The organism is Vogesella indigofera, from assembly GCF_003633895.1.
GTDB lineage: Bacteria > Pseudomonadota > Gammaproteobacteria > Burkholderiales > Chromobacteriaceae > Vogesella > Vogesella indigofera.
In genome coordinates, this window is sequence record NZ_RBID01000011.1 from 449,741 (window position 1) to 504,732 (window position 54,992).

62 protein-coding genes (1 of these 62 cut by a window edge) are annotated in these 54,992 nt (G+C 60.7%); 28 read left to right on the forward strand and 34 right to left on the reverse strand.

Going from position 1 to position 54,992, the window contains the following annotated elements; genetic code table 11:
- Positions 1–85: 85 nt before the first annotated feature.
- Positions 86–421, forward strand: coding sequence for a YegP family protein (locus C8E02_RS04385; protein WP_120809794.1), 336 nt, complete (start codon positions 86–88; stop codon positions 419–421).
- Positions 422–535: 114 nt separating this feature from the next.
- Here C8E02_RS04385 and C8E02_RS04390 read toward each other — a convergent pair whose 3' ends face one another.
- The 6 genes from C8E02_RS04390 to C8E02_RS04415 form a co-directional block, all read right to left on the reverse strand.
- Entirely contained in the window at positions 536–1,729 is a 1,194-nt protein-coding gene (locus C8E02_RS04390; protein ID WP_120809795.1) for a branched-chain amino acid ABC transporter substrate-binding protein, read from the reverse strand.
- A gap of 280 nt (positions 1,730–2,009) precedes the next feature.
- Positions 2,010–3,203 carry a branched-chain amino acid ABC transporter substrate-binding protein gene (locus tag C8E02_RS04395; protein WP_047965313.1) on the reverse strand — a complete coding sequence of 398 codons (1,194 nt, stop codon included), beginning with the start codon at positions 3,201–3,203 and terminating at the stop codon, positions 2,010–2,012.
- Between the two features lie 261 nt (positions 3,204–3,464).
- Positions 3,465–4,550: a ferrochelatase gene (gene hemH / locus C8E02_RS04400; protein ID WP_120809796.1), complete on the reverse strand. Its 1,086-nt coding sequence runs from the start codon at positions 4,548–4,550 to the stop codon at positions 3,465–3,467.
- A gap of 101 nt (positions 4,551–4,651) precedes the next feature.
- A complete protein-coding gene (locus tag C8E02_RS04405) occupies positions 4,652–6,949 on the reverse strand; it encodes a DNA translocase FtsK (protein WP_120809797.1) in 2,298 nt (765 codons plus the stop codon).
- Between the two features lie 79 nt (positions 6,950–7,028).
- Positions 7,029–8,129, reverse strand: coding sequence for an anhydro-N-acetylmuramic acid kinase (locus C8E02_RS04410; RefSeq protein ID WP_120809798.1), 1,101 nt, complete (start codon positions 8,127–8,129; stop codon positions 7,029–7,031).
- 51 nt (positions 8,130–8,180) lie between these two features.
- Complete coding sequence (locus C8E02_RS04415; RefSeq protein WP_120809799.1) at positions 8,181–9,512, reverse strand: M23 family metallopeptidase; 1,332 nt, start codon at positions 9,510–9,512, stop codon at positions 8,181–8,183.
- A gap of 360 nt (positions 9,513–9,872) precedes the next feature.
- Between C8E02_RS04415 and C8E02_RS04420 the strand changes: the two genes are divergently transcribed.
- The 4 genes from C8E02_RS04420 (at position 9,873) to C8E02_RS04435 (ending at position 15,125) form a co-directional block, all read left to right on the forward strand.
- On the forward strand, positions 9,873–10,877 hold the full coding sequence (locus C8E02_RS04420) for a hypothetical protein (protein WP_120809800.1): 1,005 nt from the start codon (positions 9,873–9,875) through the stop codon (positions 10,875–10,877).
- Positions 10,874–12,565, forward strand: a complete 1,692-nt coding sequence (recJ, locus tag C8E02_RS04425; protein WP_120809801.1) for a single-stranded-DNA-specific exonuclease RecJ — start codon at positions 10,874–10,876, stop codon at positions 12,563–12,565. Before C8E02_RS04420 ends, recJ begins: the two co-directional genes overlap by 4 nt.
- A 30-nt stretch (positions 12,566–12,595) precedes the next feature.
- Positions 12,596–14,173 (forward strand): DNA recombination protein RmuC, encoded by a 1,578-nt coding sequence (locus C8E02_RS04430; RefSeq protein WP_245961064.1) that lies wholly within the window; start codon positions 12,596–12,598, stop codon positions 14,171–14,173.
- A 517-nt stretch (positions 14,174–14,690) separates the two neighbouring features.
- Complete coding sequence (locus tag C8E02_RS04435; RefSeq protein ID WP_120809802.1) at positions 14,691–15,125, forward strand: hypothetical protein; 435 nt, start codon at positions 14,691–14,693, stop codon at positions 15,123–15,125.
- Here C8E02_RS04435 and C8E02_RS04440 read toward each other — a convergent pair.
- Complete coding sequence (locus C8E02_RS04440) at positions 15,122–15,535, reverse strand: hypothetical protein (protein WP_120809803.1); 414 nt, start codon at positions 15,533–15,535, stop codon at positions 15,122–15,124. The two genes, C8E02_RS04435 and C8E02_RS04440, sit on opposite strands and share 4 nt — an antisense overlap.
- A gap of 253 nt (positions 15,536–15,788) precedes the next feature.
- Here C8E02_RS04440 and C8E02_RS04445 point away from each other — a divergent pair, with 253 nt between their 5' ends.
- A complete protein-coding gene (locus C8E02_RS04445) occupies positions 15,789–16,352 on the forward strand; it encodes a helix-turn-helix domain-containing protein (RefSeq protein ID WP_120809804.1) in 564 nt (187 codons plus the stop codon).
- 17 nt (positions 16,353–16,369) lie between these two features.
- Here the strand turns inward: C8E02_RS04445 and C8E02_RS17355 are convergent, their stop codons facing one another.
- Genes C8E02_RS17355 through C8E02_RS04505 form a run of 14 tightly spaced genes read right to left on the reverse strand, consistent with a single transcriptional unit; the run spans position 16,370 to position 21,770 of the window.
- A complete protein-coding gene (locus C8E02_RS17355; protein WP_170152101.1) occupies positions 16,370–16,525 on the reverse strand; it encodes a hypothetical protein in 156 nt (51 codons plus the stop codon).
- Positions 16,526–16,538: 13 nt separating this feature from the next.
- The gene (locus C8E02_RS04450) at positions 16,539–16,730 is read right to left on the reverse strand and encodes a hypothetical protein (protein ID WP_120809805.1); all 192 of its coding nucleotides are present in this window, start codon (positions 16,728–16,730) and stop codon (positions 16,539–16,541) included.
- Positions 16,727–16,933, reverse strand: a complete 207-nt coding sequence (locus C8E02_RS17155) for a hypothetical protein (protein WP_147424432.1) — start codon at positions 16,931–16,933, stop codon at positions 16,727–16,729. The genes C8E02_RS04450 and C8E02_RS17155 overlap by 4 nt, the downstream gene beginning before the upstream one ends.
- The gene (locus tag C8E02_RS04455) at positions 16,930–17,394 is read right to left on the reverse strand and encodes a hypothetical protein (RefSeq protein ID WP_120809806.1); all 465 of its coding nucleotides are present in this window, start codon (positions 17,392–17,394) and stop codon (positions 16,930–16,932) included. The genes C8E02_RS17155 and C8E02_RS04455 overlap by 4 nt, the downstream gene beginning before the upstream one ends.
- The gene (locus C8E02_RS04460; protein ID WP_047965334.1) at positions 17,394–17,753 is read right to left on the reverse strand and encodes a hypothetical protein; all 360 of its coding nucleotides are present in this window, start codon (positions 17,751–17,753) and stop codon (positions 17,394–17,396) included. Before C8E02_RS04460 ends, C8E02_RS04455 begins: the two co-directional genes overlap by 1 nt.
- 27 nt (positions 17,754–17,780) lie before the next feature.
- Positions 17,781–18,314, reverse strand: coding sequence for a transglycosylase SLT domain-containing protein (locus C8E02_RS04465; RefSeq protein WP_120809807.1), 534 nt, complete (start codon positions 18,312–18,314; stop codon positions 17,781–17,783).
- Positions 18,314–18,580: a hypothetical protein gene (locus C8E02_RS04470; protein ID WP_120809808.1), complete on the reverse strand. Its 267-nt coding sequence runs from the start codon at positions 18,578–18,580 to the stop codon at positions 18,314–18,316. Before C8E02_RS04470 ends, C8E02_RS04465 begins: the two co-directional genes overlap by 1 nt.
- A gap of 11 nt (positions 18,581–18,591) precedes the next feature.
- A complete protein-coding gene (locus C8E02_RS04475) occupies positions 18,592–19,101 on the reverse strand; it encodes a phage tail protein (RefSeq protein ID WP_053068006.1) in 510 nt (169 codons plus the stop codon).
- A complete protein-coding gene (locus tag C8E02_RS04480) occupies positions 19,098–19,661 on the reverse strand; it encodes a hypothetical protein (RefSeq protein WP_120809809.1) in 564 nt (187 codons plus the stop codon). Before C8E02_RS04480 ends, C8E02_RS04475 begins: the two co-directional genes overlap by 4 nt.
- Positions 19,661–20,098 (reverse strand): hypothetical protein, encoded by a 438-nt coding sequence (locus C8E02_RS04485; RefSeq protein WP_047965331.1) that lies wholly within the window; start codon positions 20,096–20,098, stop codon positions 19,661–19,663. The genes C8E02_RS04480 and C8E02_RS04485 overlap by 1 nt, the downstream gene beginning before the upstream one ends.
- Positions 20,099–20,314, reverse strand: coding sequence for a hypothetical protein (locus C8E02_RS04490; protein WP_147424433.1), 216 nt, complete (start codon positions 20,312–20,314; stop codon positions 20,099–20,101).
- A 16-nt stretch (positions 20,315–20,330) separates the two neighbouring features.
- A complete protein-coding gene (locus C8E02_RS04495) occupies positions 20,331–20,648 on the reverse strand; it encodes a hypothetical protein (RefSeq protein ID WP_120809811.1) in 318 nt (105 codons plus the stop codon).
- Positions 20,649–20,657: 9 nt separating this feature from the next.
- A complete protein-coding gene (locus C8E02_RS04500) occupies positions 20,658–21,488 on the reverse strand; it encodes a major capsid protein P2 (protein WP_120809812.1) in 831 nt (276 codons plus the stop codon).
- A 36-nt stretch (positions 21,489–21,524) separates the two neighbouring features.
- Positions 21,525–21,770 carry a hypothetical protein gene (locus C8E02_RS04505; RefSeq protein ID WP_120809813.1) on the reverse strand — a complete coding sequence of 82 codons (246 nt, stop codon included), beginning with the start codon at positions 21,768–21,770 and terminating at the stop codon, positions 21,525–21,527.
- Positions 21,771–21,800: 30 nt separating this feature from the next.
- Between C8E02_RS04505 and C8E02_RS04510 the strand changes: the two genes are divergently transcribed.
- Positions 21,801–22,196, forward strand: a complete 396-nt coding sequence (locus C8E02_RS04510; protein WP_120809814.1) for a hypothetical protein — start codon at positions 21,801–21,803, stop codon at positions 22,194–22,196.
- A gap of 2 nt (positions 22,197–22,198) precedes the next feature.
- Here C8E02_RS04510 and C8E02_RS04515 read toward each other — a convergent pair whose 3' ends face one another.
- Genes C8E02_RS04515 through C8E02_RS04540 form a run of 6 tightly spaced genes read right to left on the reverse strand, consistent with a single transcriptional unit; the run spans position 22,199 to position 26,831 of the window.
- Positions 22,199–22,849 (reverse strand): hypothetical protein, encoded by a 651-nt coding sequence (locus C8E02_RS04515; RefSeq protein WP_147424435.1) that lies wholly within the window; start codon positions 22,847–22,849, stop codon positions 22,199–22,201.
- Positions 22,849–23,391 carry a hypothetical protein gene (locus tag C8E02_RS04520; RefSeq protein ID WP_120809816.1) on the reverse strand — a complete coding sequence of 181 codons (543 nt, stop codon included), beginning with the start codon at positions 23,389–23,391 and terminating at the stop codon, positions 22,849–22,851. The genes C8E02_RS04515 and C8E02_RS04520 overlap by 1 nt, the downstream gene beginning before the upstream one ends.
- Positions 23,388–23,663, reverse strand: coding sequence for a hypothetical protein (locus C8E02_RS04525; protein WP_147424436.1), 276 nt, complete (start codon positions 23,661–23,663; stop codon positions 23,388–23,390). Before C8E02_RS04525 ends, C8E02_RS04520 begins: the two co-directional genes overlap by 4 nt.
- Positions 23,642–25,936, reverse strand: a complete 2,295-nt coding sequence (locus C8E02_RS04530) for a replication endonuclease (protein ID WP_120809818.1) — start codon at positions 25,934–25,936, stop codon at positions 23,642–23,644. Before C8E02_RS04530 ends, C8E02_RS04525 begins: the two co-directional genes overlap by 22 nt.
- Positions 25,933–26,463, reverse strand: coding sequence for a hypothetical protein (locus C8E02_RS04535; RefSeq protein WP_211329154.1), 531 nt, complete (start codon positions 26,461–26,463; stop codon positions 25,933–25,935). The genes C8E02_RS04530 and C8E02_RS04535 overlap by 4 nt, the downstream gene beginning before the upstream one ends.
- Complete coding sequence (locus tag C8E02_RS04540) at positions 26,460–26,831, reverse strand: hypothetical protein (protein WP_120809819.1); 372 nt, start codon at positions 26,829–26,831, stop codon at positions 26,460–26,462. The genes C8E02_RS04535 and C8E02_RS04540 overlap by 4 nt, the downstream gene beginning before the upstream one ends.
- Positions 26,832–27,019: 188 nt before the next feature.
- On the opposite strand from C8E02_RS04540, the gene C8E02_RS04545 reads away from it, so the two are divergent.
- Positions 27,020–27,349 (forward strand): hypothetical protein, encoded by a 330-nt coding sequence (locus tag C8E02_RS04545; RefSeq protein WP_120809820.1) that lies wholly within the window; start codon positions 27,020–27,022, stop codon positions 27,347–27,349.
- A gap of 637 nt (positions 27,350–27,986) precedes the next feature.
- On the opposite strand, the gene C8E02_RS04550 is transcribed toward C8E02_RS04545, so the two are convergent.
- Positions 27,987–28,940, reverse strand: coding sequence for a tRNA dihydrouridine synthase (locus C8E02_RS04550; RefSeq protein ID WP_120809821.1), 954 nt, complete (start codon positions 28,938–28,940; stop codon positions 27,987–27,989).
- 107 nt (positions 28,941–29,047) lie between these two features.
- On the opposite strand from C8E02_RS04550, the gene C8E02_RS04555 reads away from it, so the two are divergent.
- From C8E02_RS04555 to recN, 6 genes are read left to right on the forward strand one after another with little or no spacing between them, the layout of a single operon-like run.
- Positions 29,048–29,989 (forward strand): nucleoside hydrolase, encoded by a 942-nt coding sequence (locus C8E02_RS04555; protein ID WP_120809822.1) that lies wholly within the window; start codon positions 29,048–29,050, stop codon positions 29,987–29,989.
- A gap of 38 nt (positions 29,990–30,027) precedes the next feature.
- Complete coding sequence (msrA, locus tag C8E02_RS04560; protein WP_202902673.1) at positions 30,028–30,573, forward strand: peptide-methionine (S)-S-oxide reductase MsrA; 546 nt, start codon at positions 30,028–30,030, stop codon at positions 30,571–30,573.
- Between the two features lie 17 nt (positions 30,574–30,590).
- Positions 30,591–32,768 (forward strand): ATP-binding protein, encoded by a 2,178-nt coding sequence (locus C8E02_RS04565; RefSeq protein ID WP_170152102.1) that lies wholly within the window; start codon positions 30,591–30,593, stop codon positions 32,766–32,768.
- A complete protein-coding gene (locus C8E02_RS04570) occupies positions 32,768–33,412 on the forward strand; it encodes a response regulator transcription factor (protein ID WP_047965343.1) in 645 nt (214 codons plus the stop codon). The genes C8E02_RS04565 and C8E02_RS04570 overlap by 1 nt, the downstream gene beginning before the upstream one ends.
- Positions 33,409–34,293 carry an NAD kinase gene (locus C8E02_RS04575; RefSeq protein WP_120809824.1) on the forward strand — a complete coding sequence of 295 codons (885 nt, stop codon included), beginning with the start codon at positions 33,409–33,411 and terminating at the stop codon, positions 34,291–34,293. Before C8E02_RS04570 ends, C8E02_RS04575 begins: the two co-directional genes overlap by 4 nt.
- A gap of 14 nt (positions 34,294–34,307) precedes the next feature.
- The gene (recN, locus tag C8E02_RS04580) at positions 34,308–35,972 is read left to right on the forward strand and encodes a DNA repair protein RecN (RefSeq protein WP_120809825.1); all 1,665 of its coding nucleotides are present in this window, start codon (positions 34,308–34,310) and stop codon (positions 35,970–35,972) included.
- Between the two features lie 146 nt (positions 35,973–36,118).
- On the opposite strand, the gene asnB is transcribed toward recN, so the two are convergent.
- From asnB to C8E02_RS04610, 6 genes are read right to left on the reverse strand one after another with little or no spacing between them, the layout of a single operon-like run.
- Positions 36,119–37,972: an asparagine synthase (glutamine-hydrolyzing) gene (gene asnB / locus C8E02_RS04585; protein WP_245961065.1), complete on the reverse strand. Its 1,854-nt coding sequence runs from the start codon at positions 37,970–37,972 to the stop codon at positions 36,119–36,121.
- 29 nt (positions 37,973–38,001) lie between these two features.
- Positions 38,002–38,991, reverse strand: coding sequence for a glycosyltransferase family 2 protein (locus C8E02_RS04590; RefSeq protein WP_120809826.1), 990 nt, complete (start codon positions 38,989–38,991; stop codon positions 38,002–38,004).
- Between the two features lie 52 nt (positions 38,992–39,043).
- Positions 39,044–39,397: an EamA family transporter gene (locus C8E02_RS04595; protein WP_245961066.1), complete on the reverse strand. Its 354-nt coding sequence runs from the start codon at positions 39,395–39,397 to the stop codon at positions 39,044–39,046.
- Positions 39,394–40,329 carry a class I SAM-dependent methyltransferase gene (locus tag C8E02_RS04600; RefSeq protein ID WP_120809827.1) on the reverse strand — a complete coding sequence of 312 codons (936 nt, stop codon included), beginning with the start codon at positions 40,327–40,329 and terminating at the stop codon, positions 39,394–39,396. Before C8E02_RS04600 ends, C8E02_RS04595 begins: the two co-directional genes overlap by 4 nt.
- Positions 40,330–40,331: 2 nt before the next feature.
- Positions 40,332–41,156, reverse strand: a complete 825-nt coding sequence (locus C8E02_RS04605) for a class I SAM-dependent methyltransferase (RefSeq protein WP_120809828.1) — start codon at positions 41,154–41,156, stop codon at positions 40,332–40,334.
- Positions 41,157–41,159: 3 nt separating this feature from the next.
- Complete coding sequence (locus C8E02_RS04610) at positions 41,160–42,770, reverse strand: hypothetical protein (protein WP_211329155.1); 1,611 nt, start codon at positions 42,768–42,770, stop codon at positions 41,160–41,162.
- A 190-nt stretch (positions 42,771–42,960) separates the two neighbouring features.
- On the opposite strand from C8E02_RS04610, the gene C8E02_RS04615 reads away from it, so the two are divergent.
- The 14 genes from C8E02_RS04615 to C8E02_RS04680 all read left to right on the forward strand — a co-directional run.
- Entirely contained in the window at positions 42,961–43,155 is a 195-nt protein-coding gene (locus C8E02_RS04615) for a Flp family type IVb pilin (RefSeq protein ID WP_047965350.1), read from the forward strand.
- Between the two features lie 334 nt (positions 43,156–43,489).
- A complete protein-coding gene (locus C8E02_RS04620; protein ID WP_047965521.1) occupies positions 43,490–43,675 on the forward strand; it encodes a Flp family type IVb pilin in 186 nt (61 codons plus the stop codon).
- Positions 43,676–43,708: 33 nt separating this feature from the next.
- Positions 43,709–44,281, forward strand: coding sequence for an A24 family peptidase (locus C8E02_RS04625; RefSeq protein WP_120809829.1), 573 nt, complete (start codon positions 43,709–43,711; stop codon positions 44,279–44,281).
- A 129-nt stretch (positions 44,282–44,410) separates the two neighbouring features.
- On the forward strand, positions 44,411–45,787 hold the full coding sequence (locus tag C8E02_RS04630) for a P-loop NTPase family protein (protein ID WP_238377222.1): 1,377 nt from the start codon (positions 44,411–44,413) through the stop codon (positions 45,785–45,787).
- A gap of 75 nt (positions 45,788–45,862) precedes the next feature.
- Positions 45,863–46,717, forward strand: coding sequence for a Flp pilus assembly protein CpaB (gene cpaB, locus C8E02_RS04635; RefSeq protein WP_211329156.1), 855 nt, complete (start codon positions 45,863–45,865; stop codon positions 46,715–46,717).
- A 42-nt stretch (positions 46,718–46,759) separates the two neighbouring features.
- Positions 46,760–48,313, forward strand: a complete 1,554-nt coding sequence (locus tag C8E02_RS04640; protein ID WP_120809831.1) for a type II and III secretion system protein family protein — start codon at positions 46,760–46,762, stop codon at positions 48,311–48,313.
- 12 nt (positions 48,314–48,325) lie between these two features.
- Positions 48,326–48,610: a hypothetical protein gene (locus C8E02_RS04645; RefSeq protein WP_120809832.1), complete on the forward strand. Its 285-nt coding sequence runs from the start codon at positions 48,326–48,328 to the stop codon at positions 48,608–48,610.
- 39 nt (positions 48,611–48,649) lie between these two features.
- Positions 48,650–49,915 carry a pilus assembly protein TadG-related protein gene (locus tag C8E02_RS04650; RefSeq protein WP_120809833.1) on the forward strand — a complete coding sequence of 422 codons (1,266 nt, stop codon included), beginning with the start codon at positions 48,650–48,652 and terminating at the stop codon, positions 49,913–49,915.
- A gap of 3 nt (positions 49,916–49,918) precedes the next feature.
- Complete coding sequence (locus C8E02_RS04655; RefSeq protein ID WP_245961067.1) at positions 49,919–50,374, forward strand: TadE/TadG family type IV pilus assembly protein; 456 nt, start codon at positions 49,919–49,921, stop codon at positions 50,372–50,374.
- The gene (locus C8E02_RS04660; protein ID WP_120809834.1) at positions 50,371–50,844 is read left to right on the forward strand and encodes a TadE/TadG family type IV pilus assembly protein; all 474 of its coding nucleotides are present in this window, start codon (positions 50,371–50,373) and stop codon (positions 50,842–50,844) included. The genes C8E02_RS04655 and C8E02_RS04660 overlap by 4 nt, the downstream gene beginning before the upstream one ends.
- A gap of 64 nt (positions 50,845–50,908) precedes the next feature.
- Positions 50,909–52,144, forward strand: a complete 1,236-nt coding sequence (locus tag C8E02_RS04665; protein WP_082133589.1) for a CpaE/TadZ family protein — start codon at positions 50,909–50,911, stop codon at positions 52,142–52,144.
- Between the two features lie 126 nt (positions 52,145–52,270).
- Positions 52,271–53,629, forward strand: coding sequence for a TadA family conjugal transfer-associated ATPase (locus C8E02_RS04670; RefSeq protein WP_047965356.1), 1,359 nt, complete (start codon positions 52,271–52,273; stop codon positions 53,627–53,629).
- Between the two features lie 8 nt (positions 53,630–53,637).
- A complete protein-coding gene (locus tag C8E02_RS04675; RefSeq protein ID WP_047965357.1) occupies positions 53,638–54,612 on the forward strand; it encodes a type II secretion system F family protein in 975 nt (324 codons plus the stop codon).
- A gap of 34 nt (positions 54,613–54,646) precedes the next feature.
- Positions 54,647–54,992, forward strand: partial view of a type II secretion system F family protein gene (locus tag C8E02_RS04680; RefSeq protein WP_047965358.1) — the beginning only. Its footprint extends 599 nt past the window's final position; the window shows 346 of its 945 coding nt (coding positions 1–346); it begins with the start codon at positions 54,647–54,649; the stop codon falls past the right edge of the window.

Consider the following 54,992-nt stretch of genomic DNA (forward strand, 5'->3'; position numbering starts at 1 on the left):
GGACTGCCGCCGGGCGGAGGTACGCAGGGCGGTCATCGCTGTTTGTCTTGGGGTGTTTGTCAACGTCACAACAAGGAGTCGTCACATGGCAGGTTGGTTCGAATTGAGCAAAAGCAGCGACGGGCAGTTTCGTTTTGTGCTGAAGGCGGGCAATGCGGAAACCATTCTCAGCAGCGAGCTGTACCACACCCGCGTCGCCGCGGAAAACGGTATCGCCTCGGTGCAAGCCAACAGTCCGCTGGAGGAGCGCTACGAGCGCAAGACCGCGGCCAACGGCAAGGCGTTTTTCAACCTCAAGGCCGGCAATCACCAGGTCATCGGCAGCAGCCAGATGTACAGCAGCGAGGCGGCACGCGATAACGGCATCGACAGCGTCAAGACCAACGGTGGATCAACCACGATCAAGGATCTGACCGGCTAAAGCGCGGACAAGGGGTGCCGGACGTTTCCGGTACTGCTGCGTCGATGCTGATGTGGTCACAAAAAACGCCGTTCCCGCTACAGCGGGAACGGCGTTGTTGCGTCACGCTGAGGCTTATTGCGCGGCGGAAGCGTCGCTCGCCGGTTTGGCCACACCTGCCCACTTGCCGCCTTCCAGGCGGTACAGGGTCACGGTGCCGTTCTTGATGTCGCCGTTGCTCTCAAAGGCGATCGGGCCGGTCACGCCTTGCAGCGAGGTCTTGCCGACTTCGGCCAGGTATTTCTTCGGGTCGGCGGAGTTGGCGCGTTTCATCGCATCGATCACCACGCGGGTCGCGTCGTAGGTGTACGGCGCGTAGGCCTGGATTTCGCCGTTGAAGCGCGCCTTGTACTTGGTGTTGAACGCGGTGTAGCCCGGCATCAGCTCTTTCGAGGCGCCGGCGCTGGAGGCGTAGGCACCCTCACCATCCTTGCCCGCCAGCTTGGCGAACTCGGCAGTGTTGACCCCGTCGGCACCCATGAATACCGCGGTGATGCCCAGCTTGCGCATCTGCTTCACCAGCGGGCCGGCCTGTGCGTCCATGCCGCCGTAGAAGATCAGTTCCGGCTTCTCGCCCTTGATCGAGGTCAGGATCGCCATGAAGTCGGTGGCGCTGTTGGTGGTGTATTCGCGCTTGACGATCGTGCCGCCGGCCGCTTCGGTAGCCTTGGCAAAGTCGTCGGCCAGGCCCTGGCCGTAGGTGGTGCGGTCGTCGATGACGGCGATGCGCTTCGACTTCAGCTCGGTCACCGCGTACTTGGCCAGCGCCTGACCCTGTTGCAGGTCATTGGCGATGATGCGGAAGGTGTTGTTGTAGCCTTGCTCGGTGAATTTCGGGCTGGTCACCGAGCCGGCGATCATGGTGATGCCGGCATCGTTATACAGGCGCGACGCCGGGATGGCGGCGCCGGAGGTCAGGTGGCCGATCACGGCGGCAACGCCGGCGTCGACAAAGCGCTGCGCAACCTGGGTGGCGACTTTCGGGTCGGCCTGGTCGTCTTCGGAGATCACTTCAAAACGGACCGGCTTGCCGTCCAGGGTCAGCTTTTCCGCGTTGGCTTCTTCGGCAGCCAGTTGTACGCCATTGTCGGCGTCACGGCCCCAGTGTGCGAACGGGCCGGTCAGCGGGTTGGCGGAGCCGATCTTGACTACGTGTTCCTGCGCGGCAGCGGGGGCGCTGGCGGCGGCGTCTTGCTGTGGTTCGGCATTGTTGCAAGCGGCCAGCGTCAGTGCGGCTGCGGCGATAGCGGAGAGGCGATATGGATTCATGGTGAAAACGTGTCCCTGTTCCTCATAGCGGGAACATTCTGTTTGTAAAATGCAGGTGGTTTTATGGTCAGCCGAACCGGGTCCGGTTCGGGCGCCTGTTGTCGTGACATTGTGTCCGGACCGCGCGGGGTGGTGGCAGTCGTGGAGACAAAGGGGAGCGGCGACTGGATACAATCGACGTGTTGCAATGATCTTAAATGCTGCATTGCGATATGGCAAGCATAAAAAATGGCGCCCGTCAGGGCGCCATTTTTACGTACAACAAGCTTGTCAGATCTGCTTACTTGGCTGGGCCGCCAACAGTGGAAACCACTTCCCACTTGCCGCCTTTAACCTGGTAAACGGTGACTGCGCCGTTCTTGATATCGCCTTTTTCGTCAAAGGAGATCTCGCCGGTCACACCAGTCATCTGGGTCTTGCCCACTTCCGGCAGGTAGACCTTAGGATCGGTCGAACCGGCACGTTTCATGGAGTCAACCAGGACTTTCACAGCATCGTACTCGTAAGGAGCATAGATCTGTACGTCGGTGTTGAACTTGGCTTTGAACTTGTCGTTGAATGCCGCGAAACCTGGCATCTTGTCGCGTGGCACGCCGCAGCTGGAGGAGTACTGACCTTCAGATGCTTCGCCAGCCAGTTTGATGAACTCCGGAGTCTGCCAGCCGTCGCCGCCCATCAGCTTGGCCTTGATGCCCAGACGCTGCATCTGCTTGGCCAGTGGTGCTGCCTGTGCGTCCATGCCGCCGTAGAAGATCACGTCAGGCTGAGTCGATTTGATCGAGGTCAGAATGGCGTTGAAGTCGGTAGCGGTGTTGGTGGTGAACTCGCGCTTGGAGATCGCGCCACCTTTGGCTTTAACTGCTTTTTCGAATTCGTCAGCGAGACCCTGGCCGTAAGCGGTACGGTCGTCGATGATGGCGACTTTTTTCGCTTTCAGGTTGTCCACGGCAAACTCGCCCAGTGCCTTGCCTTGCTGTACGTCGTTGGCAATAACACGGAAGGTGGTCTTGTAACCTTGCTTGGTGTAGTCAGGGTTGGTCGCGGAAGGGGAGATCTGCGGGATGCCGGCATCGGAGTAGATCTTGGATGCAGGGATGGTGGTACCGGAGTTCAGGTGACCAACCACGCCGACAACCTGGGCATCAACCAGACGCTGTGCAACCTGGGTACCGATTTTCGGGTCAGCCTGGTCATCTTCGGAGACCAGTTCAAACTTGACTTTCTTGCCACCGATCTCGACGCCTTCGGCGTTCAGGTCTTCAATGGCCAGACGCGCGCCAAATTCGTTGTCTTTGCCCAGGTGAGCAATCGGACCGGTCATTGGCGATACTTGACCGATTTTGACTACCACTTCACCGCCGGCATCGGCCGCGGCAGCGGAAGCATCAGCAGCTGGTTGTTCTTCTTTGTTGCCGCAGGCAGTCAGTGCGATGGCGGCTGCTGCAAAGAGGCTAAGGCGTGCGAATTTATTCATCTTGTGTTTCCCCTGATCTTAGTCATGTGACTTGTAAGATCCGCTCAGTTCTTTTGGAAAGAGCAGATGCGGACTGATTATGCGTAGCACCCTATGCAGTGTCAACGAAGTTTGATTTCACCAATTTGGAGATTGTCGGGCACGTCAAAGGTTATGACATATTTGCTGCACTGCATTGGTCAGATTGCCAGGCGGATAAAGTATAAAATGAACAATGGCGCACCATGTTGGTGCGTCATTGGGGTGAAAAAATCGCTTTTGCTAGCCGTTTGCGCCTGAATCTTGCGCACGCTGAAAACGCAGCACCGGATCATCCGGTGTTGTTATCCAGCCACCAAGATGCTGCTGTACCAGTGCTGTCAGTGCATTCAGCCAGTTTGGATCTTCATTGAGGCAGGAAATATAGCGGTATTCGCCACCGCCGTTGGTCAGGAAAATCTCCTTGCCTTCCATGGCGATCTCTTCCAGTGTCTCCAGGCAGTCGCCGACAAAGCCGGGGCACATCACGTCCAGTTTTTGCGTGCCGGCCTTGGCCAGTGCCGTCAGCGTGTCGACGGTATAGGGCTTGAGCCACTCCGCCTTGCCGAAGCGGCTCTGGAATGCCACCACATACTGTTCCTTGCTCAGCTGCAGCCGCTCCGCCAGCAGGCGGCCGGTTTTCAGGCATTCACAGTGATAAGGGTCGCCCTTGTCCAGCGTGAAACGCGGCACCCCGTGGAACGACATCAGCAGCTTGTCGCCACGGCCGTTTGCCTGCCAGTGCGCCTCCACCTGTCGCGCCAGCGCCTCGATATAAGGTGGGAAATCGTGGAAATGGCGCACGGTGCGGATTTCCGGCATGTTGCGCATGCGCAGCAGGCTGCGGAACACCTCGTCCAGCGCGGTCGCCACCGAAGAGCCGGCGTATTGCGGATACAGCGGCACTACCAGCAAGCGCTCGACTCCCTGTTCACGCATGCCGCGCAGCACGCTGTCGACCGACGGATTGCCGTAGCGCATCGCGAAGTCGACCACCACATGCTCCAGTCCGGCGGCCGCCAGCTGTTCGGCCAGCAGTCTGGTCTGGTTGCGGGTATGGACCAGCAGCGGTGAGCCCTCGCTGCTCCAGATACTGGCGTACTTCTCGGCGCTCTTGCGCGGGCGCAGGTTGAGAATGATGCCGTTGAGGATCAGCCACCACAGCGCCTTCGGGATTTCGATCACGCGCTGGTCGGACAGGAATTGCTTGAGGTAGGGGCGCAAGGCCTTGGCGGTCGGCGCCTCGGGGGTGCCGAGGTTGATCAGCAGCACGCCGGTCTTGGGGGTGTAGCTGTGGCGGAAAGCCGGTTCTGTGAGCGGTGCGGCCATGTTTTGTCCAGTACAAATAATAAGGGTGAAGCTTACCTTGCGGGCCTGAAAAAGCAATGGCCGCATTGCTGCGGCCAACCTTGTACCACGAATGGCGCGGCTTATTCCTCTCGCGCCGGCACCAGCACACTGCGGTTGCCGTTGGTTTCCATCGCCGAGACGATGCCGCTGGCTTCCATCTGTTCGATCAGGCGCGCGGCGCGGTTGTAGCCGATGCGCAGGTGGCGCTGCACCGACGAAATCGACGCCTTGCGCGTTTTCAGCACAATGGCGACGGCATCGTCGTACAGTGGATCGGCTTCCGTGTCATTGCTGCCGGAGAGACCATCACCGCCGTCGCCAGCCTCGGTTTCGGTGCCGCCGGTGAGGATGCCTTCGATGTAGTCCGGCTCGCCGGTGGTCTTGAGGAATTCCACCACCTGGTGCACTTCGTCGTCGGCGACAAAGGCGCCGTGCACGCGTAGCGGGTAGCCGGTGCCCGGCGGCAGGTACAGCATGTCGCCCTGTCCCAGCAGCGTCTCGGCGCCCATCTGGTCGAGGATGGTACGGCTGTCGATCTTGCTGGACACCTGGAACGCGATGCGCGTCGGGATGTTGGCCTTGATCAGGCCGGTGATCACGTCCACCGACGGCCGCTGCGTGGCGAGGATCAAGTGGATGCCGGCGGCACGCGCCTTCTGTGCCAGACGGGCGATCAGTTCCTCGATCTTCTTGCCGGCCACCATCATCAGGTCGGCCAGCTCGTCGATCACCACCACGATCATCGGCATGGTCTCCAGCGGCTCCGGCGCTTCCGGCGTCAGGCTGAACGGGTTGGGCAGCTTCTCGCCGGCCTTTTCCGCGTCGCGGATCTTCTGGTTGTAGCCGGCGAGGTTGCGCACGCCGAGCTTGGACATCAGCCGGTAGCGTTTTTCCATCTCGCCGACACACCAGTTCAGCGCGTTGGCCGCCTGCTTCATGTCGGTGACCACCGGTGCCAGCAGGTGCGGGATGCCTTCGTACACCGACAGTTCCAGCATCTTCGGGTCGACCATGATCAGGCGCGCTTCCTTCGGCGTCGCCTTGTACAGCACCGACAGGATCATCGCGTTGATGGCCACCGATTTGCCGGAGCCGGTGGTACCGGCCACCAGCACGTGCGGCATCTTGGCGAGGTCCGCGGACACCGGCTGGCCGGCAATGTCCTTGCCCAGCGCCATCGCCAGCCGCGAGCTCATGTTCTGGTAGCTGTCGGAGCCGACGATCTCCGACAGGCGCACGATCTGGCGCTTCGGGTTGGGCAGTTCCAGGCCCATATAGGTCTTGCCGGGGATGGTTTCCACCACCCGGATCGACACCAGGGAGAGCGCGCGCGCCAAGTCACGCATCAGGTTGACGATCTGTGCGCCCTTGACGCCGATGGCCGGCTCGATCTCGTAACGGGTGATCACCGGGCCGGGGTAGGCGGCGACCACTTTCACGTCGACGCCAAAATCGGCCAGCTTGCGTTCGATCAGGCGCGAGGTGTACTCCACCGTCTCGGCGGAGACTGGTTCTCCCTGTTCCTTTGGTGCGGCCAACAGCGGCAGGCCGGGCAGGGTGTCATCGCCCGGCGCGGCAAAAAGCGACTGCTGCACCGGCTTGGTCACCTTGGGCGACAGCGGGATATCCAGTACCGGTGCCTCAATGCGCACCGGTGGCTTGTCCTCGATCTTCTTCTTCTCGGTGACGACTTTTTCTTCGCGCTGCTGTGCGATTTCGCGGCCGATTTCGCGGTCCTGGCGTGCCTGCCACGCTTGCCAGGCCTTCAGCACGCCATCCTCGATGGTGGCGCCGATGCGTTCCATCAGGTTTAGCCACGACACGCCGGTAAACAGCGAGAAACCGATGGCGCCGCTCACCAGTAACAGTAGGCCGCCGCCGGTCAGACCGAATACGCGCGCGGCGACATCGCCGAGGAACTGGCCAAACAGCCCGCCGGCGACCAGTGGCAGGTTCAGCGTTTCGTCACGCCAGATCAGCGCTTCGAGGCTGGCGGAGCAAAGAATGAACAGCAGGAAACCGAACGAGGCCGCCCACGCCATCGGGCCCAGGCGGCGGATGCCGTCGCCCAGCTGGCGATAGCCCCAGGCGATGGCTGCGAGGCAGAACGCCACGCTCAGCCACGCGGAGTAGCCGAACAGGTACAGCAGGATGTCGGACAGCCAGGCGCCAAAGGCACCGCCATAGTTGCGCACCTGCGCATCGGCCGAGCTGTGCGACCAGGAGGAATCGGCAGGAGAGAAAGACGCCAGCGTCAGAACGAGGTAAACGGCGGTCACGGCCATCAGCAACCACCACGCTTCGCGCAGCAGGCTGGAGAGCCGTGGCGGCAGCGGGTCGGTGTTGCGGACAACGGCTTTACGCTTGAAGAGGCGCATTGAATATTCTGTTTGATTAGGGTGGTGGCTGATTATATCGGCAAACCGCACAAAAACCGCGCGCCGGCGCGTGAATTTGTCAGGCCGGATACAGTGCCCCCAGCACGCGCCGGCCGCTGGCACCGGTCACCGCCGGCAGGTTGGCGCCCTGGCGCCGGCTGAAGCAATAGCCCAGCCAGGCAAAGGCGGTGGCTTCCACCTGCTGCAGCGGCAGCCCCAGCTCGTCGGTGAGGTGCCAGCCGACCTGCGGCCAACGTTGCTGCAGCCGCTGGCGCAGGTCGCGGTTGCGCGCGCCGCCGCCGCACAGGTAGACCGCGCTGACGGCGGGCAGGAACTGCTGCGCGGCGTTGACAATGCTGTGCGCCACCAGCTCTGCCAGGGTGGCTTGCACATCGGCCGGGCGCAGCGGCTCGCCCAGCGCGTGCAGCTGGGCTTGCAGCCAGGCAAGGTCGAACAGGTCGCGGCCGGTGCTCTTTGGTGGTGGCGCGTCAAAGTAGGCGGTGGCCAGCAGCTGTTGCAGCAGGCGTGGATGCACGCTACCGGAGGCCGACCACGCGCCGTCGGCGTCATAAGGTTGGCCGCAATGCAGCTTGATCCAGGCGTCGAGCAGCATGTTGCCGGGGCCGCTGTCGAAACCGGACACCGCGCCGTCTCTGCCGAGGTAGGTCAGGTTGGCGATGCCGCCGATGTTGACGATCAGGCGGCTCACGCTCGGATCATGAAAGGCATGGGCGTGGAAGGCGGGCACCAGCGGCGCACCCTGGCCGCCGGCGGCGACGTCGCGGCTGCGCAAGTCGCCGATCACGTCGATGCCGGTCAGTTCGGCCAGCAGCGCCAGGTTGCCAAGCTGCAGCGTGTAGCCGCGCTCCGGTGCGTGGCGGATGGTCTGGCCGTGGCAGACGATGGCGCTCACGGCGCTGGCGTCGAGCTGGCAACTGGCCAGCAGCTGCTGTACCACTTGCGCGTAGCGCTGCGCCAGCTGGTTGGCCAGCTGTGCGCTGCGGTCCAGCTCGTTGTGTGCCGGGGTCTGCAGCGCAAGGATGTCCTCGCGCAGTGCCGCCGGATAGTCGACGAAGGCTTCGCCGCAAACGCGGAAACGCGGGCCGGAAAAATCAACCAGTACCGCATCCACGCCGTCGAGGCTGGTGCCGGACATCAAACCGATAAAGTACGCAGACATGAAAAAACCCTGACAGTGGTGCTGTCAGGGTTGCGGATTGCACGGGGGCGTTTACTCCAGCTGGGCAACGCTGACCGGAATCTCCCTGAGCAGCTTCAAATTAGCCGCCAGCTTAACGCTCTGCTGGCGGAAGGCCAAGCGTTGTTGCGTGCTCAGCCCCGGCACCGGCAGGGCGTTGGTCGACGGATCGACCGCCTGGCCGTTGACGCGCACTTCCATGTGCAGGTGTGGGCCGGTGGAGCGGCCGGTGCTGCCGACATAGCCGATCACCTGGCCGGCGGACACCTTGCTGCCGCGTGTCAGTTTCGGCTCGAAACGGCTCATGTGCGCATACAGCGTCGACAGCTTGGCGTTGTGCTTGATGATCACCACGTTGCCGTAGCCGCTCTGGCTGGCGATGGTGTCGATCACGCCGTCGGAGGTGGCCATGATCGGCGTGCCGCTGCCGGCGGCGTAATCGATACCCTCGTGCATGCGCAGGCTGCGCAGCACCGGATGGAAACGCATGCCGAAGCCGGAGCTGATGCGGGCATTGCTGACCGGCTGGTTGCTGAAGCCCTTGCGCAGCGACTGGCCGGCGGCATCGTAGTAGGCACCGGATTCGCTGTCGTGGGCAAAGTAGAACGCCTGCCAGATCTTGCCGCCGGACTGGACCTCGGCAGCCAGCACGTTGCCGTTGGCAATCGGCGAACCCTTGTACAGCAGCGTTTCGTAGACCAGGTTGACACGGTCACCGGGTTGCAGGCGGGTGGTGTCCAGCTGGTCGGAGAAGATCTCGCCCAGCTGGGTGCGCACCTCGACCGGCACGCCGGCTTGAGCCAGTGCGCCGCTGAGGCTGGTGCGGATCTCGACGGAGCGTACCGCCTGGATCACCTCGGTGCGTGGTGGCTCGGCGCTGGCCTGCCACTGATCGCCCTGTTTTTCGATCACGACCAGCACTTTTTCGCCGTTTTCGTCATCGTTGAGGAAGCGCAGGCCGAACAGTTCGCCCTGGTCGTTGATCTGTACCGACAGCGTGGCGCCGGCGCGCAGTTTCAGCACGTCGCGCGACACCGGTGCGGTATGGATGAAGCGGTTGGCTTCGTCGCTGCCGACGCCGAGGCGGTTCAGCAGGCGGGCAATGGTGTCGCCGCGCTGGATGCGCTCTTCGCGCCAGTAGCGCGAGCCGTCGGACTCGCCGCCCGGCAGTGCCGGCAGCGCCAGCGACTGGCTGACTTCGCGCACTTCAAGTGGCGCCTGTTGTGCCGCGCCCGGGGCGACGGCAACGGCGGTCAGTACGCCGAGAAAGGGCAGGGTGGCCACGCCGATCAGCCAGCTGAAGCGATGTTTCATCAGGCGCTGGAGGCCTTGTTGACGGAATTGCAGCAGTGTCTGGTAGTTCATGGATCTCTTCGTCTTGTATGGCCCGGATGGTGTCCGGGACAAGCACGTTTATCGAACAAGCTGCTTAATCAACAGCTATTGATAAAAATACAAAGGAGGCAGGTTAGCAAAAAAATGTCCACAGGCAAACAAATAATGTTTAAGAATCAACAAACTAGTCCCATGTCATCGCCAGATTTACGACAGATCCCACCTTTGCTGCACGCAGAAAAAGTGGGGTCGCCTGCACAGACTGTTTTGCCCCTAAATAAGTTCAAGCCCCGCGGCAATTGGTCAGCGCCGGCCGCAAACCGCTACAATGCCGGCCTGTGCCGATGACCGCTTGTCATCGCATGTCACCCACCCGACGCTACACCCGCCATGAAATACACCCTGTTTGTTCCCGGCCTGACCTGGCTGGACAGTGACGCCGGCCCCGAGCTGTGCAAGGACCTGTCGCTGCCGGCGCTGTCGACGCTGCTGGGCCGCGGCCAGTGGCGCAGCGAGCCGCTGAGCGCCAGCGAGATGCTGTGCCGCACCTTCGGCCTGCCGCAGCCGGCGCTTGCGGCCAACCTTGCCCACGCCGCCGGGCTGGCGCCGGCGGCCAGCTGGCTGATTGCCGATCCGGTCAACCTGCGCGTCGATCGCGACCGCGCGCTGCTGGGCGACATCGGCATCATGAATCTGTCACAAGACGAAACGGCGGCACTGCTGGCCAGCCTGAACGCCTTTTTCGCCGAGGACGGCCTGGTGTTCCATGCGCCGACACCGGCGCGCTGGTTCGTTGCCTTGCCGCAAGCCAGCGGTGCCGAGTTTTCGGCGTTGCCGGACGTGATCGGCGAAGACATCAACCATCACCTGCCCAAGGGCGCAAACGGCATGCGCTGGAGCCGCTTTCTCAACGAGCTGCAGATGTTGCTGTACACCCACCCGGTCAACGAAGCGCGCGAGGCGCGCGGCGAGCCGACGGTGAACAGCCTGTGGTTCTGGGGCGAGGCCAGCCAGCCGCAGTCACTGGCCAGCGCCTATCCGGCGGTGCACAGCCATGACCCGCTGTGGCAGCAGCTGGCGCAGCAGGCCGGTGTTGCCGGCGACAGTCCGAGCTACGCCTTCACGCTGGCGGAGGGCGCCGGCGATGTATTGCTCCACCTCGACGCGGCCGAGGGCGCGGCGCAGTTCCGCGACGTGTGGGGCTGGCGCGAGGGGCTGCTGCAGCTGGAACGCGACTGGTTCGCGCCAACGTTGGCCGCACTGCAGCAGGGCCGGCTCAGCGAAGTACAGCTGTGCTGTCACGGCAGCGCCGGCCTGCACAGCCGCACCACGCGGCTGGATCTCTGGAAACTGTGGCGCCGTCCGCTGCCACTTAGCAAACTGTATCCGCAATGACCCGTATCGTTACCCGCCCGGTCCCGGCCGACCCCGCCCGGCAACTGCACCAGCAAGGCATCGCACCGTTGATGGCGCGGCTGTACGCCGCGCGCGGCATCGCCGACGCCGCCGAAGTGGATTACGGCCTCAAGGGGCTGCTGCCGTACCACGGCCTGAAAAACATCCAGCCGATGGCCGTGCGGCTGGCCGACGCCATCGCCGCCCGACAGCGCTTGCTGGTGGTCGCCGACTACGATGCCGACGGGGCGACCGCCTGCGCGGTGGCCGTCAAGGGACTGGCAGCGCTGGGTGCGGTGATCGACTTCATCGTGCCCAACCGCTTCGAGTACGGTTACGGCCTGACGCCGGAAATCGTCGAGCTGGCGACACAGAGCCGGCCAGACATCATCGTCACCGTCGATAACGGCATCGCCAGCGTCGCCGGGGTCGAGGCGGCCAACGCGCGCGGCATCGAGGTGCTGGTCACCGACCACCACCTGCCCGGCGACACGCTGCCGGCGGCGCTGATCGTCAACCCGAACCAGCCCGGCTGCGAGTTTCCGTCCAAGAACCTGGCCGGCGTCGGCGTGATGTTCTACGTACTGATGGCGCTGCGCGCCGAGCTGCGTGCCCGTGGCGCCTTCCAGCAGCAGCCGGAGCCGAATCTGGGCGAGCTGCTGGATCTGGTGGCGCTGGGCACCGTGGCCGACGTGGTGAAGCTGGATCGCAACAACCGCATCCTGGTCGACAACGGCCTGCGCCGCATGCGCGCCGGGCGCATGGCGCCGGGCATCGCTGCACTGTTTCGTGTCGCCGGCCGCGCCGCGCACAAGGCCAACGCCTTCGACCTCGGTTTCACCGTCGGGCCGCGGCTGAACGCCGCCGGGCGGCTGGACGACATGAGCCTCGGCATCGCCTGCCTGCTGGCCGGCGACGAAACGCAGGCGCTGACGCTGGCGCAGGAGCTGGACAAGCTCAATCGCGAGCGGCGCAGCATCGAGCACGGCATGCAGGACGAGGCGCTGGCGGTGCTGTCCGGCATCGACGCCGAGCAGCGTTATACCTTGTCACTGTATCGCGACGACTGGCACCAGGGCGTGGTCGGCATCGTCGCCTCTCGGCTGAAGGAGAAGTACCACCGGCCGGCCATCGTGTTCGCGCCGGGCGACGAGGGCGAGATCAAGGGCTCCGGCCGTTCCATTCCCGGCTTCCACCTGCGCGACGCGCTGGACCTGGTGTACAAGCGCCACCCGCAGCTGATACTCAAGTTCGGCGGCCACGCTATGGCGGCGGGGCTGACCATTGCCGAGGCCCGTTTCGACGAATTCGCCGCCGCCTTCGAGAGCGTGGCGCGCCAGCTGCTGGACAGCAACACGCTGACCCGCACGCTGGAAACCGACGGCCCGCTCAGCGGCCGCGAGCTGTCGCTGGCGGTGGCGGAAACGTTGGCCGCCGAGGTGTGGGGGCAGGGCTTTGCCGCGCCGACCTTCCACAACGACTTCCATATCGTCAGCCAGCGCGTGGTCGGCGACAAGCACCTGAAACTGCGCCTGGAAAAGGACGGTGTGCAGTGCGACGGCATGCTGTTCAACCAGGTGGAGTGGCTGCCGCAGACCATCAACGCGGTGTACCAGCTGGCAGCCAACGAGTGGCAGGGGCGCAAGGAGTTGCAGATATACATCCAGCACTGGCGCCAGCCCGGCTGACAAAGGGTTGGCCGCAATCCGGAGGACACCATGATCGAACTACTGATGGGGCTGCTGACCGGTGCCGGCGCCGGTATCGCCGCCACTTGGCTGGTCGGCAAACACCGTGCCGAGGCTGCCTACCAGCGCGGGCTCGGCGAAACGGCTGCGCAGCTGGCTGCGGCGCAGGCGCGGGGCGAAGCCTTGCAGTGGCAACTCGACGACAGCCACGCACGCACGACTGCGCAGCAGCAACAGCTGGATAGCCTGCGCCAGCTGTTGTCCGAGGCGCAGCAAAAGCTGGCGGTGCTCGCCAATCGCGCACAGCGCCTGCCGGAGCTGGAAGGCCAGCTGCAACAGCAACAGCTGCAGCTGCGCGAGCAGGGCGAAAGGTTGGCCGCACGCGAAGAGCAGGGCAGGCAGCTGCCGTTGCTGCAGCAGGAGCTGCAGCAGCTGCGCGCCGCGTGGCAGGCGCAGCAAAACGATCTGGCCCGGCTGGGCGCGCGCGAACAGGAGCTGCTGACCCTGTTGCAACAGGAACAGCGTCAGTCGGCGGAAAAGCTGCAGCTGCTGCAGGAGGCGCGCGAGGCGCTGTCCAACCAGTTCAAGGCGCTGGCTACCGACATTCTGGAAGAAAAGTCCAAGCGCTTCACCGAGCAGAATCGCGAAAACCTCGGCCTGTTGCTGGGCCCGCTGGGCGAACGCATCCAGCATTTCGGCAAGCTGGTGCAGGATACCTATGACAAGGATTCCAAGGAGCGGCTGACGCTGGAGCAGGAGCTGCGCCGGCTGCAGGAGCTGAATACCCGTCTCAATCACGACGCAGTGGCGCTGACCCAGGCGCTGACCGGCAGCAACAACAAGACGCAGGGTAACTGGGGCGAGATGATCCTGGAGCGGGTGCTGGAAACCTCCGGCTTGACCCGCGACCGCGAATACCGTGTGCAGGTGTCGGACACGGTGGAAACGGGAGAGGGCGGTCTGAAGCGCTACCAGCCGGACGTGGTGATCGACCTGCCGGAAGGCAAGCAGCTGGTGATCGACTCCAAGGTGTCGCTGAACGCCTACGTGCGTTACAGCGCCAGTAGCGACGAAGCGGTGCGCGACAGCGAGCTGAAGGCGCACATCGCCGCGTTGCGGGCCCATATCCGCAGCCTGTCCGAGAAGCGCTACCAGGATCTGTACAAGCTCAACACCCTCGACTTCGTGTTCATGTTCGTGCCGGTGGAACCGGCCTATTTGCTGGCGGTGCAGCACGACATGGGCCTGTTCAACGAGGCCTTCGAGCGCCGCATCATGATCGTCGGTCCCAGCACCTTGCTGGCGACACTGCGTACCGTGGCCAGCATCTGGCGTTACGAACACCAGAACCAGAACGCACAGGAAATCGCGAGACAATCCGGCGCCATGTTCGACAAGCTGGCCGGGCTGGTGGACACGCTGGAGAAGCTGGGCAAGCAGATTGGCACCGTGCAGGACAGCTACGGCACCGCGATGAAGCAACTCAGCACCGGTAGCGGCAATCTGCTGGGGCGCGCCGAAAAACTGCGCAAGCTGGGCGCCAAAACCAGCAAGCATTTGCCGTCACATCTGCTGCTCGATTCGGATGTCGCGGAAGAGACAGAATAATTTCTTGGCGATTACCGGGTGATGAACTATAAAAAAGTCAGACACTGGGAAGGAGGAGGGCTAGATGGTATCGCTGATAACCTTGTTGATGTATGTGATGTTTGCACTGATCTTTGTTAAAGCGTTTTCCTCCAACCGTAAACGTGATGTTGTACGTGTTAAAGCTCCGGCATCGTGCCGGCAACGCTCTCACCTTCGTTAGTGTCTGGTGCAGTGAAAGGTAGTTATGTTGTAGCAGTAAAGCGACGTTGTACCATTCAACCACCCCCAGAAGCCGGCAGAAATGTCGGCTTCTTTCATTTTGTCGTGCTGCCGATGGCATGGTACGCGACGTCATCGAATTGTTCCTCCAGAGCACAAACAAGGCTCCTGTCCATGTGCCGGTTGCTGGTGATGGTTTCATCTTGTATTGATCGCCGCAGGGTCGCCAGAATGGCGCCGTCCGGTGATGCTTCACGCATCAATGCGCTGCCACCATTCCAGCGCCAGAAAACAAAGCCCGGCCTCGGAGTCTTTCATGTTCAAGATCTTCGGTCTTGCCGGCGCTGTGCTGGTCTTTGTCGCGGTCCACGCGCTTACTGCGGACAATCTGGTTGCCGCACTGGCAGGGCTTTGTTTTCTGGCGCTGGAATGGTGGCAGCGCAAGACGCGGGCCTTCTATAAGGCACGTCCGGTCATTCGTCCTGTCGTGCGTAGGCCGCGAGTCAGCAAGGCGGGTTTCAACAAGCCGCAGCCGGCCAAGACGGCTAGCAAGCCGGAGCAGGGTGCCAGCAGCGCGCCTGACTACAAGGCCACACCGAGTGACCGCAAGCTGCTGACCGCTTGCCTTGGTGATGCCGCCAAGGTCGAACGGTTGATTGACTACGAAATCCGCAAAGACCCCAAGCTTTCCCGATCGGCAGCGGTGGTTTCGGCGCTTGATCGCCTGTACATGGATCGCCGTGCCACTTAGCCGAATAGGCTGTTGACCATCAGGCCAAAGCGGGCTTGCCGGTGGCAGTTGTCGCGGTAGAAGTCACGCTTGATCATCAGGCGCTCGATTAGGTCGGTTTGCATGGTGCGTAGGTGGAACAGTCGGCGGTAGTCGGCCAGTCGCTCGATCTCGGCATAGTCGATGGTGACTTGGTAGCCGGCCGGCACGACTAGCCGCGAGCCCTGCTCGTTACTGTCCAGCAGCTCCAGGTATTTCACGCACACAACTGGCACCGGCACTTTGCCAGCTTTCCACGCCTGCACGGTGCTGACGGTCACGCCAAGTTCTGCCGCCAGTGCTTCCTCGGACTTGCCGAAATGAAAAAGCCGGATCAGTCGATCCGGCCCGATGTCTGCACTGGTGCAGTAGATTTTGAACTCTTTACGCATTCTGCCCATTCCAAGTGTGTCGAAAATGACACGGACAAAATAATTGAACAAAAGAGCGAAGAAGAGAGGTCAGGTAGCGTTTGACTCTGTGAGTTATTAGACATAATAAACATTATGCGACATGTAGGTTGCACCAAGGTGGTGCGAAAACGGCCTAAATAAATTATTTCCGGTTTTGGCTGTTTCTGTAAATTTGATTCAAAAACCATGACCACCCACTTATGCCGCAACCTACATTCAGCTATGGCTCTATATGAAAAACAAGTCTAAAACGCCTCAGAAAACCGCAACGAAAAAGCCACAGAAATCAACGGCCGACATGTCACAGAGCGAATACCGCGCGGCCTACGAGCGCCGCGTGCGCTTCCAGACGTTCAAGGTGCTGGCGTTTGGTATGTCACCAGCAGAACTTTGCGCCATGCTGGACGTTTCCGCTGCCACGATACGGCGCTGGAAAGCCGGCACGTTTCAGCCGCCATTCATGGCGCTGGAGCTGCTACGGCTGCGCCGTGGGCTGTCGCTGCCGGCGGCATTCGGTGACCTGGCCGGCTTCACGGTTGGCCGCATCAACGGCCAGACGTACCTGATTCCGCCTGGCCTGCATTGGTCTGAAGGCATCACGGCCAGTGACATCAAGCGATGGCCGGTCATGCGGCACATCGTGGCGCGCACCATAGGCAAAAAGCCCGCATTGGCGGGCTTGGCTTACTCTGATCGGCTTGCGGCCAACGATGACTCACTACCAGTCGAGCCGCTTACTCTTGAATCGCTCAACGATCAAGCCGCCAATGACGGTGGCTGTTACGGCGATCAGTAACGCCTTGGCCGTGCTGCTCATTGCAGACACACCTTTGCGGCCGTGAGCTGCTCGATCTTGCGGTGGGCGTCGTCTACGTCCCGCCGCAGGTATTTCAGTTCGGCACGGACGCCGCCCCAAGTCACGAGGCCGCAGACAATTCCTGTAAACAGGACTGGCAGTAATTCATTCATCAGACGCCCCGTTTTACAAAGTTTTGTTCGCGGTTTCCGGCAGGAAAACCGCCAGCGCGCCCAAGAAGATTGCCGGCACGGCAACCGCCGCAGAGATAGAGCCGGCGGCCAAACCAGCCACATTGCCCAGCACTGCGGCAGCGCCGGCGGCGCTGGATGGCTCGGCCAAGCGACGCAGCCATTTTTTGAAGTTACCCATCATCATTCCCCTGTGAAAAACTTGCTGCCCAAGTCCTGCCAACCTGGCAGGCCATAGTTCGGCGCTGTTGTGTTGTCGGTTGAAACTGTGCTACCGCCGTTGCCGCCGGTTACGGGCGCTGGTAGTGGCGCAGTGCTTTGGTTGCTGTAGTACAGCCAGCCGGCGGCCATCAGTGCCAGCAGCAGCCATTGTTCGCGTGATAGTGTCATTTCGTGAGTGCTCCGTAGCCGCCGCCATAGGTGGCGACATCCTTGGCGATCTGGCTGTTTGCCGCCGCTTGCGCCGCTTCCCGCGCTTTCTGGCGGTCGTAGCCGTACCAGACGTCGCCAATCTTGTTGTGCCCTGCTATCGGGTTCAGCACCGGCGGATTCAGTGGCGGGTCGTCGTGGAACAGCTCCCAAATGGCGGTGCCTAGGTTGTTGCGCTTGTCCAGACCAAAGAACCAGTGGCCGGCCTGATTGGCGGCGCGGTACGCCAGATTGTTTTCACTGGTGATGTCGGCGGCGCCGTTGTCCAGCGCGGTGCCAACGTTGGCCGCAACGTTGGCCGCAGCCTCGCCGACAGCGCCGGTGGCCTTCTTGACCAGCCAGTACGCAGCGCCGACGCCAACCAGCGCGGCGACGCCGTACCAGACCGGCAGCGGGATGCGTTTCAGTTGGGTCAGGTTCATCAGCGGCCACTCAACAGGTACGGCACGCCGTCCAGCCATGTGTACGGCCGCCCTTCCGGCCCACCAAGGTTTGTCACGATGCCTGGCACATCATCGGTGCCACCGTTGCGCACGGCTTGGTCGTACATTTCGTTGTCGCCAGACATGAGCTTGTTGATCGTCAGCCAATCGACACCGATCATTTCGCCAACCGCACGGATGCCTGTATTTGTATCGTCGGTGGTGTCCTGCTCATTCGCAGACTTGTTCCACTCCCAATCAAACATCGGCATGGTGCCGCTGCGGAACATCGCCTGTGCCAGCACCAGCGCCGCGAAGCCAACACCGACGATCACCACTGCCTTTTGTGCGCTATTCATTGCCTATTGCCCCCTGTTATGACGCGGCTATTTTACGCTCGGCGCGGTGGCTTTAGCTTGGGTCGGTGTCATGCCATCAACCAGAATCAGGCCATACAGACGAGTTTCCTTTGGCAGCGACTTTTCGCCGCGAAGGTACTTGGCCAGATTGCCCTCACCCCAGTTGTAAGCCCACACCGCCTTTTTCCAGTCGCCGAAGCGCTTGTACAGGTAGGCCATGTAACGCATTGCGGTGTCTGCCGACGCGACAGGGTCGGTTGGGTTCAACTTGAAGCCTGCGGCAGTGGCCGGCATGAACTGGAACAGGCCGGTTGCGCCGGCGGCGGATTTGCGTTGGCCGCTGATCACCGCTGGGTCAAAGTGCGCCGATTCTTGCGCCGCCTGACGGATGGCCAGATCGACCGGCACGCCGTACTTTTCGGCCGCCTTGGCGATCATGGCGTGATAGCCCTTGTCGGCCGGTGCCCATTTCGGGCCCGTGCCCAATACTGGCATGTCTTGACCTGGTGCATCCTTCTGCGCCTTACCGATGTTGATGTCAGTTCTGTTCCAGCTGCTCATTACGCGCCCTGCCCTTGTTCTTCGGTGGTTGGTTCAGCCAGCGCGACGATATGCCACGCGCCGCCCTGCTCTTTTGCGATGCCGGTCACGTAGTATTCCGGCCGGTACAGCGCCACATGCGTGGCCTTGTCGTAGTCCGGCAGCGCGTCCAGCGTGGCGTTGGCCGGGACGTGGTACACACCCGGCTCCAGCGGGCTTTCCTCCGCCTCGCTGCTGCCGATGTGCTCTTTCGTGACTGGGTGGTAGTGGTGAATTTTTTTGCTCATTTGTCCTGGCCTTAGTATTTGATCAGCGGCAGCAGTGCCACGTTGCGCGGGCGGGTTTCGGTGGCGGTGCGTGGTGCACCATTAACACCGTCAGAAATAGGTGCCCCCGATGTATTTGCAGACGCTATCGGCCGATAGTTCTGCACCCCTGATCCGCCCAGCGAATCCGCCCCCAACGGCAGCGAGAACGTATGGCCTTGGAACGCGTCCAGCTGGCTGCTACCCGCTACCCGCCCCGCGTCCACCCCTCGCCCCTGATCTGCACCACGGATGAATTCGCCGCGCAGGTCTGGCAGGTTGAAGGTGGTCGCACCGTCACCGGCGCCGTAGGCGGTGCCAAGTGCGGCAAACAGGTTGCCGTAGGTGGCGCGACTGACGGCGGCACCGTTGGCGATCAGGTAGCCAACCGGCGCGGTGGTGCGTGCGCTGTGTACGATGTCACCGGGCTGCATATCGTCTCCGTATTCGTTAATCAGGCCGGCGGTGCCGGTCTTTCGTTTATAGCGGCCGCTGCGCCTCACAGAATCAGCTCCTGTACCTTGAGGATGCCGCCGGCCGCGTCACTGATGGCAACCCATGCCGCCGCTGGCGCGGTTTCTTCCAGCCACATTTCACCGGGTGCCAGCACCAGCACCGCGTCGGCGTAGTTACCACCTGGCGCCATCAGCGCCACGTTGGTGGTGCCGCTATTCAGCACCCGCACGGCCACGCGGTCAGCGCGGGCGGTGCACACCACTTTTTCAGCGGCACCGATGGCGGTGATCATGGGTTTGTTCAGAACGGTTCCCGCGCCGCGCACGGTGGCCGACACTTCGCCGGCGATGCGGTTGGAGCCGGCAGAGCCATCGGACAGGATGATTTTGACCAGCTGGTCAACCGGGCTGATCAGCTCGATGCGATCGAAACCGTCCAGCTTGCAGTAGAAGCCTTCCAGCACGGCTTCGGCGGTGGACTGCACGCGGCCGCCGCTCATGAAGCGGATGTCCAGCGCCGCCGGCGCGGTCACCAGCTGCAGGAAGTTGTTGGGCACGTTCAGCACCCACGGCTGATTCGCCAACAGGATTTGACTGATGGTCTGCATCACACGCCCCCTTTCTTGAATGCGGCCAGCGCCACCATGCCGACGACAATGAAGCCGACCACCTGCAGCAGCTGCTTGCTGCCCTGCACGTCCTTGGACAGCTCGGTTTCGCGTGCCTGCTGGTAGATGCCGCCGACGCTCGAAAGCGTTTCCTGCATGTTCTTGGTGGTCTCTGCGGTGGCTTTTTCAAAGAACCATTTCGAGGCGTTCAGCACCTCGCCAAACTCCTTGTTCGCCAGCTCGCGGCCAGTCTTGGCAAGGTCGAGTGCGCCGGCGATGGCGCCTCCGTCCAGAATGCTGACGTTCATCGGCGCGCTGCCGTAGTTGGCGATGGCGCTGCCGCCGGCGCCGGTGGCCTGCCGGCCATCGATGGTGGTGTTGTTGTTGGTGGTGTGGCTGCTGGAGCTGTTGCCAGAGCCGAACGAGAACAAGCCCATTTAGCGCCCCTTCTTCCAGATCAACACCGCCGCCAGCACCACGGCGCCGATGATCAGCGCGCGGGTGGTGCTTTCCGGCTGGGTGTAGGTGCCGTAATTGACCGTCCAGTTGCTGCCGTCCAGCGTTCCCGACGAACGGGCAGAGCCGAACGGCGATTGATCAGGTGCGCGGGCGGCTTGCGCCACCTGCCCCGCGCCCTGACTCATCATCATCATGGTTGCCGGATCCATATCAGTCCTTCAGCACCACGACCAGCACCACCAGCCCCACCGCGACAAAGATGCCTGGCACGATGAAACGCGACAGGCCGGTATCGACGGTGCCGGCACCGAACAAGCTGCCGTCCTCGGCCTGCAGCATCATCTGCCGCTCGGCCAGCCGTGTCGGTGCGTTGTACTCGGCGTCGATACGGGACTTGGCGTAGAAGCTAAGAAGGTCCTGCGCCACGCCGCCCCAGCCGTCAAACAGGCCGCCGCCACCGCTTACGCCTTGTTCCATGGTCTTTGTCCCCGCCAGCGCGTTGATGTGAGCGTCGAAGTATTCATCCATGCAGCCCCCTTACAGGTTGCCGATGGCGTCAACGCATTCGACGTAGAGGTACATCTGGCCGGCGCTGGACAGCAGCAATTCCAACAGCAGGTTGCGCACGGCGGCGCCGCGCGTGTCGAGCATGTTGGATTGGTTGCCTTCGACGATGAAATCCAGCGTGTAGATGCTGGCCTGTGGCACGCGCTCGTATTCGCCCTGGCGGAAGCGGTTCAGATCGTCCGGCGATTCGAACACCACGAGGCCGTTTTGCTTCAGCGTGGCTTCGCTGACGATGTTGGCGCCGCCCGGGCCGATCACATGGATGCGCTTGATCAGGGTGCCGTTGGTGCCCTTCGGCAGCGAGTCGATCACGAACTTGCCGGCGGTGGCCGCCGACACCGGATACTGCTGCAGCTTGGCGCAGATGAACTCGACGCCACGATCAACGCTGCCGGCTTGCGAATCGTCCAGCTCCGCCCACGCTTCCAGCACCGGCGCGGTGGCGCCGCCGATCTTCACTTCCAGCGTGAAGGAGTTGATTTTGCTGGTATCCAGCGCACCCAGCATTTCGCCGTTGATGGTGCGGGCGCGGATTTCGGAGAAGTCGATGGTCAGGAACTTGGCATCGTCTTTGATGCCGCGGTATTTGTTCATCAGGTCGAGGTCGGAGCCGGTGGCCTGAATGATGGTTTTGCCCTGCACCTTCACCTTGATGTCCAGCAGGTGCGCCTTGGTGAAGCTGGTGCCGGTCAGGCGCAGGATGATGCGCTTGTACGCTGGGCCCGTCATCAGGTTAACGGTCGCGGTCACGTTGGCCGCGACGTTGGAGAACGGGTTGCACTTCTGGAGATACTTGGACATGTCGTGTTTCCTTAACGGTTGGCGTTCGGTGAGCGGTTAACCGCCGACAACGACTTTGCGAACCGGTGCAACGCGGAAGATCACGGCAACCAGAATGGCGACCGGAACGGCCAGAGTCAGAACCTGTTTGATGTTAGGCATGTGCGCCCCTTTCGTTATGTGTACGGGATGAGGCTTCATGGTTTCCTGTTGTCCAACGGGCGGCAATCCCCCCTTCCCCGTAACCGTTACGGGGATTTGGCCGAAAAAAAACCGCCCGAAGGCGGTTTGATGTGGTTTCATCACCACACATCCAATGACAAAGGCTAGTTTATGGACGCTGCAATATTGCTTCTGCAACTTATCTCACAGAATCCCCAGCTCATTCCCGATGCCGCTGAGCAGTACCGTTCACCTGGTCAAGTTCAAGTGGCCGAGCTAAACGGAAGCTTGGCCGACTTTGCTATGCAAAGCCTCACCTGCTACCACAAAACCGCGCGATTCCGTGGCGTTGACCTGCTCGGTCACCAGTGGAACCAGCAGTACAAATATGGCGCCGAGCAGTCCATCATCTTCAGGGTTTACTTTGAGGGCATGAGCGGCACGCCATACCAGATGATTGTTGCCGGCATGAAGAGCGGTAGCCGTGTCAGAACGGCGGTGATTCGTGAAAACACGGTTATCCCGTACAACCGGCACTGCGAATTGGAGCAGTGGACAGCAACGTAGCTTCACCCCTTTGTGATCACCCCCTCCCGCATGTCGCGGGCAATCCAGCTGTAACCGGTCAGCGCGGTGATGTCGGCCAGCGGCAGGTCGAGGAACTGCGCCAGATTGATCCGGTCGGGCTGGTAGTTGAGCCGGTGCGTGCGGACGTGAGTGGCGTTGCCCAGGAAGTGCTTATCGATGCTGGCCGGCCGCTGACTGGTGCCGTACACCATCAGGCCACGGTGGCGCCCCTGGGTGCTGATCTGCCGCCATGCACCGGGCGCGTGGCTGGGGCTGGTCACGTCCGATAGCTCCTCGGCGATGAACAGCACGTCGCCGGCAGCGAATACCAGCTGGCACAGCGCCGCGAACTTCTCTTTCAGCGCCTTCTCATCCATCGTCTTCGGCCGGTACGCCAGCTTCACCCGCTTGCCGCTACGCAGGCCGGCCAGCACATCGGCAAGCCGGCTGGTCGGTGTCGCCAGTTCGCCATACTCTTCGCGGGCGTCCCATATCACCAGCCGTTTCGGCTTCAGGCGCTTGACCTGGCTTTTGACGTAGTGGCTCTTGCCGCTGCCGGATGCGCCCATCACCGCCTCGATGTGCGCCTGATTGTCGCAGCCGGCGGTGGGCGGCTTCTGGCGCTCGATTTCCAACGATGCCCGGATACGCATCAGGCTACTTTCACATGCTGCCACGTCGGCAGTTTGGCCGCAGGGTCGTCAGCAGCTGGCGGCTGCTCGGTAACGGTTACGGGCGCGGCTGGCGCGGTAACGGGCTTGCGCTCGGCGTCCTGCCGTGCGGCGATGTCGGCTTTGATGCCGGCGTACACGCCAACGCCGAAGGTGGCGCAGGTCACCAGCGCGCCCAGCTCGGCGCCGTACTGCGTCAGCCAGCCACCGGCCTGCATCCCGTACTTGTCCAGCACCGCGCCGACGCTGGCCGCCACCTGCTGGCACTTGTCCGGCGATGCGGACTGTTCCAGCGACGGAAAGTAGACCTTGCCCATCGCCACGCCCACATCCAGCAGCATCGCCACGCACTGCGCGTTGCCCATGTCGGCCGGCGCCGGCGCTTGACCTGGCTGGAACTCCTCGCCGGCCTCGGCCGGCGGGTTCAGCGCGGCGTCCTGCTCGGCCACCAGCGCGTCCAGCTCGCGGTTGGCCAACTGCTCGTTGTTGTCCTGGGTGGTGTCGATTTTGTCTTTGGTGCTCATGCTGGGATTCCTGTCAGTTGCTCGAAAATGCTTTTCGGTTTCGGTGCGGCGGGTGCCGCCTCTGGTGCTGCCGGCACGGTGGTGGCGGGCGCCGCCGCCGGCCGCAGCTTGCGGCGCATTCCGTCCGCTTGCGCCTCGGTGCGGGTGAACAGCTGCAGCTTGCAGCCGTGGCGGCAGAACAGCAGCGGGCGGCCGGCCTTGTCCTCTTTCACGTCGGACGAGGTGCCGCACAGCGGGCAGTCCATCTGCCCTAGCAGGTCGCCTTTAGCCATGCACGCGCCCTTTCGATTGGGTTTCCAGCGCCTGCACCTTGTCCTGCAGCTGGCGGATGGCCTTGGTTTGCGCTTCCACCATGTCCGACACTTCCAGCAGGTGTTGCACGGTGAAGTCGATCATGGTCACCGCCTGCTTGGCGAAGTCCTTCGCCCGCTGTGGCGCGTTGATCATGGTCGACGATTCCAGCAGCAGCGCTGCCGCCTTGAGTTTTTCGAGTTCCTTCATGTGGTTTTATCCCCGCTATGCCTTGTTGATGCCAACCGGCGACGTGCTGCCGCCCCTTTACCAATGCCCAGCTGATGCGGCGCGCCATTGTGGCCGCGTCCTGCACCTGCTGGATGTACTGAGTCACTCCGCCCGCGTCATCAATGGCGCGGCGTGTTTCTGTCTTGCGCTGCACCGCCTCGCGATAGCGCGGCACCGCGTCTGCTTTCAGGTGCGCGGGCTGATCGTGCGCGCCCACCCACGACGGCAACTCGTCCTCGCCGCACCAGTCGGGGAAGAAGTTTTCTTCCAGCGCCTCGCGCACCTCTTCCGGCATGTTCAGCGGCTGTCCGCTGTTGATGCTGTCCAGCCATTCCAGCCACTCGGGCTTGAATTCCGGCTTGAATTCGGCGGTCTCGGCCGATTCCGTACAGTTATTGACAGGACTCCGAGGGCTTGCGGCTTCGCCGCTGCGCTGTAAAACCCACTCATGCACACGGCTGATGGCTACCGCGCCCGTTTCAAATTCCATGACGCCCTTTGTCACGTCCGGACGTGCTTCCCCGTAACGGTTACGGGCTTCGGCGTGCGCCACCTTCCACAGCGTCAGCGGTAAATCCGCCCGCTTCACCGTTGGCCCACCCATCAGGCGGATGAAGGTGTTCCAGTGGCCGGCATCCGCCGCCGCCACCGCATCGTCCAGCACGGAGGTCACCGGAGGCAGGCCGCGCAGCTCACGCCACAGCGCGGCGCCCAGCTTCTCCGCCTCGTCGACCTCGCCGGCCTGCCAGCGGCGCAGCTCACGCCAGATCATCACCGGCGCCCCGCCGATCTGCTGAAACTGGCGGCTACGCCACGTCGCCGCCCAGCCCTCAACGCGGCAAGCGGTTTCGCTGGCGTCGGTGCCTGGCACCGCCTCGTGGTCGTCGCCGACGCTATCGCCGGTGGTCTTCAGGCCATCGACGTTCTTGGAGATGTACTTGGAGATGTAGCCGACGGCGCTGCCCTCGCTCCAGTCGATGGCCTTCACTGTGAAGCGGTGCTTCTCTGCACCTGGCTCGTTGCCGTCCATCTTCATGGCGTGCTTGCGCATCACCGCACGCACGGTGTCAACGTGGCGCTGCTCCATGAACATCAGCATGTGCCAGTGCGGCGTACCGTCGTGGTGCGGCTCCACCACGCGGAAGCCATAAATCTTGATGTCCTTGCGGTGCAGCTCGGCACGAATGCGTGACCAGACGCCGCAAAGGTATTGCTGCGCCTCGCGCGGCTTGTTCTCGGGGTCGTACTTGGGATTCGGCTTGACGGCTTTTTCGCCGACCTTGATAAAGGCGTGGAATTTTGACGGGCAGGTCAGCGTGTAGAACTCGGCGGCGTGGCCGACGCCCTTGGCGATCAGCTCAAAGCCGACGATGCGTGTCATCAGCTCCGCCTTGCGGATGTCGGGGTTCGAGGTCGACACCGCCGACAGCTCTTCCAGCGTGTACTGCTGCCCCAGCTCGTTGACCGCCACCATCGACTGCAGCAGCGCCCTGTTGCGGCGCTTCTGTGCCGCGCGGCGGCGCATCGCGTCGTGGCTGCAGTACAGGCCGGCGCGCTTGTGAACGTGGCCGATGTCGATTGCCAGCGTCTCGCACGCCACCGCCAGACTGCGGCGCAGCTGGCGGCGCCACCAACCGGCGTCCGACATCCGCGCCCACTTGGCCGCGTCATCGTCACCGGCCGGCATCGGCGCACCGTTGGCGACGGCGAAGGCATTCAGCCACGCCAGATCGCGACCGCGGTATTGCTGCTGCTGGACAAAGCCGGACAGCTTGCCGGCCTTCTCGATCAGGTCGGCATCGGAGGCGGTCAGATCAACGCCAGCCGGCACGCCCTTCACCAGACGCAGCAGCCAAAGGTTGGCCGCGCGCAGTGCATCGCTGTCACCCTTGGCGCGGCGGCCGTAGGCGCGGCGCACGTCCTGTGCCATCCGGCGCGGCAGAATACCGATCTGCTCCTCTACCCACTTCGCCACCGGCAGCGAGGCGAGGCGGCGTTTTTCGTTCAGCGCGGCATCGATCATTTGGCACACCTAGCGGCCAGCTCAACCAGCCACGCGGCCAACGGCTCAGGCGTGTGCTCACGGGCTGCTCTGGACAGCAGTTCTACGCGCCCTTCCGGCAGGCCCAGCACAAACGGCAATGCCGGAATGTCCTTTGGCTCACAGCCGACGATGTATAGCCATGTCGCTTTTGGTGCTCTGTGGCCGAAATGGCCTTGATAAATCGGCAGCGTCCATCCGCCGTACTGGTCACGAACGCCAGGTGCCGGAAGTGTTGCCGCACCCCATAGTGTCGAGTTGGCCGGATGTTCCAGCACGCCGCCATGCTTGCGAACCTGTGCTACGGCAAAAAGTGCCAGCGCCTTTTCGTCATCGCGAGGCTTGGCGAACTGGCGCAGCCGTCCCCATGCACGGCAAGGCGGGTGTGCCACCACGGGCCGGCCGCCACTCCATGTGCGTGCGTCCCGCTTGATGTCGTACACATCACAGCCCCGCATCTGCTTGTAGACGGAGTCTTCGCGGGCAAAAAGCACGGCAACACCACTCACGCCGCCACCCTCCGCCCTGCCGGCGCCTTCGCCCCGTTGTGCAGACGTGCCGCCGCCACCCCGCTGTCAAACAGGCGGTTTTCCAGCTCCGCCCACAGCTGGCCGCACTGTGGCAGGAACAGGCTGACGGGCAGCTCGTGGCCGACCGCCAGCACGTTAATGCGCTGCTCCAGCTGGCCGATCATGCGCACGCCCTCCTGAATCTGGGCGATAGCGTCCAGCTGGGCGGGCGACAGCACCTGGGCGGTGAGTGATTCAACGGATACGAGATCAGGCAGGCGGCGCGATGGTGCCGGCTGTGACATGGCGAACTTCTCGGCCAGTGCGGACACTTTTGCGAGGAATTCCAGGCGGTGGTCTGTGGACATGGTGCGAACCTTCAGCAGTCTAGGAACGCAAACCGTTGGGCGATGTCAGACGCTTAGGACAAGGCGCGGCGCTGGTTTGCGACGCAATGTTAGCGTTCAGCTATATCGAACGTCCGAGCCTGAAACACCTTCCGTAGTTGCCAAACCCTTGCTATACATCCGCCTAACGAAAACCGGAGATTTTTGAAATGCTCACTTCCACCGACTGGATTTCTTACTTGAAATCATGCACTTCCATTAAGTCAGATTACGGGGTGGCAAAGCTTTTGCAGGTAAACCGCAGCACAATGTCAAGTTTGGTCAACCGGAAAAGTTTTCTAGGCATAAAAAGCACTAAGCGGATAGCTGATCAGCTCAATATTGACCCCGAATACATCTATATTTGCGCACAGTTTGAACGCTCGAAATCAGAGGACGAGCGCAAGCTATGGCTTGACCTTTACGAGAAGATCGGCGGGCTGCAACTTGATGAAAAGATTAGGAAAAAGCTAGATTTGGCCGTTATGTCACACGACTAATTGACGTGTCATTTATGCGGCTTATTTGACCATAATAATAAACATTATGCGACACGAACGGCTAAACCCCTTGGGGGGATTTCTCGGTATTTACCGGGCTAAACGCCATCGTCGTGATCACCAGACCGGCTACGGCCAATTGGCCGATCTTTTTGCAAAAATCCTGCCAAAATTCCCGTCTGGCTTGGGTTTTCTCGCTTTCCATGGCTGCTGCAATCAATTCTGTTCGACACATTTATTGCCAGAACAACAACGATGTGAGCACGTCCTAAAAGAAAAATTCGTTTACACAAAAATCCAGATCGTGTGGACTCGATTTGCCTGTGCAGAGGCTTGCCAAGATCAAAAAACCAGTCGATTTGAGCCACACGTTGAGCCGCACGCCGAATGTCGTGTCGGAGCTATTGTTGTGGTTCGTAGCTGTAGCTGCGGCTTGCAATCCCGTGCTCGTACCTGAATGCCTAAACGCCGGCCAAAAAAAGAACCTCCAGCATCAGTCACCGATGGCAGGAGGTTTTGGAAGCACGGATTTGGTCTCCGTTACGCTTCAGATGAGGAACGCCATTCCATATCAGAAAGCATGATTAATGATAAGGCTACCATCGGGGTAATGACTATTCGTAAAAATACCTAGTGCTCAGCGGGCGGCGTTTAGTCTGGCTTTTAGCTGTTCCGGTTGGCGTATTGACCTGATTTCATTGAAGAAATCGCCGGCTTCGATATAGGTGCGTTTCAGCTGGTTAAGCCATTGCTTGACCCTGCTGACGGCGTAGCTGCTATCGCCGGCACGCAGCTGACATTGCATGAACAGGTTGTCGACATGCGCCAGCACCTCCGCCCATGGTTCTGGCGGTAGCTGGCTGCCAGTTTGCTGCAGGTGCTTGATGCGCTTGGCAAAATCGGGAGCCGCAATCAGGCCGCGGCCGATCATGATGGTTTCGCACTGGCTGACTGCGCGGATGTTGCAGTAATCCTCCAGGGTCCAGACTTCGCCATTGGCAATCAGCGGAATGTCGATCACGTCCTTGATTCTGGCAAACCATTCCCAGTGGGCCGGCGGTTTGTAGCCTTCTACCTTGGTGCGGGCATGGACGGTCAGCTCCGCGGCGCCGGCGGCGTTGATGGCACGGGCGCAATCCAGCGTCAGGCTGGTATCTTCATAACCTAGCCGCATTTTTGCGGTGACCGGGATGTCGGCAGGTACCGCCGCGCGGACGGCGGCAACGATCTCGTAGAGCGTTTGCGGTTCTTTGAGCAACACGGCGCCGCCGCGATGGCGGTTAACGGTCGGCGCCGGACAGCCAAAATTCAGGTCGATGACCGGCGCGCCCAGTTCCGCCGCCCTTGCCGCGTTATCGGCCAGGCAGGCCGGATCGGAGCCGAGCAGTTGCAACCGCACCGGTGTGCCGGCGCGCGTCTTTGACTGCTGCAGCAGTTCGGGGGCCAGACGATGAAAAGTCTTTACCGGCAGCAAGGAGTTGGTGACGCGAATGAATTCGGTAACACACCAGTCGATGCCGCCAATCTCGGTCAGTACATCCCGCATCACGTCATCTACAAGCCCTTCCATCGGGGCCAATACGATCTTCATACTATTTTCACCAGAACTGAGAAAGCTCCGCCTTGCGGCCAACTATTGACTTTTAAACGGGGCGTGGTAAACCTTGGCGCCTTTGCATTGAAGGCAAGCCATTCATCATGAGCAAGACCGCGATAATTATTGATACCGATCCTGGCCAGGATGATGCGGTCGCTATTTTGACAGCTTTAGGCTCGGCCCAGCTCGAAGTTGTCGGAATTTCGGTGGTGGCAGGTAATGTGCCGCTGGAGTTGACGGCAAAAAATGCCCGCATCATCTGCGAGTGGGCCGGCCGGCCGGAGGTACCGGTCTATGCCGGCTGCGAGCGCCCTCTTCTGCGCCCGCTGGTCACCGCCGAACACGTGCATGGCAAGACCGGGCTGGACGGCGTGCCGCTGCATGAGCCGGCCATGCCGTTGCAGCAAGAGCACGCCGTCGATTTCATCATCCGCACCCTGCGTGAGCGCGAGGCCGGCAGCGTCACGCTGTGCATGCTGGGGCCATTGACCAACCTGGCGATGGCGATCGTGCGGGCGCCGGACATCGTTGGCCGCATCCGGGAAATCGTGCTGATGGGTGGTGCCTACTTTGAAGGCGGCAACATCACGCCGTCGGCGGAATTCAATATCTATGTCGATCCGGACGCGGCGGCCACGGTGCTGGCTTGCGGTGCCGCCATTACCATGCTGCCGCTGGATGTCACGCACAAGGCGACGGCGTCGCCGGCGCGCATCGGCTTGCTGCGCGCCCTGCCCAACCGCGCCGGCAATCTGGCGGCCGACATCATGACCACGCTGGAGCGCTTCGACGTGCAGCGTTACGGCGCCAACGGCGCGCCGCTGCACGATCCGACCGTGATTGCCTATGTACTGCAACCAGGGCTGTTCTCCGGACGCAAGGTGTATGTGGCGGTGGAGCAAAACAGCGAGCTGACGCTGGGCGCGACGCCGGTGGACTGGTGGGGGGTCACCGGGAAAACGGCAAATGTAAATTACCTTACAACTGTTGATAGTGATGGCTTTTTCCGCTTGCTGGCAGATAATTTATCTACACTCCCCTGAAACGACAACACGGGTCATGCCGGAATGAGGGCTATATCATGTTGAACAAGGCAACATTCGCCGGTGGCTGCTTCTGGTGCACCGAGGCGGTTTTCCGCCAGGTGCCGGGCGTCAAGTCGGTGACGCCGGGTTATACCGGTGGAGCGGTCGCCAATCCCGGCTACGAGCAGGTGTGCAGTGGCCGCACCGGCCATGCCGAGGCGATCGAAATCGAGTTTGATGACGAAGTCGTCAGCTATGAAAACCTGCTGCGGCTTTTTTTCGCCACCCACGACCCGACAACGCCGAACCGGCAAGGCCACGATGTCGGCACACAATACCGCTCGGCGGTGTTCTGGCACTTTCCGGAGCAGGAAGCCGCGCTGGCGCGCATCATGGACGAGCTGCGGCCAACCTTGCCGCCCGGCGCGCAAATCGTGACGCAGTCGCAACCGGCCGCCACCTTTTACCCTGCCGAAACCGAGCATCACCGTTATTATGAGCTGAATCCTTATGCGCCCTATTGCCGCGCCGTCGTTGCCGGCAAGGTGATGAAGGGCGAACAGGTGCTGGACACGCTGCAACAGCGCGGCCTGGCCGATTAGCCATTGAAAGTCCGGACTTGATCACAACAAAAACGTTTTTGCAGGCGGTACGACAACACGGGGGGGCGAAGTGGCTGTTCTGGGCGCTTTGCCTGCTGTTGTGCTACGCACTGGCGGCACAGCTGGCCGGCTATCGCCAGCAAACATTTGATCAGGCCCTGCAACTGAACCAGACGCTGCTGCGTCGGCAGCTGGATTACACCGCCCTACTGCTGCAGCAGCTGACACCGACGGACGCTGCCGGCCCGCAAGCCCTCAACGCGGAACTGCCCGCTTTCGTGGTGGCCGCCGGCTTCCAGCACAAGATTGATACCGGCAGTCGCGATGCCTTCGAAGTGCAGCAGAGCTATCGTCGCCGCGCGCTGTTCCTGATCCGCGAGTATCGCGACCAGAGCAGCGACACCTGGACGGAAAGCAGCGCCTGGTTCCCTGCCCCCGCACGCAGCCACTATATTCCGCTGACCAACCTGTCTCCGGATCGTCCCGGCGGCCGTCTTGAATACCTGCAAGGACTGGATCTGGCCGCCGACCGCTTTTTCGCGGCCGCGATCAAGACCGCCATCAGCAGTGGCGAAATACAGGCCAGCAAACCGTTTACCTATCGCGACGGCGCGCCGGGACTGGCCTTCGTCAGGGCCGCCTACACCGGCGGTGTGCTGCCGGATACCACGGCGGAACGGCTGAGCCAGGTGAGCGGCGTGGCGGTGGTCTTTGTCGACCTCCGCCAGCTGCTGCCACTGCCGGAAAACAGCCCGCTGCAGTTGTCGATCAGTGCCGCGCCGGACATGCCGCAACTGGCCAGCGTGCCCGCGGCGGGCGTACCGTTCTCGGCACTGCAAACGCTGCGACAAACCCTGCTGGTGCCGGATCCGGCGCTGCCCTATGTGCTGCAGCTGAGCCTGCCGGCTGCGGGATGGTTGCCCTGGTTGCTGTTTGGCGGCGCCTTGCTGGGTAGCGGCATGCTGTCCCGCCGGCTGTTCCGTTCCCCTGCCCCTGCGGGGGAACCGGCCTTGCCGCCTGTTGCCGCGCCGCAGCCGCTGGCCGCGCTGGAACATATCGCGTTGCAGGCGATGGACGAAGCCGTGCTGCTGCTGTCGGCGCGCAACCAGGTGCTGTACGCCAATGCCCGCGCCATGGCGCTGACCGGCGATGCCGCCTTGCAGGGCAAGTTGCTGGATGGCGTCGACTTCGGCATCTGCTATCCGCGCAACCAGCGTCGCGTCCATGTGTTGCCGCGGCTGATCGAGAAAAAAGTGCGGGCGATGCTGCCGCCGGGCAGCATCCTGATCGACGCCCACGGCCAGGAGTGCGAGATCGAGGGCGAGTTCATTCCGCTGAACGATGCGGCCAACGTTGCGGTGCGCTACCTGCTCAGCTTTCGCCATGTCGGCAAGCTGCGCCAGGACATGGTCGCCGCGCTGAAAGCCAGCGAGATGCAGCTGAAGAAGCATCAGGACGAGCTGGCACGTGTCGCCCGCATCAATACGCTGGGCGAAATGTCGTCCGGCGTGGCGCACGAAATCAACCAGCCGCTGTCGGCGATCATGAGTTACAACGAAGCCTGTCTGGCGATGATGGACGACGCCAATCCGGACCCGGTATTGCTGCGCATTTCGCTGGTCTCCTCGGTGCGTCAGGCCAATCGTGCCGGCCAGATCATCCGCCGCCTGCGCGAGCTGGCCAGCCGCAAGCAGCCGGAAGTGGCGCCGCTGAACATCAACGACGCGTTGCGCAGCGCGCTGGACCTGACCAAGAACGAGCTGGCCGCGCGCGAGGTGATCGTCACCACCGATCTGGCGGAAGGCTTGCCGCAGGTGATGGCGGACAGCATCCAGCTGGAACAGGTGATCATCAACCTGATCAAGAATGCCGTCGATGCCATGACCGAGAAAAACCGCAGCGACGAACCGATGCGGATCTTTGCCTATAGCGAACGCCGCGGCCGCCACATCCGGCTGGGAATCCGTGACAACGGCACCGGCATACCGGAAAATATCCTGCCGCACGTATTTGACCCGTTTTACAGTTCAAAGAGCGAGGGCATGGGACTGGGACTGACCATCAGCCAGACCATTATCGAAAGCATCGGTGGCCGCCTGGCCGCCCGCAATCTGGAGACCGGCGGCGCGGAGTTTTCGCTGACCGTGCCGGTACTCAAAAACAGCCATCCCGACGCAAAAGAGGAGCAGCAATAATGGCATCGATGACACCGTCCGTGTACGTGGTTGATGACGATCCGGGGGTGCGCGACGCGCTCGCCATCCTCATCGGCACCCAGGGCTTGCACGTGCTGACCTTCGACAGCGCCACGTCCTTCTTGCAGGCCTACGCGCCGGGCGATATCGGCTGTCTGGTGCTGGATATCCGCATGCCGGACATCAATGGCCTCGCGCTGCAGGACATCCTCAGCATCAAGGAAAACAAGCTGCCGATCATCTTCATTACCGGCCACGGCGACCTGGAACAATGCACCCGCGCCTTCCGTGGCGGGGCGGTCGATTTCATCACCAAGCCGATCGACCGCAACCGGCTGCTGGAAAGCCTGCGCAAGGCGATCCGCAACAGCATCCAGCTGCAGCAGCACGAGGCAGAAACCGCCGAGGTCAAGCAGCAGCTGGAAAAAGTCACCGAGCGCGAAATGGTGATCCTGCGGCTGGTGGCCGACGGCCTGTCCAGCAAGGAAATCGCCAAGGAACTGGACGTCTCGCCGCGCACCATCGAGGCGCACCGCGCCAACCTGTTCAACAAGCTGGGCGTCAATTCGCTGGCGGAGTTGATCCGCTTCTACCTGAAAGCCTTGCCGATTACCGGCAACGAAAGCATCACGCATCCATCATGACCAAGAACCTGTTCAGTGTGATCGGCCTGGTTGCCCGACACAGCAAACCGCACATCATCGAATCGCTGCTCACCCTGGCTGCGCACCTGACCCAGCGCGGCGTGCGGGTGCTGATCGACGCGGAAAGCATGCCGCCGGCGGACGACAACACGCCGGCCTACCCTGCGGTCGAACGCGATGACCTGGGCAAGCTTGCCGATCTGGTGATCGTGCTCGGCGGTGATGGCACCATGCTGTCGATCGCTCGCGTGCTGGCCGCCTACCGCGTGCCGCTGGTCGGCATCAACCAGGGGCGGCTCGGCTTCATGACCGACATTCCGCTACATGAAATGCTGGCCGCCATCGACCAGATCCTGGAAGGCCAGTTCGTGCCGGAAGAGCGCATCCTGCTGCAGGCGTCGGTGATCCGCGAAGAGGCGGAGATCACCAGCGCGCTGGCGCTCAACGACGTGGTGATCAGCCGCGGCGCCCTCGGCTCGATGATCGAGTTTGAAGTGTTCGTCGACAACCAGTTTGTCTACAGCCAGCGCTCCGACGGCCTGATCATCAGCACCCCGACCGGCTCCACCGCCTACTCGCTGGCCTCCGGCGGGCCGATTTTGCATCCGACCCTGCGTGCGATGGCGCTGGTGCCGATCTGCCCGCAGTCGCTGAGCAACCGGCCGATCGCGGTCAGCGACAACTGCGAGGTGGCCTTCATGCTCACGCGCGGGCTGGACACGCGCGTGCACTTTGATGGCCAGTCGCACTGCGACCTGATGGAAATGGACCGGGTCATCGTGCGCAGCTACCGTAACACGCTGAAAATCCTGCACCCGATTGGCTACAACTACTACGACATGCTGCGCCACAAGCTTCACTGGGGCGAGCGTCTGCTCTGAGAAATCACAAGACCATGCTGCTGTCACTGAATGTTCGCGACTTTGTCATCGTCGATCAGCTCGATCTCGATTTTCATGCCGGTTTTACCGTGCTCACCGGTGAAACCGGCGCCGGCAAATCCATCATCCTCGATGCCCTGGGCCTGTTGATGGGCGATCGTGCCGATGCCGGCCAGATCCGCGACGGCGCCGAGCGTGCCGAAATCGCTGCACAGTTCTCCATCCACAACAGCCCGGACCTGCGCGCCTGGCTGCAAGACAACGAACTGAGCGGCGACGAGGACGACCTGCTGATCCGCCGCCTGGTGGATCGCAACGGCCGCTCGCGCAGTTTCATCAACGGCCAGCAGGCAACCCAGAGCCAGCTCAAGGCCATCGGCGAGTATCTGGTCGACATTCACGGCCAGCACGCGCACCAGTCGCTGATGCGCGCCGACACCCAGCGCGCGCTGCTCGACGCCTACGCCGGCAGTACACAGCTGGCACGCGATGTGCGCGAAGCGTGGCAGGACTGGCAACAGGCACGGCGCCAGCGCGAGGACGCCGAGCGGCTGTCGCGCGAATCGGAAGTCGAGCGCGAGCGCCTGACCTGGCAGATCAACGAACTGAGCGAGCTGAACCTGCAGGCCGACGAGTGGCCGCAACTCAACCAGCAGCACTCGCGGCTGGCCAATGCCGCTGAGCTCGCGCAAACCGCGCAGCTGGCGGTGGACGTGCTGTCCGACATGGACGGCAACTGCCTGTCGCTGCTGTCGCAGGTGCAGAACCGCCTCGGGCGGCTGTCGGCGCTGGATACGCGGCTGGCGGAGTCGCTGGCGCTGCTGGATTCGGTCGATGCCGAATTGCGCGAGGTGGTGTACAGCCTGCGCAGCTACGGCAGCGACTTTGACGACGACCCCAAGCAGCTGCTGGATGTCGAGGCGCGCCTCGATGTGCTGATGCGTATTGCCCGCAAGTACCGCTGCACGCCGGAAGAGCTGCCGAAAAAGCTCGGCGACTGGCAGCAACAGTTGGCCGCACTGGAGGCGTCGACCGATCAGGAGGCGCTGGCCGTTGCCGAATCGGCGGCGCTGGCACGCTACCGTGCCCACGCCGAGGCGCTGTCCGGCAAACGCCGACAGGCCGCCAACGAGCTGTCATCCCGCATCAGTACTGAGATGCAGCGGCTGGCGATGGAGGGCGCGCGCTTTGCCATCGAGCTGTCCGCAGCGGCAGAGCCGACCGCCAACGGGCTGGAAGCCGTCGAGTATCTGGTGGCGGCAAACCAGGGCAGCACCCTGCGGCCGCTGGCCAAGGTGGCATCCGGTGGCGAGCTGTCGCGCATCAGCCTGGCGATGCAGGTGGTGATCAGCCAGGTCGCCAGCGTGCCGACGCTGATTTTCGACGAAGTGGACGTCGGCATCGGCGGCCGCGTCGCCGAGGTGGTCGGCAAGCTGTTACGGCAGCTGGGCGAGCGCTACCAGGTGCTGTGCGTGACGCACTTGCCGCAAGTGGCGTCCTGCGCCAGTCAGCACTGGCAGGTCAGCAAGTTCGGTGTCGATGGCCGCACCGTCAGCCGCATCCAGCCGCTGGACCAGGTGCAGCGCATCGACGAACTGGCACGGATGCTGGGCGGCGAGGACATCACCAGCACCACGCGGCAACACGCCAGCGAGATGCTGCTGGCAAACGCGGAGTAGCGTTGGCCGGCAAGGCAAAAAGCCCTGATCTACTCGATCAGGGCTTTTTTTATTGAGCCGTGTATTGCCGCGCCGAGAGACTGTCGTACCTAGTCCTGGTGATGCCTGCGCGGCGCGTTTGGCGTGTCGCCCCGGTCTGCAGATGTCTAGAGTGCGTGTACGATTTCGGCAGCGCTGGGTGCACTGGTCAGCGCAGCATGGCGTTGCATCACCTGCGCCAGCGTCCATTGTCCCCACAGGAAGTGATGCCGGTTGCTGTTGTGCTGTCGGTAGTCGGCAATGGTTCTGGCAATGAATGCGCCATTCAGCCCGGCCGAGGCGCTGGGGTGCTCCAGCTGCAGCGCATCGTCGCGCAGCCACCTGGCAATCGGCACCGCAAAACCCTGTTTCGGCCGGTGCAGGATGTCCTGCGGCAGGATCTGTGCCAGAGCCTTTTTCAGGATGTACTTCGTTTCGCCATGGCGCAGCTTGTATTCTGAAGGGATTTTCCTTGCCAGATCAACGACATTGATGTCCAGGAAGGGGGAGCGCACTTCCAGTGAATGCATCATGCTGGCGCGATCGACCTTGGCGAGAATGTCGTCCTGCAGATAGATATCGGTGAAAAACTGCAGGCTGCGGTCGACCAGATTGTGCTGGCTGCAGCGCTCCCACGCAGCGATGGCCTCCGAGAACACCTCTTCCAGATCGACCGGCTCCATAAAGCACTCGGCGAGCGCGGCATCGTCCAGCGGGCACATCCAGCTTGGGTGCCACAGCCGGGGTGGATGGCTCAGCCCCTGCAAGGTTCGCTTGAGCTTGAAGTCCAGGCTCATGTAACCATCGCCGACCGGCAGGCGATTGGCCAACAGGCGGATGGCCTCGTGCAGCGGGCCCGGCACCAGTTTCTGGTAATAATTGGCCCAGCGCAGCGCCCGGAACGGCGCGTAACCGGCAAACAGCTCGTCGGCGCCGTCACCGCCCAAGGCAACGGTGACATGGCGCCGCGCATGCTGGCACAGCAGGCTGGTGGGCAGCAGCGAGCTATCGGCTAGCGGCTCGTCCAGCTTGCCGGTGATGGCGGGTAACAGGCTGCGCGCGACGTCCAGCGACAGGATGGCTTCATGATGGCGGGTGCCCAGCAAGACGGCGACGCGCCGCGCGTGTGCGGATTCGTCGAAGCCGGCGACATCGAAGCCGATATTGAAGGTTTGCAGCTGCCCTGCACCGCTTTGTCGGGCTGCCAGCGCGGCGACGGCGGAAGAATCGATGCCGCCGCTGAGAAACACGCCGAGCGGCACATCGGCGACCAAGCGGCAGGCCACGGCGTTGTTAAGCCGTTCTAACAGCTCCTCTTGCCATTGCTTTTCAATCCCGGCCGGGCGGGCCTCCGCCGGCTCCAGCACGAAGGACCAGTAACGGGAAAGACGCAAGCTGCCGCTGTCGAGAGTGAATACCAGCGAGCAGCCGGCCGGCAGCTTGTGGATGGCGTGGTATGGCGTGTTGGGGGCCGGCAGGTAGCCGTAGGCAATGTATTTGTGGATCGCCGCGCGTGACACGGTGGCGGTCACTGCCGGATGGCACAGCAAGGCGGTCAGCTCGGAGGCAAAGACAAAGCTGCCCTGCTGCAGTGTGTAATAGAACGGTTTTTTGCCGAAACGGTCTCGGCTGCAGAACAGCCGCGCCTGACGGCGGTCATACAGCGCGAACGCCCACATGCCGTTCAGGCGACTGGTCAGCGCCTCGCCCCACTCGCGGTAGCCGTGCAGCAATACTTCCGTGTCCGAGTGGTCGGTCAGAAACACATGGCCGGCCTGCTCCAGCTCGGTGCGCAGCTCGCGATAATTGTAGATCTCGCCATTGAACACCACGCCCAGTGCGCCATCGGCGGTCCACATCGGCTGCTGGCCGCCGGCCAGATCGAGAATCGCCAGCCGGCGATGCCCGAGATAGACGCCCTGCGCCGGGTCTGTCCAATAGCCGACACCGTCCGGCCCGCGATGGATGATTTCGTTGCTCATCCGCTCCAGGTCCTGTCGCGTACCGGTGCCTACAAATCCGACGATTCCACACATCTGGCCGCCCTCGTTGCACACCGTGCCTTGATATTGAGCGTCTTGCCAACCAGATACACGCTCTTGCCCTGGGCTTCGTAGTAAGTGCGGATCAGCAGTTCCGCCAGCAGCCCCATCAGGATGCACATGAAGCCGGTCACCCCGGTCATCACCACCAGCAGCGGCAGCGGAGTCGAAATGAAGGACACCCCTTCCACCAGTTTCAGGTACACGGCCCAGCCACCGGTGAGCAGGCTGATCAGCAGGATGAACAGGCCGGCGGCGCCAAAAAGATACATCGGCTTGCCGGCGTATTTGGACAGGAAGTTCACCACCATCAGGTCGAGGATCACCTTGACGATGCGGCCCAAGCCATATTTGGAAACACCATTCTGCCGCGGGTGGTGCAACACTGGGATCTCGGCAATGCGGGCGCCAAACCAGCTGGCGTAAATCGGGATGAAACGGTGCATTTCACCGTACAGGCGTACGCCCTTGATCACGTCTTTCCGGTACGCCTTCAGCGAACAACCATAGTCATGCAGGTGCACGCCGGAAATCGACGAAATCATGCGGTTGGCGACGCGGCTGACAAGGTTGCGCTTGATCGGGCTGTCCTTGCGGTCTTGCCGCCAGCCGGACACCACGTCAAACCCCTGCTCCAGCTTGTCCAGCAAACGCGGAATATCCTCGGGGTCGTTCTGCATGTCGCCATCCATCGGGATGATGATGTGGCCTTCCGCGTAATCGACCCCCGCCATCATCGCTGCGGTCTGGCCAAAATTGCGGCAGAACTTGATCACCTTCACGCACGGGTCTCTTGCGGCCAACTCTTCCAGTCGCTCCTGGCTGCCGTCCGTGCTGCCATCGTTGATGAAGATCAGCTCCCATGGCTGCTCCAGCTTTTGCAGTACCACTACCGCCTGCTCGTAAAGCGCGACCAGATTGTCGGCCTCGTTATACACCGGCACGATAACGGAAATCATGAGCACCTCCCCGTTCCAGGATGGCACAAGCAATAAACCGCAGAATGGCTGCTCAGAAACTGGATTTCCCGACCAGCAATATCCCGCAGAAAATCAGAAAAATGCCCAATGCCCTGGTAGCATCAATTGGCTCACCCAGAAAAAAATGCGCCGCCATGATCACGGCAACAAACTGGATGGCGGCAAAGGATTGCGCGACATTCAACGGTAATTTGGTCAGTACCAGAATGTAAAAGCACGCCGCCAACCCGAAAAAAACAAAGCCGAACAGGATTTTGATATTGAACAGCTCGATCAGGCTGTTACCGGATTTTTCTGCCCCGGATTTCAGCAAAAGGTTGGCCGCAACCGTCATGGCGACCATGATTATGTAATAAATGAATAATCGCATTTTTGTTGTGCTCATCCCGGTTTTTCCGCCATGCCGATAACGATCAATCCGTAGCGCCGGAAAGCATGCAGGCTGGTGATGGCGTGATCCAGCTTTGCGGCCAACCTTGTGATCCCGCGTATGCCGGGGATATGGCGGAATGCCCTGTTGAAAACCAGCACATCGCTGTTCATCAGCAGGCAATAACCGAAAAAGCCATAGGTTTGCCAGGTCTTGAGCACAAAGCCGGCATTTTCAAGGGGCGGCACCGTTTCCCGGTACAGCAGCGGTCGCTCGGTTTTATCGTCCAGCGACGGCGACAGGCGGTAAATCAGCGCGCGCAGCCAGCGCCAAAGGAAAAAATCACTGACCGGCTCGCGCCAGTAGAAACGGCCGTTCGGTTTCAAGATCCGGAATACCTCGCGAAACAGCTGCTGCCGGTCATTGACGTGGTGAATGCCACCGATGATGAAAACACTGTCGAACAGGTCGTCTGCCAGCGGCAAGCGGGTGGCGTCGCCTTGTACAAAACAGTATTGCTCGGCATCCAGCAGACTGGTTTTGGCCGCTTCCAGCATCGACAACGAGATATCGATGCCCAGCCCGGTGCCGACCTTGTTGCCCAGCAGGCGGAATGCCTCTCCACTGCCGCAGCAGATCTCGGCGGTACTGCCCAAGCTGGCCTCGGCGGCGATGTCGAGAAAGGCGCGGTCAAGGTAGGCCGCATACTCTTGCGTATGCGGGTAGCCGAGATTGTTGATATAGATGCCGGCAATTTTCTCGAAATGGGCTTGCTGCCGCCTGGCGTCGTCGGTGCAGAAGTGTTCTGCAAACAGCGGCACACCGGAGGGGCTGATCCGGTAGTGCAGGCTGCCGTCGCGGCTGGCCAGCCCATGGTCGCCTTGCTGCAACGGCGCGCCCGAAAGCGGGCAACGCAGCATGGTCATGAACTTTTCGGCGATCTGCATCGCTATGCCTCCTTGCGCTTGCCGCCAAACTTCCAGGAGTTGCCATTTCTCATGATGATATAGGTGCTGTGCTGGTCAATATCGGCATGGCCGGCCAGCCAGGATTCAATCGTCGCCCTATTGATATAGACAGTTTGCGGGGTGACCAGCTGGTCAAAGGCGACATGCCTGAAAAAGCGGAAGTCACGATTACTGATCCAGCGGCAGTACTGGTATAGCGGCAGCTTTTCCACTCCGCTGATGCCGGCCAGGGCCGCGACTGTTTTGGCATAAAGGAAAAACGGCACCGCCAGCGGAGTCGCCACGCCGTATTTGGTCAGCCACCACGGCAGGTGCGACGTTATCTTGCGCAACGGGTCAACCAGCTTGATGATCAGGTTGTTGCCCTCTTCCGCGTAGACCCAGCAATGAAAGCGGCCACCGGGTTTGACATTACGGATCACCGCGTCGAAGCCTTCCTTGGGGCAATCCAGGTGATGCAGCACCCCGATGGAGTAGACCAGGTCGTAGCCCGCGCCGCTAAAGGCGGTCATGTCACTTTTCGTGATTTTCCAGTTTTCCTCCGCCCTGCCCGCCAGATTCTTGCAGGCGGAAAGAATGGCATCGCCTAGGTCCACTCCTTCGACAAAAGCCGGTTTCCAATCCAGCAGGTGCAGCATCTGGCTGCCATTGCCGCACCCCAACTCCAGCACCTGGCGCCCGGCGACATCGGCCGCGGTGAGCGGACTCATCCAGTCCGTAAACTGGTCGCGGGTATAAACGGAGCCGGCTGGCAGGTTGTTCCAGGAGTTGGCAAAGGCATCGGCGGTTCTCTGGTCGGTCAACATGAATCACCCCTCGCTTTCATTGCTTGATGAAAGTGCAATGCTTCCCATGTCATGTGTTTGCAAGCCCGGAGCGTACTGCTTGATCAATTGCTGAAACCTGGCGGTGTCTTTCAGCAGCACCGAGTGCTTGCCATCATCAAAAACCAGCTTGAAGTCACCGTTGTTCAGCAACAGCTGCCTTAGCGGCGACAGGTTTTCACACAGCACGTAGTCAATATTGTGTTTGTAGAAATACTGCTTCCAGTTGCTGCCGCCACGGTACATCTCCCGGTATTCGGTGATGAATGACTTCGGATAGATATCCGTTCTGCCGTAGATGAAGACTTGCTGCCGGGGATAGAGCCGGTAAATCAGATAGCCACCGTAATGATAGGTGTTGAACATATTGCCGCGGATGTTGTGCTTGATGACAAAGTCAGTTGCCGCAACGGGCAGGATTCGCGACACAGCCATGCTGTTGTGTTCTTTTCTGCTTGGGTAAAGCAGCAGGATTGAAAATAGCGACGCAATCAGCAGCAACCAGTTTGCCAGTGGCGCACTACCGCCGACCTGTTTGTTACCGGCAGTCATAATGCGGTGAGCAAAGGCTGAGAAGCCGGATTTTGGCGTGTAGTCCGGTTGCTTGAATATCCTGGCGAGTGATAAATCCTGGCAAAAGATGGAAAAAAACGGCGCCATCACCAATGCGGCCAACGGGATGTTGCGAACAGAAAAGAACGCCCCACCAATAAAAACCAGGGAAACGCCAAGCTCGGTTAAATCCGGTTTTTTTCTTGCGTAAATCATGTTCATGAAAAACAGAAATATGACCACCAGAAAATATTGAAAGAATGGCTTGTGAAAGCTGGGGGATTGCCACTCGCTGATGAACTGGGTATCACCAGAAGAAACGATTGCGTGATAGGGATATAACCAGTATTGCCAGCCATGCGGGTTAATGGCAGTGGCCAGAAATCCTGCTATGGCAATAAGGCTTAGTTTTTTCAATCGCCTGGTTTCAATGCGGCCAACGTTGTCCACCAGTAAATGATGGCTCCACTCCGCGACAAGAAAAACCGCCAGCAAAACCAGACCGATAAAAAAACCGCCATGCGCATTGGCCCAGATTGCCATCATTAACGGAATGAAAATCAGGCCGCGATCGGATGCCCGGTATTTGAACATGAACAGTTGATGCAGCAGGATCGCGAAAAACAGGAAGGTAAAAATATGGGGCCGAGGTGCAATGGCCCCCATTGTGGCGCAGAACAGCATCACCACCAGAATGGCCTTGCCTTCATCTTTAAGTTGTTCATGGCAGGTTTTGTAGGTGATAAACCAGCACAGGGCGTAAACCAGCGCGGTAATGGCAGCGACGCCAGTCAAGCCGGCCTGTTGATACAGTAAATAGAAAATGGCCTGACTCAGCCATTCGGAAAGCACCCAGGAATGGCCGGAATTGGTATAGGTGAAAACGTCATGCCATGGCAGCTGTGCCGTGGTGACAATCAACTCGCCTGTTTTCAGGTGCCAGTAGAAATCAGGGTCTTCAAACTTGGGAAACAGCAGCATTATTGTAAACACAATAATGAAAATGGCAGTAGAAGGTGTTAGTCCGGCTCTTGTGTAGGCCATGATTTAAATTCCCCCTATCGGCTTTACGCAAAGACTAACAAGTGCTTTTTTCTATACTCCGAGGTGCACTATAGGCGATGTCATACAATTTGCAATTGTTTGACTTTGCGGTGCCGGTGATCTAAAGCCGTATGTATGGCATTGCTTATCGAATGAATTTATCTGAACCGATGCTCACCAGGGGCTGATCATGAACAAGTATAGCCGTCACTTGCGTTTGTTTTTGGTTAACGAGGATGGCGTGACCGCCATGGAGTACGCCCTGCTGGGAGCACTCATTGCCGTGGTCATTATTGCGTCTGTTACTGGCGTCGGATTGAATGTTCAGGCCTTGTTTCTGAACGTGGCCGACCAGGTTGAAGCCGTAGCCGCAGATGTCCTGTGATTAGCTGGTACGTCATTAGCGTAAATTACATATGCATTATATTTTTTAATAAAAAATGCAGTTGGCAATTACTTGATAAGAATCGTTGGTTATTGGCTGGCGTGTAAATTGAAATTTTTCTTGTTAGCCGCTAATGGTGTACTAACATAATGTTTAAGCTGCCATTGGTTGTAATTTAATGTGCGGTGCAGTATTTGTTTTGAGTATTCTGGCAGAAGGTCAGTATGCTTGGTCTGTTTGGAATGCTTGAACAAGGCATGCGTCATGTCTCGTTGGCGCAAAATGGACGGCAGTCGTTGCTGCCACAGGTTCAATTTCCATGGAGGTGTTGGAAATGGATAAGCTTGCATTGACATTCAAACGTTTCATCCAGGAAGAAGATGGTGTAACAGCCATTGAATATGGCTTGATTGCCGCCCTGATCGCCGTGGTGATTATTGCTTCGGTTGGTGCTGTGGGTGAAAACCTGGAATTGGTATTCAACAACATTGCAGCCGAACTGGCCGCTGCCTTGGCTTGACGTTGGTCATTCTCCAAGGGGAAATAATTGGCAATGATTTTCATCTGGCTGGCCTGGATAGCTGCCATTGGAGTCGGTCTTCTGTTCGGGGCGAGGTTGGGTCTGCTTGCTGGATTCCTCCTCGCTGCCGTTTTTACCGATATGAAAGCCAGAAAAATCCCGAACAGACTAGTCCTCGCCGGTATTGTCATTGGCTTGCTGGCGCAGGCATTTTTGCTGGATGGTGAAGGCATTTTTTCAGCCCTCAAGGGGCTGGCATTCGGATTCGGATTGTTCCTGCCGCTTTATCTGTTACGTGTCATGGGGGCGGGAGATGTCAAATTAATGGCACTGGTTGGCTGTTTTACCGGTTCGCCAGCGATCTTTGGTGTCGTGTTATGTACCTTGTTGGCCGGTGGTGTGTTGTCTCTCGTATTCGCTTTGAAGTTGAAAATGGCACGTCAAATGTTGAGTAACAGCATATTCATGGTGCTGCCGGGCGCTGCCAAAATCGCTGGCGATAAGCTATCGGCTAACCCTGCGGGCGTGAATTCTGTGGGGACGCTACCTTATGCCATGGCTATTGCCGTGGGTACGGCTGGTTATCTGATTTGGCAAGGAATTTGATTTGGTTGGTTGTGATTTTTAAAATAAATTCTCATTGCCAGATCAATGCGCCTGCTAACGCTGGCGCTGTTTTGTTGTGCTTGTTTGTTAGCGATTGATTATCGAAAAATTATCCTTGGTTAATGGTTTTTGCTGGGCTATATCTCATTGCATAAATACCCGGTTCGGTTTTTATGTTGGCGAGGAGTGATGAAAATGTTCAATCCAGATGGTTTGGAATTACAAGGCAACACTCCTCCTCGTGATATTTTGCCCCGTGCCCCGCAGACTGTAAAAGAAACCGGCCTGGATTTCCTGTTTCTGGTGGAGCTGCTCTGCAAGACCCTCTTCTTTCATGGCCAGATCCGGCTGGTCGATCTGGTCAACCTGACCAAGCTGCCGCTCAGTGTGCTGGAGCCGCTGTTGGCCTTCATGCGTAGCGAACAGCTGTGCGAGGTATCCGGTCGTAATGAAACGGAAGCCACCATTGCCTTCACACTGACCGACGTTGGCCGCAACCGCACCCAGACCTACCTGCAGAAAAGCCATTACGCCGGCCCTGCCCCGGTGACGCTCCAGGCCTATAACGATGCGGTGCGCCGGCAGTCTGTGGCCAACATGAAAGTCACCAAAGAACTGGTTGCCGAAGGTTTCAAGGGTTTTGTCCTGCGTCAGAACACCATGAACCAGCTTGGCGCCGCGATGAACTCCGGCCGGGCCATCCTGGTATACGGCCCGCCCGGCAGCGGCAAGACTTATGTCTCCGAACATCTGGCTACCCTGCTGACCGGCAACTGCACCATTCCTTATGCCGTGCTGGTGGATAGCGAGGTGATCCAGCTGTTCGACCCGTTGGTACACCAGCCTGTGGCTAGCAGTCACAGTGGCAGCTCGCTGGACAAAGGGCCGCTGCACGATGCGCGCTGGATCGAGTGCCAGCGCCCGGTAGTGATTACCGGCGGCGAACTGACCCTGTCGATGCTGGATCTGGATTTCGACGAGAACACCCGCTTCTACCAGGCGCCACCACAGGTCAAAGCCAACAATGGCTTGCTGATCATCGACGACCTTGGGCGGCAGCTGGTTTCGCCACAAATGCTGATGAACCGCTGGATCGTGCCGCTCGATCGCCGCGTGGACTATCTGGCGCTGCATACCGGCACCAAGTTCATGGTGCCGTTCGATGTCATTGTGATTTTCTCCAGCAACATTCCGCCAAGCACGCTGGCCGACGAGGCATTCCTGCGCCGGCTTGGTTACAAGATTTACATCGGCAAGCTTGAGGAAGAAGAATACCGTGCGATTTTCGAGCAGAACTGTGCCCGTCTGGGCATTCCCTTTAGCAACGAGGGACTGCGGTTTGTGATTGATGAATTGCACGGCAAGCACGACAAGCCCCTCCTCGCCTGTATTCCACGCGATTTGCTGGAACAGGTCCGCGATTTTGCCTTTTACCAGGGCATCAAGCCGGAGCTGAACGAGGAGCTGCTGACGTGGGCATGGGAAAACTACTACACCAAGGGATAGGTTGCGGTCGCGACCTGGCTTGAGCTTTCAATCAAGTGTGGGGAGAAGGCAGTGAAAAACCCAAGAGCCATAGCAATGATCGTGGTGTCCGTCATCGTCGGCCTGGTGGCCGTGGTGATGGCATCGCAATGGATCAACAAGCAGACCAATGTCTCCGCCCAGAAAGTGGTCATCGCGGCGGTGGATGTCGATCTTGGTTCCAAGCTGACGCCGGAGATGTTGCGCCTGGTTGACTGGCCAAGCGGCAGCATTCCAGAAGGCGCGATTATCGATCCGCAGACGCTGGATGGGCGGGTGCTGAAAACCAGCGTACTGCGTGGCGAGGCGATTCTGGAGTCGAAGCTGGCACCGCTGGGTACCAAGGGCGGCCTGTCTGCGGTGGTAATGGAAGGCAAACGCGCGATGACGGTACGGGTTAACGACGTGATCGGCGTGGCCGGCTTTGCCTTGCCCGGCAACTATGTCGATATCCTCGTCAATACCACCGAAGACGCCAAAGCCAACGTCAAGGAAAAGGTGGATATGAGTATTTCCAAGATTGTGCTGGAGCACATCCTGGTGCTGGCGGTGGCGCAGGAAGCCAGCCGTGACGATACCAAGCCCAAGGTGGTCAATGCGGTGACGCTGGAGGTTACGCCAGAGCAAGCTGAAAAGCTGGACCTGGCACGCAGCGTTGGCACCTTGTCCCTGGTGTTGCGCAATCAGGTTGACCCCAAACCGGTAGAAACCTCCGGCATTACCAAGCAAATCCTCCTGCGCGGCGACGAGCCGGCGCCGGTCGCCAAGCCTGTGGCGGTCAGCAAGCCGGTGGCCAAGCGGGTGGTGAAGAAAGTCATCGTGAAACGGCCTACCCAGCCCGCCCCGATCGCGGCAACCCAGAACTGTGTAGAAATCGTCAGCGGCACGTCTCGACATATCGAGTGTTTCTAACTGTCAGACATCCAGCCCAATTCGTTAGGGAGTAAAGTCATAATGAAAAAGAAACCTGTCGAAGCACGCTTGCCCCGCCTGAATCTGGGTGCGCTGGCAATCGCCACCAGCTGCATGATGATGTGGGCCACGACGACCCAGGCCGCCACCATCACCCCGAAACCGGCTGCCACGACACCGTGCAATACCATCGAATCGGCACCGATGGTCAATGTCACCGTCGGCAAATCCTTCCGCCTGAAGACGACTTCACCGGTCAGCCGCATCCTGCTGGGTAATCCGGCGGGCACGCAAGCGGCACAGCCCAAGGAAGGCGCAGAGGGTGACGACAAGAAAGCGCCAGAAGGCAAGGCCAACGCGGGGGTGGCCGGGCTGGATGTGATTCTCTTGAGCCCGAGCGAAATCTACCTGCTGGGCAAGAGCGTCGGCTCAACCAATATCATCCTGCTGAGCCGTACCGGCCAGTGCATGCTGGTCGATGTCACCGTCGGGGTGGATACCGCCTCGCTGCAAAGCTCGCTCAACGACATGCTGGCCGGTGAAGGCAGCCGTATCAAGGTGAGTGCCGCCTCCGATTCGCTGGTACTGACCGGCACCGTGGCGGATTCGACCCGGGTCGACAAGGCCATGACGTTGGCCGCAGCCTATGCCGGTCAATCCAAAGTCATCAACATGCTGTCGGTGGATGCACCGCAGCAGGTGATGCTGGAAGTCAAAGTGGCGGAAATCTCGAAGAAACTGCTGGACCAGGTCGGTATCAACCTGGCCGGGGTGCTGAACCATGGTGGCTGGAACTTTAACTGGGATACCAATTTCCTGTCCGGCAACGCGTCCAACGCTATCGGGCTACTGTTGGGTGGCAACAATGGCGGCACTTCCAATCGGCGCAGCTTTGAGATTGATGGCCAGCACGATGATGGTCTGGTCAAGGTCTTGGCCGAGCCGACCGTGATGGCGATCAGTGGTCAGGAAGGGAGCTTCCTCGCCGGTGGCAAGATATTCATCCCGGTAGCGCAGAACAGCGGCACCGGCGGCCAGACGATTACCCTGGAAGAGAAAGAATTCGGCGTGGCTCTGCGCTTTACCCCGACCGTACTGGATGGCGGCAGGATCAACCTGAAAGTAGCACCAGAGGTGTCCGAGCTGAATGCCAGCGGCGTCAATATCACTGGCCTCAATGGCACCGCCATCCTGCCATCGTTCACCACCCGACGTGCTGCGACCACCGTGCAACTGCGTGATGGCCAGAGCTTCGCCATTGGTGGTCTGATCAAGAACAACGTCACCACCAATATCAGTGCCTTCCCGCTGCTGGGCGAAATCCCGATTCTGGGCGCCCTGTTCCGCAGCAGCAGCTTCCAGACCGACAAGACCGAGCTGATCTTCGTGGTGACCCCACGGCTGGTGAAACCGCTGCCGCCAAACTATGCCTTGCCGACCGACAACTACACCCCGCCAAACCGGGCTGAGTTCTTCCTCGGCGGCAAGATGGAGGGCAAACCGCCAGCCGCCGCAGGCGCCAGTTCCGGCGAAGGTGCTCCTCCGCCGGTGCAGCCACAAGCCCCTCAAGCGCCATCCGGCTTTGAAGTGAAATAAGGAGGCCAAGTCATGCGAACTTACAAACTGGTGATGATTACCCGCACAGTCTTGCTGGCATCACTGCTGACGGCCTGCTCGTCGACCCCGTATCTGGATAGCCGCTTCGGCGAGGCCGTCAACATGGCCAAGGCGCAGCAGACCATCAATCCGGAGGCCTCGCAGGATATGGATCCGGTCACCGGCATCGATGGCAAGGCGGCGAAGGAAGGCATGGATCGCTACCACGAGTCGTTCAAGACGCCGCCATCCACCGCCAACATTCTTACCATTGATGTATTGGGCGGCGGCAAATAATCCCGCCTTGTTTCAGGATCAGATGCATGAGGTGGCTTTATGAAACGCACTGGCAAGCTACCGGGCCGGCGATATCAGGAAGGCGCGGTAGCCATCATCGTCGGGCTATGTATCGTTGTCCTGGTCGGTTTCCTGGGGCTGGTCGCTGATCTGGGGCGACTGTTCATCACCAAGACCGAGTTGAGCAACGCGGCAGACGCCTGCGCCCTGGCGGCAGCGGCAGAGCTGAAAGGCGATGCCGAGTCGCTCAACCGGGCGGAAAGCGCCGGCATCACCGTTGGGCAACGGAATAGTGTCAACTTCCAGGACGATGCGGTTTCGGTGCTGGTCAATAGCGACGTCACCTTCAGCGACACTCTGACCGGCACCTATTTCACCAAAAATGCGGTGGCGGCAGCCAGCATCCCGAACATGAAGTATGCCAAGTGCACCCTGCCGCAAACCGGCATCATGCCCTGGTTCATGCAGGTCATGGGGGCTGGCGCGCAAACGGTGACTGCGCATGCGGTGGCCGCCCTGTCACCATCGCAGACCAACTGCGCCATTCCGGTGGGGCTGTGCCAGCAGACACCACCCGCCAGTTGCCCGGATGGCACGGCTCCTGATAGCTACGGTTTCTGTGTCGGTAAATGGTATGGCAGTCGTTTCACTGCCGGTGGCGGCTTTACTGGTAGTTTCAACCTCATTGACTACTCGCCTCCTGCCGGCGGTGCCAGTGAACTGTCCGCACTGCTGACCGGCTCCGGGCAGTGCAACTTGAATATCTCCAATTCCGTCGGGCAAACCGGTATGCAGCAATCCATTGCCCAGGCGTGGAATACCCGTTTTGGCCTGTATCAGGGTAGTGAAAGCGTTAGCACCGCACCGCCGGATTTCACCGGCTTTGCCTATACCGCAACCTCCTGGGTCAGCCAGTTCAACGCCTACAACGGTACCTCCGGCGCCACGCCCAATTTTCTGGCGTCGAGGGTGGCCAATGCCGTTTATCAGGGGGACACCGCAGCCGGTATCACCCTGATCGGTAATCCGCGCAGCGCCACTACGGCACAACTGGATAGCAATGGGGCCGACCGGCGACTGGCGCTGATGCCGATTGTCAACTGTGGCAGCTGGGCCGGGTCGCAGACGGTGCCGATCCAGAAGTTTGCCTGCGTACTGCTGTTGCAGCCGATGCCAGGACCGGGTAGCGACACCTTTGTTGAGTATCGCGGTCAGGCTGATGTGCCGGGCAACCCGTGTGCCACGCTGGGGCTGCCGGGCGCCGGTGGCGGAGTCGGCCCCAAAGTGCCGGCGTTGGCGAGATAGGAGATGGCCATGCAACCGCGCTCTCGCCAACAGGGTGTTGCCGCCGTCGAAATGGCGATCCTGTTGATGCCGCTAATTTTTATCGTGTTCGGCATCACCGAGTTCGGCCGGGCGTTTTACCAGTTCAATACGGTGACCAAGGCCACGCGCGATGCCGCGCGCTATCTGTCGGCGCAGCAGCCCGGCACCAAGGATACCGAGGCGACCTGTCTGGTGCGCTATGGCAACACCAGTTGCAGCGGCACCTTGCTGGCGCCGGCACTGGGTAGTGCCACGGTGACGATTTGCGACTGGCAGCGCTGCGCAGATCATCTCGCGCAGGGCACAGCACCGGTTGTCAATCTGGTGTCGGTAACGGTCAGTAATTACCAGTTTGTTTCGCTGGTTCCGTTTGTTACCGCGGATCTGTCCACCATTACCTTTGGCCAGATTCGCACTGTAATGAAGGCAAACCTATGAAAACCTCATTCCGGCAGCTGAGGCTGCCCCGCAGGCAGGCACAGCGTGGCGTGGCGGCCGTGGAGTTTGCACTGGTCGCCATGATCCTGTTTTCCCTGTTGCTTGGCATCATGGAGTTTGGCCGGCTGATGTTTACCTGGAATTCGGCGGTGGAGGCGACGCGGCGCGGTGCCCGCCTGGCGGTGGTTTGTGACATGAATGCGGCCAACATCAAGACATCGATGCAGAAGTTTCTGCCGATTACCAACGTCAATGACATCGTGGTCACTTACGAACCAAGCGGCTGTACCGGCGCGGCAAATTGCCAGAGCGTGACGGTGTCCATTTCTCCCAATGCGCCGGCATTCCACTACGTCTTCCCGTTCATGAATGAGTCGTGGCGGATACCGGCATTCAGTACCACGCTGACTCGGGAAAGCCTTGCCACCGGCACTGGTGCCGATGCCAACCCTGATTGTGCGTCGCCTTGATGGTTAAACCATCGGCGGCCAATCAACGCCTGCGGGCGCAACCATTTTTAGTTGAGGCGCAATCATGAGAATCTCGATTATTTCGCACAACACCAAGAACCTGGATGAACTGCGCCGCTTTGTCGAAACGGACAGCAGTCGCGATGTCAAGGTGTTCACCGGTGGGGCGGAGATGCTGGCACCGGTTGCCGACCAGTTGCGTCCCGACATCATCATTCTGGAAAGTGCGACCGACGAGGCCTTGGCGGATTTTTCTCCGCTGGCACAGCTGAACCTGCGCCACCCCGACATCACCCTGATTCTGCTATCCAGCAGCCAGACGCCGGAAGTGCTGTTGCGGGCGATGCGTGCCGGCGTGCGCGAGGTGCTGCCCTCCCCCGTTGGCCGCGATGCGCTGCATCTGGCGCTGGTACGGGTTGAAGAAAAGCGCAATCTGCAGAATACCTCGCGCCAGAAGGGCAAGGTGTTTGCCTTTATCCCGTGCAAGGGTGGCAGCGGCTCGACCTTCCTGTCGACCAATCTTGCTTACAACTTGGCGTCGCAGGAAGGCAAGAACGTGATCCTGATCGACGTCAACCTGCAGTTTGGCGATGCCTCGTTGTTCATTTCCGACCACAAGCCGACGACCAATCTGGCCGAGGTGGCGCGCCAGATCATGCGCATGGATGCCTCATTCCTCGCCTCCAGTCTGCTGAACGTGCTGCCCAACCTGGGCATCCTGTCGGCGCCGGAAGACCCGGTGCAGGCGATGGAGGTCAGCCCCAGCCACATCGATACTCTGGTCAACCTGGCACGCAATCACTATGACGTGATTATCCTGGACGTTGGCCGCGCGCTGGACCCGGTCAGCATCAAGGCGCTGGATCACGCCGACGTGGTGTTCCCGGTGCTGCAGATCACGCTGCCCTTCATTCGCGATGCCCGCCGGCTGCTGGACGTGTTGCGCTCGCTGGGCTACTCGCAGGAAAAGATCAAGCTGCTGGTCAACCGCTATGAAAAAGGCGGCGACATCCGGCTGGAAGATGTCGAACGCACGCTGGGGATGACGGTGTACAAGACCATTCCCAACAGCTTCAAGGCGGTGGCGACTTCGGTGAACCAGGGGATTCCGATCAGCAAGCTGTCGCCCAACAATCCGGTGGCGCGCACCCTGCAGGAGCTGGGGCGGGAGCTGGTGCAAGGCGGCAATGGCGAAACCTCGTGGTGGGGCAACCTGCTGCAGCACATTCAGGGTGGCATCCCGCCCGTTCGTAGCGGCGGTGCGCTGGGGCCCACATCGGCGCCGCAAACGCCCGAGTAATGCCTGGCACCTTTCATTGAATGGAATGCTTGTTAACGATAAATCTCTCGGCAACTAAGACATCAGCCTGATAACCCGCCACTTCGGGGCCCGAGCAGACTGATCATCGGCAAAGGGGTAGCTATCATGTCATTGCGCGATCGGCTCGAATCCATCCAGCCCAGCTCCGAAACCTTGCAGGCCATCGTCAAGTCGGCCACGTCGGCCAATTACGAGTCCTATCACGACCTGAAATCCCGTATTCACCAGAAACTGCTGGAGCGGGTTGATCTGGGGGTGATGGAAAGCCTCGCCCCCGAGCGCCTGAAAGACGAGCTCAAGATCCTGGTGGAACGGCTGCTGGCCGAAGAAAATGCGGCGCTCAATGACAACGAGCGGCGCAGCCTGGTCAAGGACATCCAGCACGAAATGCTCGGTCTCGGCCCGCTGGAGCCACTGCTGGCCGACCCGACCATCTCCGACATCCTGGTCAACACCTTCCAGCAGGTCTATGTCGAACGCCGCGGCAAGCTGGAACAGACCGATGTGCGCTTTACCGATGATGCGCACCTGATGAAGATCATCGACAAGATCGTGTCGCGCGTCGGACGGCGTGTCGATGAGTCCAGCCCGATGGTCGATGCCCGCCTGCCGGACGGCTCCCGCGTCAACGCCATTATCCCGCCGCTGGCGATTGACGGGCCGATGTTGTCGATCCGCCGTTTTGCTGCCACCCCGCTACGGCTGAACGACATCATCGAGCTGAAAAGCCTGACGCCGGACATGGGCACCGTGATCAAGGGCCTGGCCAAGGCCAAGATCAACATGCTGATTTCCGGGGGTACCGGTAGCGGCAAGACCACCCTGCTCAACATCCTGTCCGGTTTCATTCCCGATACGGAGCGCATCATCACCATTGAAGATGCCGCCGAACTGCAGCTGCAGCAGCCGCACATCATCCGGCTGGAAACCCGGCCGCCCAATATCGAGGGGCGGGGCGAAGTGCCGCAACGGGCGCTGGTGCGCAACAGCCTGCGCATGCGGCCGGACCGCATCATCCTTGGCGAGGTGCGCGGTGCCGAGGCCGTCGACATGCTGCAGGCGATGAACACCGGTCACGAAGGCTCGATGGCCACCATCCACGCCAACACCCCGCGCGATGCCATCACGCGAATGGAAAACATGGTGGGCATGGCCGGGATGAACCTGCCGCCCAAGGTGATCCGCCAGCAGATCAGCTCGGCGCTGAGTGTGGTGATCCAGGTGGCACGCCTTACCGATGGCAAGCGCAAAGTCACCAGCATCCAGGAGATTACCGGCACCGAGGGCGACGTGATCACCATGCAGGAGATCTTCCAGTTTGTACAAACCGGCATTGGTGTGGACGGTGCGGTACAGGGCTACTTCTGCGCCACCGGTGTGCGGCCGAAGTTCATCGAGCGCCTGAAAACGCACGGCGTGGAGATTTCGGACGCGCTGTTCGACCCCAGCAAACGATTCGAGTAGGTGCCATCATGGACACGACCTTTGCCATCCTCATCCTGCTGATCTTTGTCGCGGTGGTCTTCCTGCTGGAAGGCGCCTTCCTGACCTGGAACTCGTACAAGGGTCCGGAGGCCAGCCGCATCGAACGCCGCTTGCAGGCGATGTCTGCCGGCGCGCACCACGGCGAAGCGATGCAGCTGATGAAAGAACGGCTGCTCAGCGACTCCAAAATGATACAGCGCGTCCTGCTGGCGTTCCCGCGCGTACACAAGCTGGACCGCATTCTGGTGCAGTCCGGGCTGAAGCTGAATGTCGGGGTGTTTCTCGGCTTCAGCCTGGCGCTAGGGTTGGCCGCATTCATTGCCAGCCGCTTTTTCCCGCTGCCGCTGCTGTTGTCGCTGCTGATCGCGCTGGCGGGCGCCTGCATCCCGTGGATGATCGTCATGAATGCCCGCCACAAGCGGCTGGTGCAGTTCGAGGCGCAGCTGCCGGATGCGCTGGACCTGATGTGCCGGGCCTTGCGCTCCGGCCATGCCTTGCCGCAATCATTGAAGATGATCGGCGACGAAATGTCCGATCCGATCGCCGGTGAATTCCGCATCGCTTTCGACGAGGTCAACTACGGCTTCTCGATGCAGGAGGCGCTGATGAACCTGGCGACGCGCATCCCCAGTACCGACCTGCGCTATATGGTGATCGCGGTGCTGATCCAGCGCGAAACCGGCGGCAACCTGGCCGAGCTGCTTGGCAATATCAGTGCGCTGATCCGGGCGCGGCTGAAACTGTACGGCACCATCCGGGTGCTGTCGGCCGAAGGCAAGCTGTCGGCGTGGATCCTGACCCTGCTGCCGTTTGCAGTGGGCGGGGTGATCCAGCTGATCAATCCGGGCTTCCTGAAGGTGTTATGGGAAGACCCCAGCGGCTTCATGATGGTCGCGCTGATCGGTTGCATGATGATCGCCGGGATTTTCTGGATGCGGCAGATCATCAAGATCAAAGTCTGATGGCACCCCTACTTGTCATGGCGAGGAAACAGTCATGAATACCTCACAATGGATCTACCTGGCGATCATCTTCCTGGTGGTGTTTGGCGTTGCGCTGACCATCTCGATGCAGGTCGCCCCCAACCGGGTAAAGGCCCGTCTGGAAAAGGTGGTGCAGGCGGATACGCCGCTGGACACCGACAATGCCTCGGCCTGGGTGGCCAAGGCCATCAAGATCGCCACGCCGCTGGCGAGGCTGTCGGTGCCCTCCGACGGCTGGGAAAGCTCGCCGATCCGCATCCGCTTCATGAATGCCGGCTACCGCGGCACCTCGGCGATACCGCTGTACTTCGGCGCCAAGACCCTGTTGGCGCTGGTGTTCCCTGGCGTGCTGTTTCTGT

Coding starts and splice junctions, on each gene's coding strand:
- C8E02_RS04510 (WP_120809814.1), top strand. CDS start 21,801: ATGGACGCTGCAATATTGCTTCTGCAACTTATCTCACAGAATCCCCAG.
- C8E02_RS04540 (WP_120809819.1), bottom strand. CDS start 26,831: ATGTCCACAGACCACCGCCTGGAATTCCTCGCAAAAGTGTCCGCACTG.
- C8E02_RS04455 (WP_120809806.1), bottom strand. CDS start 17,394: ATGAACCTGACCCAACTGAAACGCATCCCGCTGCCGGTCTGGTACGGC.
- C8E02_RS04390 (WP_120809795.1), bottom strand. CDS start 1,729: ATGAATCCATATCGCCTCTCCGCTATCGCCGCAGCCGCACTGACGCTG.
- C8E02_RS04575 (WP_120809824.1), top strand. CDS start 33,409: ATGACCAAGAACCTGTTCAGTGTGATCGGCCTGGTTGCCCGACACAGC.
- C8E02_RS17355 (WP_170152101.1), bottom strand. CDS start 16,525: ATGAATGAATTACTGCCAGTCCTGTTTACAGGAATTGTCTGCGGCCTC.
- C8E02_RS04470 (WP_120809808.1), bottom strand. CDS start 18,580: ATGAGCAAAAAAATTCACCACTACCACCCAGTCACGAAAGAGCACATC.
- C8E02_RS04435 (WP_120809802.1), top strand. CDS start 14,691: ATGTTCAAGATCTTCGGTCTTGCCGGCGCTGTGCTGGTCTTTGTCGCG.
- recJ (WP_120809801.1), top strand. CDS start 10,874: ATGACCCGTATCGTTACCCGCCCGGTCCCGGCCGACCCCGCCCGGCAA.
- C8E02_RS17155 (WP_147424432.1), bottom strand. CDS start 16,933: ATGACACTATCACGCGAACAATGGCTGCTGCTGGCACTGATGGCCGCC.
- C8E02_RS04650 (WP_120809833.1), top strand. CDS start 48,650: ATGAAACGCACTGGCAAGCTACCGGGCCGGCGATATCAGGAAGGCGCG.
- C8E02_RS04610 (WP_211329155.1), bottom strand. CDS start 42,770: ATGGCCTACACAAGAGCCGGACTAACACCTTCTACTGCCATTTTCATT.
- C8E02_RS04440 (WP_120809803.1), bottom strand. CDS start 15,535: ATGCGTAAAGAGTTCAAAATCTACTGCACCAGTGCAGACATCGGGCCG.
- C8E02_RS04640 (WP_120809831.1), top strand. CDS start 46,760: ATGAAAAAGAAACCTGTCGAAGCACGCTTGCCCCGCCTGAATCTGGGT.
- C8E02_RS04555 (WP_120809822.1), top strand. CDS start 29,048: ATGAGCAAGACCGCGATAATTATTGATACCGATCCTGGCCAGGATGAT.
- C8E02_RS04675 (WP_047965357.1), top strand. CDS start 53,638: ATGGACACGACCTTTGCCATCCTCATCCTGCTGATCTTTGTCGCGGTG.
- asnB (WP_245961065.1), bottom strand. CDS start 37,972: ATGAGCAACGAAATCATCCATCGCGGGCCGGACGGTGTCGGCTATTGG.
- C8E02_RS04445 (WP_120809804.1), top strand. CDS start 15,789: ATGAAAAACAAGTCTAAAACGCCTCAGAAAACCGCAACGAAAAAGCCA.
- C8E02_RS04550 (WP_120809821.1), bottom strand. CDS start 28,940: ATGAAGATCGTATTGGCCCCGATGGAAGGGCTTGTAGATGACGTGATG.
- C8E02_RS04410 (WP_120809798.1), bottom strand. CDS start 8,129: ATGTCTGCGTACTTTATCGGTTTGATGTCCGGCACCAGCCTCGACGGC.
- cpaB (WP_211329156.1), top strand. CDS start 45,863: ATGATCGTGGTGTCCGTCATCGTCGGCCTGGTGGCCGTGGTGATGGCA.
- C8E02_RS04385 (WP_120809794.1), top strand. CDS start 86: ATGGCAGGTTGGTTCGAATTGAGCAAAAGCAGCGACGGGCAGTTTCGT.
- C8E02_RS04570 (WP_047965343.1), top strand. CDS start 32,768: ATGGCATCGATGACACCGTCCGTGTACGTGGTTGATGACGATCCGGGG.
- C8E02_RS04620 (WP_047965521.1), top strand. CDS start 43,490: ATGGATAAGCTTGCATTGACATTCAAACGTTTCATCCAGGAAGAAGAT.
- C8E02_RS04520 (WP_120809816.1), bottom strand. CDS start 23,391: ATGAGCACCAAAGACAAAATCGACACCACCCAGGACAACAACGAGCAG.
- C8E02_RS04450 (WP_120809805.1), bottom strand. CDS start 16,730: ATGATGATGGGTAACTTCAAAAAATGGCTGCGTCGCTTGGCCGAGCCA.
- C8E02_RS04395 (WP_047965313.1), bottom strand. CDS start 3,203: ATGAATAAATTCGCACGCCTTAGCCTCTTTGCAGCAGCCGCCATCGCA.
- C8E02_RS04545 (WP_120809820.1), top strand. CDS start 27,020: ATGCTCACTTCCACCGACTGGATTTCTTACTTGAAATCATGCACTTCC.
- C8E02_RS04430 (WP_245961064.1), top strand. CDS start 12,596: ATGATCGAACTACTGATGGGGCTGCTGACCGGTGCCGGCGCCGGTATC.
- C8E02_RS04615 (WP_047965350.1), top strand. CDS start 42,961: ATGAACAAGTATAGCCGTCACTTGCGTTTGTTTTTGGTTAACGAGGAT.
- C8E02_RS04625 (WP_120809829.1), top strand. CDS start 43,709: ATGATTTTCATCTGGCTGGCCTGGATAGCTGCCATTGGAGTCGGTCTT.
- C8E02_RS04495 (WP_120809811.1), bottom strand. CDS start 20,648: ATGGATGAATACTTCGACGCTCACATCAACGCGCTGGCGGGGACAAAG.
- C8E02_RS04420 (WP_120809800.1), top strand. CDS start 9,873: ATGAAATACACCCTGTTTGTTCCCGGCCTGACCTGGCTGGACAGTGAC.
- recN (WP_120809825.1), top strand. CDS start 34,308: ATGCTGCTGTCACTGAATGTTCGCGACTTTGTCATCGTCGATCAGCTC.
- C8E02_RS04660 (WP_120809834.1), top strand. CDS start 50,371: ATGAAAACCTCATTCCGGCAGCTGAGGCTGCCCCGCAGGCAGGCACAG.
- C8E02_RS04405 (WP_120809797.1), bottom strand. CDS start 6,949: ATGCGCCTCTTCAAGCGTAAAGCCGTTGTCCGCAACACCGACCCGCTG.
- C8E02_RS04530 (WP_120809818.1), bottom strand. CDS start 25,936: ATGATCGATGCCGCGCTGAACGAAAAACGCCGCCTCGCCTCGCTGCCG.
- C8E02_RS04665 (WP_082133589.1), top strand. CDS start 50,909: ATGAGAATCTCGATTATTTCGCACAACACCAAGAACCTGGATGAACTG.
- C8E02_RS04485 (WP_047965331.1), bottom strand. CDS start 20,098: ATGGGCTTGTTCTCGTTCGGCTCTGGCAACAGCTCCAGCAGCCACACC.
- C8E02_RS04460 (WP_047965334.1), bottom strand. CDS start 17,753: ATGAATAGCGCACAAAAGGCAGTGGTGATCGTCGGTGTTGGCTTCGCG.
- C8E02_RS04525 (WP_147424436.1), bottom strand. CDS start 23,663: ATGGCTAAAGGCGACCTGCTAGGGCAGATGGACTGCCCGCTGTGCGGC.
- C8E02_RS04595 (WP_245961066.1), bottom strand. CDS start 39,397: ATGAGCACAACAAAAATGCGATTATTCATTTATTACATAATCATGGTC.
- C8E02_RS04415 (WP_120809799.1), bottom strand. CDS start 9,512: ATGAACTACCAGACACTGCTGCAATTCCGTCAACAAGGCCTCCAGCGC.
- C8E02_RS04590 (WP_120809826.1), bottom strand. CDS start 38,991: ATGATTTCCGTTATCGTGCCGGTGTATAACGAGGCCGACAATCTGGTC.
- C8E02_RS04490 (WP_147424433.1), bottom strand. CDS start 20,314: ATGATGATGATGAGTCAGGGCGCGGGGCAGGTGGCGCAAGCCGCCCGC.
- C8E02_RS04605 (WP_120809828.1), bottom strand. CDS start 41,156: ATGTTGACCGACCAGAGAACCGCCGATGCCTTTGCCAACTCCTGGAAC.
- C8E02_RS04670 (WP_047965356.1), top strand. CDS start 52,271: ATGTCATTGCGCGATCGGCTCGAATCCATCCAGCCCAGCTCCGAAACC.
- C8E02_RS04655 (WP_245961067.1), top strand. CDS start 49,919: ATGGCCATGCAACCGCGCTCTCGCCAACAGGGTGTTGCCGCCGTCGAA.
- C8E02_RS04465 (WP_120809807.1), bottom strand. CDS start 18,314: ATGAGCAGCTGGAACAGAACTGACATCAACATCGGTAAGGCGCAGAAG.
- C8E02_RS04480 (WP_120809809.1), bottom strand. CDS start 19,661: ATGCAGACCATCAGTCAAATCCTGTTGGCGAATCAGCCGTGGGTGCTG.
- C8E02_RS04505 (WP_120809813.1), bottom strand. CDS start 21,770: ATGAAACCACATCAAACCGCCTTCGGGCGGTTTTTTTTCGGCCAAATC.
- msrA (WP_202902673.1), top strand. CDS start 30,028: ATGTTGAACAAGGCAACATTCGCCGGTGGCTGCTTCTGGTGCACCGAG.
- C8E02_RS04600 (WP_120809827.1), bottom strand. CDS start 40,329: ATGCAGATCGCCGAAAAGTTCATGACCATGCTGCGTTGCCCGCTTTCG.
- C8E02_RS04645 (WP_120809832.1), top strand. CDS start 48,326: ATGCGAACTTACAAACTGGTGATGATTACCCGCACAGTCTTGCTGGCA.
- C8E02_RS04515 (WP_147424435.1), bottom strand. CDS start 22,849: ATGCGTATCCGGGCATCGTTGGAAATCGAGCGCCAGAAGCCGCCCACC.
- C8E02_RS04500 (WP_120809812.1), bottom strand. CDS start 21,488: ATGTCCAAGTATCTCCAGAAGTGCAACCCGTTCTCCAACGTCGCGGCC.
- hemH (WP_120809796.1), bottom strand. CDS start 4,550: ATGGCCGCACCGCTCACAGAACCGGCTTTCCGCCACAGCTACACCCCC.